Below are 56,548 nucleotides of genomic sequence, written 5' to 3' on the forward strand. Positions count from 1 at the left end.
GGCCCTGCGGACGCCCACCAGGACGAGGGCTCAGGCGTGCGGCACGACCGCGACGGGGCAGGCGGCGTGGTGCAGCGCGGCGTGGGCGACCGACCCGATGCGGGCGCCGACAGGTGCGCGCCGCACCCGGCGGCCGACCACGAGCAGCCCTGCTCGTGAAGCGGCCGACAGCAGCACCTGTCCCCCGCTCCCGATCTCGACGTGCTCGATCACCGGCACATCGGGGAACCGGCTCCGCCAAGGAGCGAGCACATGGGCGAGGGCCTGCTTCTCGAACGACTCAAGGCCACCCGCCTCGTCCACCAGGGCCAGTGAGCCGGGGCTGTAGGCGTACAGCGGCGGCAGGCTCCACGCCCGTACCGCGCGCAGCGTCGCGCCTCGTGCCGCCGCGGCCTCGAAGGCGAACCGGAGCACCGCGTCGCTCTCCTCCGCCGTGCCCTGCTGGCCCACCACCACCTCGCCGGACTCCGGCGGCGCCGCCCCCTCACGGGCGCGCACGGAGACCACCGGCCGCGTCGCGGCGGCGATCACCTGCTGGCCGTACGAACCGAGCAGGAAGCCGAGCAGGGCTCCGTGCCCACGGGAACCGAGCACCAGCATGGCGTGCCGCTCCGCCTCGCTCACCAGCGCGGTCACCGGCGTGTCCTCCACCACCTCGGTGGAGAGGGCGAGGTCCGGGTACTCCTCGGCCACCCGCGTCGCCGCGTCGCGCAGCACGGCTTCGGCTGACGCGGCCTGGGCGTCCTTGTCCTGCACGATCGGCACGTCCAGCGGCTGCCAGAGCCAGGCGTGGACGATACGCAGCGGCAGGCCGCGCAGGCTCGCCTCACGCGCCGCCCAGTCGACTGCCGCCAGCGCTTCGTCGGATCCGTCGACCCCTACTGCGATACCGCGGACCATGGGGGCTGCCTCCATACTGTTGTCGCGGGGACCGCCGCCTCGGCCGGCCCTCTTCCGACAGCATTGTCGCCGCGGCGGCCGGGCGTGAAGGGCCGCCCGGCCCCGGCCGTCGGCCGTTCGGGGCACGACGGCCGGGTCCCCGCGTCAGACGGAGTCGATGAAGAACACCTGGTCGGTCCGCTCGGCGCAGGGCTCCTGCCTGGCCGTGGCGCCCTCGTTCGTCGAGCCACCGGTGATGCCGACGCAGTACTTCTGGTCGGGTGTGTGCAGCGTATGAACCCGGTAGGTGTTGGCCACGGGGGTGTCGACCGCCGCGATGTAGAAGGAGTTGGCCGTCGCGCAGTCGGCCGTGGTCTCCAGCAGGTCGGGGACCGTGCTGACGGGGAACACCATGAGGCAGCGGACACCCGCCTGGGTGCTGTGCCACTGGATCTTGAACAGTCCATCGCCCTGCGGCAGCAGGTAGGTACGGGGTGACGTGGCCTGCGCACACGGACGCTGCACGGCGACCGGCACGTTCAGGAACCCCGCCCGCCCCTCGGTCAGGCACAGCCCCGGCGCACTGCCCGGACGGAGCTTGATCCAGCCCTCCTGGAGGCCCCGGAAAGTCCCCTGGGTGAACTGCGCGCCGGCCTGGCCGTCGCACGTCCACTGCCGGAGCGGGGCGCCGTCCGCGGTGGCGGACGAGGTGACCTCAAGGCACTTGCGCGGGTTCGCCGTCATCGGCTGGATCAACGCGGCATCGCCGCCGTCGCCGAACTGGAAGCTCGTACCGGGCCGGTTGTCGCACTCGGTCTGCACGACGGCGGCTCCGTCGTCGGCACTGGAGTCCCGCACCGCCATGCACTTGCCGCTGAGGACACTGACGATGTGCACCGCCCCGCCGCCGGCCGAGGACACCTTCAAGTACCACCGTGCCCCCTCGCGCCCGGCACAGCGGCGCTGTCTCACCGGCTCACCGACGTCGTGCGTAGCGACCTCCAGACACATGCCGGTGTGGGTGGCGGCGATGTTGATCTGCTGGCCCGAGGCGGCGGTCGCGGCACCGGCCGTCGGGCCGCCGACCGTCAGCAGCGCCGAGACCAGCACCAGGACAAGGGCGAGGACCGGGGTGACCGCGGGCGGACATGGTCTGGGCAACCTCGGCATCGCACTCTCCCTCACGGCGGGTCCGGGCCCGCCCGCCTCCGCACGCCCGCTGCGCCTTGCGGCTCGACCGAGCAGGTACGGAGACGGGCGGGCATGATGCCGCCCCATGCTGCCCGCGGGTGCTGATGCCGGGCTGACGCGAGGGGGCAGGTCCGGCGGGGCCGCTCCGCCCCCTGCTCGCGCGTCACACCGGCAGCAGCCGCCACTGCCTGCCCCGATGGTCGCCTTCCGCCCAGCGTTGCGTGATCACCGCGGGCGCGTTGGTCTCGACGCCCAGAAGCAGACCGCTGGCGCGGTTCGCGATCTCGTAGACCCGGGAGTCGTCGGCCGCGGTGCCCACCGGGATCAGTCGCCACTGCTGATGGTGTGCCCCGTCGCCTTCGCAGGCACGCTGCGCCACCACAGCCCCGGCCGTCCCCCGGGCTTCGTCGACCTCAAGGACCTTCCCGCTGCGCACGTTCTCCATCGTGTACACCACGTCGCCGCTTTCGCTCTCCCCGGCCACGACCAGCCGCCACCGCTGCGACCGGCGGGGAGCGGCGAGCGACTGCTGAATCCTGGCCCCGTCCTTGAGCGACTCGCGCGTGACCCCGATCCGCAGCCGGCTGCGGACGCTCGCCCAGGAGACCACCGTGCCTGATGCGGGCAGTCCCGCCATGGCGGCCGCCGCGACCTTCCGGACCCGGTCGTTGACGTAGTCGGCGATGTAGAGGGCGCCGACGCAGTCGACCGCGAGCCCGAACGGGTAGTTCAGCCGGGCGGAGGCGGCGGGCCCGCCGTCGCCGCTGAAGCCGTCGGCACCCGTGCCCGCGATCGTGCTGATCGTGCCGTCCTCGGCGACCCTGCGGACCCGGTGGTTGTTGTGGTCGGAGATGTAGAGGATGCCGCTGGTGCCGGCCACGACGCCCAGGGGGAAGTCGAGTCGGGCGGAGGCGGCGGGGCCACCGTCACCGCTGAAGCCGTCGGCACCCGTGCCCGCCACCGTGCTGATCGTGCCGTCCTCGGCGACCCTGCGGACCCGGTGGTTCTCGGCATCGGTGATGTACAGGTCGCCCACGCCGTCCACCGCGACGCCGTACGGGCTGTTCAGCCGAGCCGCGGCGGCGGGCCCGCCGTCGCCGGAGAATCCCGGGGTCCCGGTCCCGGCGAGGGTGACGATCCGCCCGTCCGGTGTGACCTGCCTGACCCGTTGGTTGTCGGTATCGGCGATGAAGAGGTTGCCGGTGCTGTCCACCGCGACCCCGTACGGACAGTTCAACTCGGCGGCGACGGCGGGGCCGTCGTCACCGCTGAACCCGGCGGTGCCCGTGCCCGCGACGGTGTCGATCCGTCCGTCGGCGGTGACCCTGCGGATGCGGTGGTTCTCGGAATCGGCGATGTAGAGGTTGCCCGCACGGTCGACCGCCACCTCACGCGGGCCGTTCAGCCGGGCCGAGAGCGCAGGTCCCCGATCGCCCTCGAACCCGGCGGTGCCGGTCCCCGCCACCCTGTGGATTCTGCCGTCCGTGGTGACCTTCCGCACTTGGTGCTTGTCGTAGTCGGAGATGTAGAGGGTGCCGGTGCCGTCCATCGCGAGGCCGTAGGGGCGGTGGAGCCGGGCCGCGGCAGCGGGCCCGCCGTCTCCCGCGGCCCCGGCGTCTCCGGTACCGGCGACCGTGGTGATCTCGGGGGCGAGGTCCTCACCCTCCGTTGCTGCTGTCCGGGCCTTGCTCATGGTCATCCCCTCATCGTGTGCCGGCCGGCCGGGGCGGAGGCCTTGCCGGTCGGGTCCGAAGACCGCAGGAGCGGCAGGCGGCGAGCGCGCCCGCGCGTGGACGTCGTGGCGCTCACTCGTCGACCGTGTACTGCAGGGTAATCTGGTTGCCGTTGCGCGTGATGGCGACGGGCACCACTGTTCCGGCCCGCTTGCTTGCGAGGGCGGCGCCGAGCGACGCAGCCGACGTGACCGGCTGACCGTCGACGGACGTGATGATGTCCTTGTCCCTGAACCCCGCGGCGGCGGCGTGCAGATCGGGGTCGACGAAGCGAACCCGGGCGCCTCCTCCCCCGGGGACGCTGCTGACGTACCCGCCGAAGGCGCCAGGAGTGCCCTGGGTGATGTTGACGGTCCAGTCCACCGCCACACCTTCGAAGGTGAGGCTGCCGGTGTACCGGCCGCCTGCCATGGGTGCGTCGTCCGCGGCGACGACGTCGACCTTCCAGGCCCGGCTCCACACCCACCTGCTGCCCTGCAACGAGAAGCTGGCGGACGAGCCGTCGGGGGCGATGGACACGGGGCAGCTCATGCCGCTGCACCAGGGGTCCACCCGGACGATGCGCGTGTACTGCGGAGCCTGGATCGTCACATGCCCCGGGCTTGAACGGACCCGGCCGTCCGGCGGGAACTCGACCGTCCTGGCCGGTCCCGGCGCGGCGAGATCAGGGACGGACGACGGAGGCGTCGGCGCACGGAGCGCCGTGACCGTGCCAGGGACGGCCGCGGCGGTGGCTCCGGGCACCGCCCCTCCGAGCAGCAGGCTCGCTCCCAGCGCGAGCACCGTGCATGCCGTCGTGGACCTACGCATGAACCCTCCTCAAGGTGAACTGTGACGGGTGGTCGATCGAGTGCGGATGCCGCTGCCGCTGTTTCACCCCGGGGCCTACCGGGTCCGGAAGCGGCGGTAGAGGTTGCGGGCCACGTACACGCCCGGTCCTCCGAAGCCGACGATGTCGACGCGTCCGTCGCCCGTGACGTCCGCGAGGAAGCGCGGGTGGTGGCCGACCCGCCAGGCGCCGGCGGCGTCGTCGTACCCGAAGCCGCGGCAGACCAGTTGGGCCCGCTCGAACGTGCCGTCGCCGCGGTTGTGGGAGACCCACACCCCTTTGTCGCCGAAGCCGACGATGTCGGGGGTGCCGTCACCGGTGACGTCGGCGAGGAGGCGCGGGTGCTTCCGGGCCGTCCATCCCTGGGCGGTCCCGAAGTCGTTCAGGACGAGTTTCGAGGGCCCGAAGGTGCCGTCGCCGAGGCCGCGTGCGACGACGACGCCGTGGGGGCCGAGGCCGACGAGGTCCGTCGCCCCGTCGCCGGTGGTCCTCAGCAGGAACCGGGGGTGCTCCTCCGTCGAGGTCCATCCCTGGCCGGTCCCGAAGTCGTCGAGGACGTACAGGGGTTCGGCGAACTCTCCGTCCTCGTCCTGGAGGGAGATCCAGACGCCGTCGTCATGGCAGCCGACGAGGTCGAGCCGGCCGTCACCGGTGGTGTCGGCGAGGAAGCGGGGATGCTTGTCCGCCAGCCACCCACCGGCCTGATCGCCACCGCCGAACGCCCGGAGAGCGGGCTCGTCGGGCAGCGGCGCGAACGTCCCCTCCTCGTCCTGGAGGGAGATCCACACGCCGTCGTCATGGCAGCCGACGAGGTCGAGCCGGCCGTCACCGGTGGTGTCGGCGAGGAAGCGAGGGTGCTTGTCCGCCAGCCACCCGCCGGCCTGATCACCGTGGCCGAACGCCTTGAGGGCCGGTTCGCCGCCCGCGGACGCGAAGGTCCCGTCCTCGCCCTGGAGGGACAGCCGGACACCATCGGCGGCCAGCACCACGAGGCCGGGCCTGCCTCCGCCCGTGACGTCGGCCACGGCGTACAGGTCCGCGGGGCTCGCGGAGGGGCCGGGCGGGTGCAGGACGCGCTCCTCGTCCGCGAACGTGCCGTCACCTCGTGCGGCCGCCGTCACGGCGCCCTTGCCCGGCTTGAGCGCGACGATGTCCGCCGGCGCCTCTCCGGCGGTTCCGGCGAGGAACCGCGCGCCGAGTCCGGCCCACCGGCCCGGCTGCGCGCCGGGGCGGGGCGCGGCCCCTTCGCTCTTCCACCCGCCGGCGTCCTGGTCGGTGCCGAACCGGTCGAGGACCAGCAGCAGGTCGCTGAACGCGGGGGTCGCGCCGGGTGCGGGCCGCAGCGCCGGAGAGGGAGCCAGCCGCCAGGACTGCCGGCCGTTCCAGTGGCCGAGCCGTGCCCAGCGCAGTACGGGGTCGCTGACGCGCTCGGGCCCGGCGGGGACGAGACGCCATCGCTGGCTCTCCGCGTCCTCGTCGTACGCGCGCACGACGACCGGGATGCCGCGCTCGGCGGACTCGTCGAGCGCGGCATCGAGGTCGCCTCCGAGGTCGCTTTCCAGGTCGCTTTCCAGGTCGAGGACGGTGTCGTCGGCCGCGCTCTCGATGAAGTAGAGGCCGGCTTCACCCTCGACGGGGACGAAACGCCACTGCTGGGTCTTCTTGCCGTCGGCCACGTCCCCCTGGCGGACGCCGCCGTCCGCGGCGGCGGGCTGCTCAAGGGCCTTCCCGCCGGTCACGTTCCGGATCACGTAGACCTGCTCGTCCCGCCCGGACTGCGCGGACTGCGCGGACTGCGCGGACTGCGCGGGGACGATCTGCCACTGCTCCGGGGCCGGACCGTCCTCGCGGAGTTCACGGACGACGAGCGCTCCGCCCTGCCCCGGCGCGGCCCTGCCGTCGAGTGCCTTCCCGGTGGCGGCGTTGACGATCTCCAGTTTCAGTTCTTCGGTGGGCACGGGCATCGTGGTGCCTCTTCCAAACGGTGCGGGCGGTGGCTCGGGACGGGTGGCGTGCGGCGGTGGCCGCGGATCACGTGAAGACGTGGTGGTACGGGACGTTCCACTCGCTGGGCAGGCGCGGGTAGAAGGTGTTGATGACCGTCCCGGTGAAGTCCCCGCCCCAGTTGTGGGTGAGCCGGACCTCGCTGTCGGCGGTCACCGCGTGGTCCTTGAAGCCGAGGATGGTGTCGGGGTGGGTGATCGGCACGAAGGTGATGCCGCCCCATGGAGTGACCGTGACGACCCAGAGCTGGGTGTCCTCCGGTGCGCCGTTCTTCCCCCGCCATTTGTCGCCCACCTTGCCGGGCAGGCCGACCTGGACGGTGTCGGCCGTGCTCTGGGGCGCGTCCTGATGGACGGTCATGCGCCTGCGCCGCGGCGCGGGTGTGCCGTCGTCGCCGCGTCCGGTGTCGGTTCCGCCCCCGCCCGCGGGCTGGTCCGGTGCCTGGCCGGCGGCGCTCTCGACGAAGTACAGCGGCCGCTGCCCGAAGAAACCGGCGGGGGTGATGTGCCAGAGGTGGCCCTTGGCCTCCTTGACGGTCTCGTCGAGGGCGGTGGCCAGTCGGACGCCCTTCTCGTGGCTCTCCTCACCCAGCTCCGCGGGGCGCAGATACCCGCCGTTGAAGGCGTGGACGAGCATCACCGGCCGGTTCTCGACCAGCGCCGCGACGATCGCGTTGTCGTAGCTGTTCACGGCCACCGGGCCGCCGACCACCAAATTGGACATCGCCGTGCGCTCTTGGGTGTACATCGCGGAATCCTCACCTGTCGTGAATGCGGAACACGAGAACTTCGGACGCTTGAGGCGGCAGAGGGGAGCCGCATCGCTGTGGGTTCCGGCTTCGAGAGGAAGCGGACGGGAACTGGCCGAACGGCCGAACAGCGCCTGGGGCCACGGTACCCACGAGCGAGGCGCGCAGATAGTTATCGATCGAGTGAATGCCGGTGCAGAATGGTCACTGCATCGGCGTTTCGGAAGTGGTTTCCGGAAATCGATCACTCGATTGAGTGTGGCCTGTGAATACCCCTTTCAGGGTGCAATCAGACGCGGTAATTTCGTCCGGCGGAACGTGCGCAGTTCGCTCCTTGAATATTGCCGAGCGGATATTTCCGAGCACAGTCCGGCCGAATCAGTCGAGGACGGGTGAATGCCTTCCACCGCATACAGCCTGGTAGAGGCCAGGCGTCAGCCACTGACGAAGAAGAACCTGCGGGAACTCAACATCGAGCAGATCTGGCAGGCCATTCTGAACCACCCCAACCTGGTGTATGTCGACCCCTCGGGTGTGAAGCACAGGCCCGTCGGCTTCTCCGTGAACAAGTCGAGCTTCGGCACCTTCTCGGGGTCCGCGTTCGAGCGGGGCTGGCTCTCCTACATGACTCTCGGGGAGCCGCTGATCGAGGTGCGGGGCGACATCGCGCAGCCCCCGCCCGACACGTTCTCCTCCCGCACCTACGTCAACCGCAGCGGTGCCGAGATGACCTTCACCGACTCGGTCGACTTCACCGTCTCCAACGGGATCACCTGGTCGCTGCACGGGGACGCCAAACTCACCTTCGGCGGCAGCGTCGGCGCCTCGCTCCAACTGCAGCTGCAGAACCAGCTCCGCCTGGACCTGCAGTCACAGCTCGCGGCGTCCTGCCAGAACGGGACGGCGAACAAGAACGCGAACACGGTGACCAACAAGAACAGCAAGGACAGCATCGGCGTCGACAACGCCAACACCACCGAGACGTCCGGGAGCAGCTCCGCGACGAACTCCTCGTCGAACACGATGACCAACTCGGTGGGGTTCACGACCTCGGGCAGCGCCACCGGCAACGCGTCGCTCAACGCCCAGCTGGCCCTGGGCATCGCCGCCACCGTCGGCGGCTCCCTGAACACCAGCTGGGCCTCCAAGTCGCAGATCAGCGGCAAGGTTCCGGCGAACTCCCGCGTGCGGACCCTCGTCACCCAGCGGCGCACCCGCAAGCAGTACACCTACGAGATCCCGGTGACCTTCTCCGGGCTGATCGCGGTGCAGTACGCCGTGCCGGTGAGGACCCTGTCTCCCCCGCAGCCCGGCACCTACCCCGGCCTCAGCCACATGGTCGCCCGCGACATCAACGACATCGACCTCACGCCCGGCGGCTTCCGCATGAAGGGTCTGGCCGAGGTGGTCTCCGCCCTGGACGTCCACCACACCCTGCTCGACGTCGAGAGCCTGGTCATCAACCAGCAGACGCTCCACAAGCAGCCCTGACCGCGCGGCACCGCCGCCACGACGACGACCAGAGGTGACGACCATGGTGTTCGACAACATCTTCAACGCCGCCGGCAAGGGCGCGGGGATCTTCTCCGTGACCACCGACGGCACGAAGCCCCGGCCGGGTGAGGACGTCGACTTCGAGGACTCCGACGACGGCACGTACGACGACACGAGCACCAGCCTGTTCAACGACGCGATCCACGGCGCCTCCTCCCGCGCGAAGACCGTGCGGGAGACCTCGCCCGAGGCGCGGGCCGTCCTGGGCTTCCTCGGCTCCTTCATCCGGACCACCCAGGCGTCCGCCGGCTCGCAGGCCCAGTACGCCCAGGACCCCGGCTCGGTCACCCGGGCGGCCTCCGACGGCATGCGGGACGCGAGCGCGACGGTGAAGGACCACGGCGACCTCCAGAAGGACGCGGATCTGGCGAACAGGCCGAACAAGGACGACTTCAGCGGTCCCCCCAGGACCCCGGACGCCCCGAAGGCTCCGGAGGCACCCAAGGCGCCCAAGGCGACCGCGGAGAAGCCGTCCCGCGCCGAGTAGGCCGGTCGGCCTCAGCACGGTCGTACCGACCCGCCGGCGGGCGGGGTCCACCGGCGGTTGGGGGGCACCGAGTGGGTGACGCCGTAGTCCTTCTTGAGGTGTTCGGGGATGGCGTAGTGCATGACGCGTCCGCGTGTGAGGGAGGAGAGTTCGAGGATGGTGGTGAGCCGGCCCAGGTGGTCCAGGGCCCAGGCGCCGAGGGGTGAGCGGTCCTCGATGGTCTCCAGGACGCCGAGGAGGTGCGGGACGGCCTTGACGACGGTGTCCCACGGGGTGCCGGGCACCTGGAGCCAGTCGGCGCAGGTGTCGCCGATCAGGTGGCGGATGAGGGCGGAGACGATCGGGTCGAAGAAGGTGCCGGGTACGACTTCCTCGTAGAGGTCGATGAGCTGCCGGGTCAGGTGCTTCCCCTCCTCGGAGGGCCCCATGTGCCGGAGCATGTACAGGTCGAGGAAGGCGCGTGCCTCGTCGAGCGTCTTGGGAACGGCGTCCTGGTCGACGCCGAGCATGGCACCGACCACGCGCCAGGCGTAGTAGTAGGCTTCCGCGCCTTCCGCCGTCATGTGGACGCCGAGGCGGTGCAGGCTGTCCAGGACGAGCAGGGAGAAGAACATCTGCCCGCCGATCATGTCCTCCTGGCAGATCGGCGTGCCGAGCTCGCCGGTGTCCCACCGGTTCTCGCGTTCGAGGTGGTGGCGGATGGAGGCGTGCAGGAGGCGGACCTTCTGCGCGGCGGGGACGAAGCGGCCGCCGGCCTCGAAGGCGTCGGGCCGCATGAGGTAGACGGTGAACTGGCCGGTCTCGGCCATCCGTTTCGAGGGGTACTTCAGCCCATGCGTGGCCGACAGGAGTGCGGCCACGTGCGGGACGACGTAGCAGGCGGGCATGGCGGCGAAGGAGAGGGCGGTGGAGATGTGCACGTTGTTGTCGATGAAGAAGAGGCGGGCCTTCTCCATCTCGCCCCAGTCGACCCAGGCCGGCGGGACGCTCGTGGCCCGGAGGTACTCCCTCGCGACGTCGGGCAGCCCGTCGGGCAGCGGAGCGCCGGCGGTGGAGACGTAGCGCATCAGGGTGTTGAACTTGCCGACCTCTCCGCGTTCGAAGAGTGTGGCGACGGTGGCGTCGGCGAGTTCGTCGCCGGTCTGCCGGAGGGCGTCCATCGACGCCTCGGTGTAGGTCATGGCGAAGCTCCTTGTCATCCACGCGAGGTGGCGTGAGAACGGCGGGAGGGACTGGCCGGTGGCGGCGCGAGTGTGCGTCGTCCGTGCGCGGGGCTCAGGACAGGCGGACCGCCGCCGAGTGCGCCAGAGCGGCCAGGGCAGCGGCGGCATGGGCGGGCACGTCCAGCCCGTGCAGGGTGTCGAGGGCTTCCTCGACCCGCGCGGTGATCATGTTCTCGACGCGGTGGGGTGTCTCCAGCCGGCGCATCACCTCGCGCACCGCGCGCAGACCGTTGTCGTCCAGGTCGCCTCGGCCCAGCAGGGCGCGCAGCCGCTCCCGGTCGTCGTCACCGGCCAGGCGCCATGTCTCCGCCAAGAGGGCCGTGGGCCGGTGGCCGCGTACGTCATCGGCGTTGTCCTTCCCGGTGAGTGCCGTATCGCCGAACAGGCCGAGCAGGTCGTCCCGGAGCTGGAACGCCTCACCGAGCGGCAGCCCGTAGGCGGAGTACCCCTCGCGCAACCGCCGGCCGGCCCCGGCCAGGGCGCCGCCGATCAGCAGGGGCTGCTCGACGGTGTACTTGGCGGTCTTGTACCGGATCACTTTGAGTGACGCGGTGGTGTCCGGCTCGGCCCCGGTGCGCAGGATCTCCAGGCATTCGCCGGCGATCAGCTCCCGGGCGAGCACCGCCCACAGCGGGCGGGCCCTGGCCAGATACGCGGCGGGGAGACCGCTGGTGGTGAACAGCTGCGCGGCCAGCCCCATCAGCAGATCCCCCACCAGTATCGCCAGGGACCTGGCGGCCGTGGCGGCGCGCGGTCGGTGGCGTACGGCGTCGCGCAGCGCGATGTGCGTGGTGGGCCGGCCGTGCCGCAACGCGCTGTCGTCGATGAGGTCGTCGTGCACGACCGCCGCGGCATGCACCAGCTCCATGGAGGCCGCCGCCCGCACCAGCGCGTCGCTGTCCGGCTGCCCCACCGCGCGCCAGCCCCAGTAGCAGAACGCCGCCCGCAGCCGTTTGCCGTCCGCGACCGCGGCCTCCAGTTGCCCGGCCACCGGTGCCAGGTCCGGGTCGATGTCCGCGAACCGCTCGGCCTCCTGGGCGATGAAGAGACGCAACACCTCGTCGACGCGGTTCTTGAACGCGTCCTGTTCCCACCGGTCAGACATCATCGGCGGCCCGCCGGGTCAGGACCTGCCGGGCGAGGAGCTCCAGATGGGCGGGCGGCGCAGCCGCGTACCTGTCAAGCACCAGACGCCCGCGCGACATCAGGTCGTCCTGGGCCTCCGCCGCCAGGTCCGCGGCGTCCGCGCGGCGCAGCAAGCCGCGCATCGTCCCCACGGCCGACCCCACCAGGCCGACCGCCAGATCGGCCAGCCCTGCCACCACCAGGACCGCCTGTTCGTCCAGGCCCCCGCGTTCTCCTGCCGTCCCTCGCATCACGCCACCCCCACGCCAGACATCCCGTACGGCGCCGGTCGCGCGCCGCTCTTCCCAGCATCACGACATCCGGGCATAGAAGCGGAGGAAATCACCATCGAGTGATCACATCGCTCGCACGTACGAGTCGTCTCCGTCGATGACGGTCCGCACGGGGCGCGTCCGTGCCGTTCGAGCGGTGGCGGCCCCGTCGTCAGCCGCGGCTCAAGCGGCGCGCGATGGCCTCCAGCAGCTCATCCGGCGCCGCCTGGCGTGTCCGGCCCTTCGGCCGGGCCAGCCCTACCCGGCTGGGCGAGACGCCGCGGACCGGGCGGTACGTCACGTCCGGGTGGGAGGAGAAGCGGGCCGCCGACGCCGGGGCCAGCGCCACGCAGCCGGCAGCCACCGCTCCGAGCCATTCGTCGGGCCGGCCGGCGACGGCGCCGACCCGGACCGGGTGGCCCTCCCGCTCCTTCACCGCCAGCCAGTACTCCCTCCAGGCCCCGGTCTCGGCCCCGGCCGCGACGAACGGCTCGTCCCACAGCTGCCGGAACTCCACCGTCCCGTTGTCCGCCAGCGGATGCCGGGACGGCAGCAGCACCCCGCGCTCCTCGACGAACAACTCCCGTACGTCCCACTCCTCCTCCCCGGGAAACGGCAGACGCACCACTGCCGCGTCCACCTCGCCCCGGGCCAGGCCGGCACTCGGGTCCGACCAGTCGGCCTGACGCAGCTCCACCCGCCATCCCGGCCGCGCTCGGCGGAACTCCGCGACGACCTCGTGGACGGCGCCCACCGCGCCCGCGTCCAGGAAGCCCAGGCGCAGCACCCGCGCCGCGCGGGCGGTCGCCCGGACCGCCTCGTCCCAGCCGTCCAGCAGCGCGGGCACCCGTGCGGCGAGTTCCTGACCGGCCTCGGTCAGCGCCATTCCGTACCGCGAACGCGCGAAGAGCGGCACCCCGAGATCGTCCTCCAGGCGCCTGATCCGCTTGGTCAGCGCGGGCTGCGAGACGAACAGCCGTCGTGCCGCCCCGGTCAGGCTGCCCTCCTCCGCCACCGCGGCGAAGTACCGGAGCAGGCGCGTGTCCACATCCATGCCATCAGGTTATAGAAGGAGGTATTGGACGGCGTCGGCGTGCCCAACGGACCCTGGGGGCATGACCGGTACCCACCTCGCGTTCGTCGTCGTCAGCTCGTTCACCGCCGTCGTCAACGTCGCGATCGCCGCAGCGGACCTGGCAGGGGCCCGCTTCGTGCTGGCCAACTCGGCGCAGGTGGGTGTGGGCCGGTCCTGGCTGCCGCGGCTGGCCGCGCTCAAGCTGGCCGGTGCGGCAGGACTCCTCCTCGGCCTCTCCGACGCGGCGTTGCGCCCCCTCGGTGCCGCCGCGGCCTGCGGTCTCGTCCTGTTCTACCTGGGCGCGATCGCCTTCCATCTGCGCGCCCGCGTGCTCCACAACCTCGCGTTCCCCGGCTTCTTCTGTGCCCTCGCCGTCGCCTCGTCGGCCTTGGCCCTGTCCTCCTGACGGCGGCGCCGCTCGACTGCCGACAGCACCGCTCGACGCGACCGGCTTCCGCGATGTCGACGGGGGACAATACGGATCATGGACTACGGCGTGCGGGAACCAGGACGGCTCGGACAGATACGGCTGCCGGACGGCCGGCGCCTGGGCTGGGCGGAATGGGGGCCGGTCGACGGCACCCCGGTGCTGCTGTGCCCGGGGGCGGCCACCAGCAGGCGGCTCGCGTTCGGCGGTGATGTCGTCGATGAGGCAGGTGTCCGGCTCGTGAGCGTGGACCGGCCCGGCCTCGGTGCCTCCGATGCCTCCCCCGGCCGCACCCTGGCCAGTTGGGCCGCGGACATCCGGCATCTCGTCCGAGAGCGGTCCCTGCGGGAGCCGTTGGCGGTGGGGTTCTCCCAAGGGGCACCGTTCGCCCTCGCTCTGGCGGCGCACCGCTCGGTGAGCGCGGTGGCCGTGGTGTCCGGCAGTGACGAACTCGCCCATCCCCGTTTCGCTCACGCGCTGGACCCGCAGGTGCGGGACATGGTGGACGCGGTCGCGGCCGACCCCGACGCCTCCGAGGCCGACTTCGCCGGCTTCGGCAGCACCGAGGCGCTGTGGAATCTGATCATCACGACGAGCCCGGAGCCGGACCGGGCGGTCTACACCGACCCGGTCTTCCGGCACGCCTTCCTGCGCGCGATGGACGAGGCGTTCAGCCGGGGCTCGGCAGGCTATGCCCGCGACACCGTCCTGGCGATGGGCCGCTGGCCGTTCGACCCCGCGGGCATCACCGTCCCGGTCGACCTCTGGTACGGGCAGCGGGACACCAGCCCGGTCCACTCCCCGGACCTCGGTGAGTCGCTTGCCCGGATCATCCCGACGGCGACCCGGCACCTGCTTCCCGCCGCCGGGGGAGCCCTGCTCTGGACACACGCCGAGACCGTCCTGCGCACCGTGCTGGCCCATGTCCGCTGACGGCCCCATGGCATCGTCGTGACGGCGTCGGCGTAGAGCGGGGCGCGGTCGGTACAGGCCGGAAGGGCGGATGAGGCGCTGCTCACCGGCCTATGATGCGACCCCGGCCCTCCCCCCGCCTGGAGAAGACGCATGACCGATGCGAGCACCGGCAAAGTGGTCGTCAACAGGGCGATGTCCCTCGACGGGTTCATCGCCGGCCCCGGCCACACGATGGACTGGATCTTCGAGCACCTCACGTCCGCGACGTTTCCGGAGGTCATGGCGGCCACGGGCGCCATGCTCGTCGGCCGGGGCACCTACGAGGTCGGTAAGCGCATGTCCGAGGAGAGGACCGACTACGACGGCGGGGCGCAGTTCGTCCTCACCCACCGCCCGCCCGCCGAACCGGACCCCGGCGTCACCTTCCTCACCTGCGACGTCGAGGAAGCGGTGGCCACGGCACGCCACGCCGCCGGCGGCAGGAACCTGGAGATCCTCGGCGCCGACGTGGCCGCGCAGTGCCTGCGGCGCGGCCTCGTCGACGAGATCCTGGTGTACGTGCTGCCGGTCCTGCTCGGCGACGGCGTCCGCTTCACGCCTTCGGGCCTCGGCCGGATCGACCTGGAACCGTTCAGCAGCATCCGGTCGGGCGGGGTCACCATGCTGCGCTTCCGCGTGCGCAAGTAGGCATGGCCGCCGGCCTGCTGGGGCGGGCCCGGCCGCACGCTCAGTTCCGCGGGGCCGGAAAGGTGACACCGGTCAGCCGTTCGCTCTCGCGCCACAGCCGGGCTCCCAGTTCGGGATCGTCAGCCCCGGCGGGCAGCCGGGCCGGCTTGGGCGTGCCGGCGGTCTGGTCGCGTCCGGCCGGGCCGAGGTAGGACCCGTTGACGACGTCGGGGTGGGTCGCGGCATACAGGGACGGCCAGGCCGCGCCGCCGGGAGAGCCCATCAGCGTGCGTGAGGCGAGGGCCACCAACAGGCGCCCTGTTCGGCGGGCGGAGGTGTGGCGCTGCAGGTTGGTGACGGCCGAGCCCGGGTGGACGACCACGGCGCGCATCGCACCAGGGGCGAGCCGGCGGGCGAGTTCCCGGGTGAAGACGACGTTGGCGCGCTTGGACTTGGCGTACGCGCTCATCGGGCGGTAGCCGTGCTCGCTCATCAGGTCCGCGAGGTCACCGGAGCGCCAGACGGCGGCGACGGCGCCGACCGTGACGACACGGGCAGCCGCGGAGCGCTCAAGGGCCGGCATGAGGTGCGCTGTCAGCGCGAAGTGGCCGAGGTGGTTGGTGCCGACCGTGAGTTCCAGTCCGTCGCGGGTGAGCCGGCGTTCCGGGACGCTCATCACGCCGGCGTTGTTGACGAGGAGGTCGAGGGTCTCTTCCGCGGCGAGGGGTGCGGCGGCCGCACGGATCGCGGCCAGGTCGCCGAGGTCGACCTCCACCGTCTCCGGACGGGCGCCGGGCACGTCCGCGCGCAGGCGCCGGGCGGCGTCCGCCAGGGCGTCACTGACGCCGTACGCCGCCTCGTCACCCCGGACCGGCCCGCCGGTCGCTGAGAGCGCCACCGCGGGCCCGCCGCGTCCGGCGGCAGCCCGGTGGGGCCGGGCGGCAGGTCGGCCTCTTGACCGCGGTGGCCGCAGCCATTAGTTTGCGGTGGCCGTCGACCTGTCACCGGAGAGTCGACCTGCCATCGGGGAAAGGGGCGATCAGCGGATGAACACCCACTCTGATCTCGGTCGCCTCGCCCAGCGCACGGCCTGGGTTCCGGGCCGGATCGCGCACGGCGCCTGAGCACGCCGCTCTGATGTGCCCGTTCGCGGCACGTACGCGCCCGCCGTTCGCGGCAGCTTCACGCCCCGTCGGCCGTGGCGCGTTCCGGGCCCCGCGTCATCCCCTGCGCGGTGCCCCCGTCGCGTCACTCCCTTCACTTCACCCTCTTCCGGCACGCCACTGCCGCGTGCCGTCTCGCGCCGCCTGCTCCACGTGGCGCGCCCGAGCACAGAAAGCTGTCCGACATTGGCGAACATCACGACGCGACCGGCCGTGCACCGAAACGAGGGCCTGTCATGACAGAGGCACGGATCACGGTCAACGGAGAAGACACACCGATCTCACCGGCCGCGCCCCACACCACCGCGCTGGATTTCCTGCGCGAGCGCGGCTTCACCGGCACCAAGGAGGGTTGCGCCGAGGGTGAATGCGGCGCCTGTTCCGTCCTGGTGGCCCGCCCCGGCGTGGACAAGCCCACCGACTGGGTGGCCGTCAACGCCTGCCTGCTCCCCGCCGCGGCGCTCGACGGCCAGGAGGTCATCACCTCCGAGGGCCTCGCCACCGTCGGCGAACCCGGCACACCGGCCACCCTGCACCCGGTGCAGGAGGAGATGGCGGCGCGCGGCGGTTCCCAATGCGGGTACTGCACACCGGGGTTCATCTGCAGCATGGCCTCCGAGTACTACCGGCCCGACCGCCGCGCGCACGCGGCCCCGCCCGGCAGTACGGAGCCGGCCGGCAGCGCGGAGCCGGCCGACGCCGAGCACGGCCCGAACGGCTTCGACCTGCACGCGCTGAGCGGGAACCTGTGCCGCTGCACCGGCTACCGCCCGATCCGCGATGCCGCGTTCGCCGTCGGTACGCCCACCGAGGAGGACCCCCTGGCCCGGCGCCGCGAGCAGTCACCGCCCGCGCCGGTCGCCACCGAGTACGCCCAGGGCGGCGCGGTGTTCCTGCGTCCGCCCGCCCTGGCGGAAGCGTTGCGGCTGCTGCGGGAGCGGCCCGACGCGGTGGTGGTCGCCGGCTCCACCGACTGGGGCGTCGAGGTGAACATCCGCTCCCGCCGGGCGGATTGCGTGGTGGCCGTCGACCGGCTGCCCGAACTGCGGGAACTGCGCGTCGCATCCGGCCACGTCGAGATCGGCGCCGCGCTGACGCTCACCGAGATCGAACGCGGCCTCGGCGGTCGCGTCCCGCTGCTGACGGAGCTGTTCCCGCAGTTCGCGTCCCGGCTCATCCGCAACAGCGCGACCCTCGGCGGGAATCTGGGCACCGGCTCGCCCATCGGTGACAGCCCGCCCGCGCTGCTCGCCCTCGACGCGTCGGTGGTGCTCGCCGACGCCGACGGCGAGCGCGAGGTTCCGCTCGCGGACTACTTCACCGGATACCGGCGGAGCGTGCGCCGTCCCGGCGAGTTGATCCGCGCGGTGCGCGTGCCACTGCCGCTGTCGCCGGTCGTGGCCTTCCACAAGATCGCCAAGCGTCGCTTCGACGACATCTCCAGCGTCGCGGTCGCCTTCGCGCTCGACATCGAGGACGGCACCGTACGCAAGGCGCGCATCGGTCTCGGCGGAGTGGCCGCCACCCCCGTCCGCGCCCTCGCCGTCGAGGCGGCCCTTGAGGGCGGGCCCTGGGAGGCGGCGGCCGTCGAGGCCGCGGCCCGGGTGCTCGAAACGCAGGGCACGCCGATGGACGACCACCGCGCCAGCGCCGGCTACCGCTCCGCGATGCTCGGCCAGAGCCTGCTGAAGCTGTACGCACGAACCACTGAGGGTGTGTCGTCATGAGCCAACTGTCCGAGCGCCCCGAGAAGCCCGTCGTCGGCGTCTCCATGCCGCACGAGAGCGCGACCCAGCACGTCACCGGCGCCGCGCTCTACACCGATGACCTGGTCCGGCGCACCAAGGACGTCCTGCACGCCCACCCCGTCCAGGTCATGAAGGCGCACGGCAGGATCACCGCGCTGCGCACCGGGCCCGCGCTCGCCGTGCCGGGTGTGGTCCGCGTGCTGACCGGCGCCGATGTGCCGGGCGTCAACGACGCCGGCATGAAGCACGACGAGCCGCTCTTCCCCGACGAGGTCATGTACTACGGCCACGCGGTCGCCTGGGTGCTCGGCGAGACCCTGGAGGCGGCCAGGCTCGGTGCGGCGGCCGTCGAGGTGGACCTCGACGAACTGCCCTCCGTGATCACGCTGGGGGACGCGATCGCGGCCGAGAGTTTCCACGGGGCCCGGCCCGTGATGCTGACCGGCGACGTCGACGCGGGCTTCGCCGACTCCGCGCACGTGTTCACCGGTGAGTTCCAGTTCTCCGACCAGGAACACTTCTATCTGGAGACACACGCGGCGCTCGCCCTGGTCGACGAGAACGAGCAGGTGTTCGTCCAGAGCAGCACCCAGCACCCCTCGGAGACCCAGGAGATCGTCGCGCACGTACTCGGCCTGCACAGCCACGAGGTGACCGTGCAGTGCCTGCGGATGGGCGGCGGCTTCGGCGGCAAGGAGATGCAGCCGCACGGCTTCGCGGCCATCGCCGCGCTCGGCGCCAGGCTGACCGGCAGGCCGGTCAGGCTGCGGCTCAACCGGACGCAGGACCTGACCATGTCCGGAAAGCGGCACGGGTTCCACGCCACCTGGCGGATCGGCTTCGACGCCGACGGCCGCGTCCGGGCCCTGGACGCCACCCTGACCGCGGACGGCGGCTGGAGCCTGGACCTCTCCGAGCCCGTCCTCGCCCGTGCGCTGTGCCACATCGACAACACGTACTGGATTCCCAACGCGCGCGTCGCCGGCCGCATCGCCAGGACCAACAAGGTCTCCAACACCGCGTTCCGCGGCTTCGGCGGACCGCAGGGCATGCTGGTGATCGAGGACATCATGGGCCGGTGCGCGCCGCTGCTCGGCCTGGACCCGATGGAGCTGCGCGAGCGCAACTTCTACCGGCACGGCCAGACCACGCCGTACGGCCAGCCGGTCACCCAGCACGAGCGGATCTCCGCCGTCTGGCACGAGGTCCGGGAGAACGGCGGCATCGCCGACCGCACGCGCGAGATCGCCGCCTTCAACGCCGCGCACCCGCACACGAAGCGGGCGCTCGCGGTGACCGGCGTCAAGTTCGGGATCTCGTTCAACCTCACCGCCTTCAACCAGGGCGGCGCGCTGGTGCTGATCTACAAGGACGGCTCGGTCCTGATCAACCACGGCGGCACCGAGATGGGCCAGGGGCTGCACACCAAGATGATCCAGGTGGCCGCGACCACGCTGGGCATCCCTCCGCACAAGGTGCGCCTCGCCCCCACGCGTACCGACAAGGTGCCCAACACCTCGGCCACGGCCGCGAGTTCGGGTGCGGACCTCAACGGCGGCGCGGTGAAGAACGCCTGCGAGCAGCTGCGGGAACGGCTGCTCCAGGTGGCCGCGACGCAGCTCGGCGCGAACGCCTCGGACGTACGCATCGTCGAGGGCGTCGCGCGCTCGCTGGGCAGCGAGAAGGAGGTGGCCTGGGACGACCTGGTGCGCACCGCGTACTTCCAGCGGGTCCAGTTGTCGGCGGCCGGCTACTACCGGACCGAGGGCCTGCACTGGGACGCGAAGGCGTTCAGGGGCTCGCCGTTCAAGTACTTCTCGCACGGCGCCGCCGCGGCCGAGGTGGAGGTCGACGGGTTCACCGGCGCCTACCGCGTCCGGCGGGTGGACATCGTGCACGACGTCGGCGACAGCCTCTCCCCGATGATCGACATCGGGCAGGTCGAGGGCGGCTTCGTGCAGGGCGCGGGCTGGCTGACACTGGAGGATCTGCGCTGGGACACCAGTGACGGACCGCACCGCGGCCGCCTCCTCACCCAGGCGGCAAGCACCTACAAGCTGCCGAGCTTCTCGGAGATGCCCGAGGAGTTCAACGTCACGCTGCTGGAGAACGCCACCGAGGAGGGCGCGGTGTACGGCTCCAAGGCGGTGGGTGAGCCCCCGCTGATGCTGGCGTTCTCGGTCCGCGAGGCCCTGCGGCAGGCCGCCGCGGCGTTCGGGCCGGGCGGGGTGAGCGTCGAGCTGGCCTCGCCCGCGACGCCGGAGGCGGTGTACTGGGCGATCCAGGCGGCTCGCCGGGGTGAGGGCTCAGGCAGCGGGCCGGCGCGCGACGGTTCCGCCGTCGGCGGCTCCGCCGGCAACGGCTCCGCCGCCCTGGGCCGCGCCACCGACGGCCGGGTCCGAGGCGACGCCAAGACGCTGAGCGGTGCCTGACATGACGTGGGTCGCCGCGGTCGCGCGGTTGCGGGCGCGCCGGGAGCCCGGCGTCCTGGTGACCGTCGCGGCCGTGCGCGGCCACGCCCCGCGCGACGCCGGCGCGAAGCTCGTCGTGGGAGGGACCGGGACGTGGGGCTCGATCGGCGGCGGCAACGTCGAGGCCGTCGCGATCGACCGGGCCCGGGAGATGATCGCCGCGTCCGGCGCCGCGCCGGAGCTGATGGAGTTCGCCCTGAACGACAAGGTGGCCAACCGGCACGGCGTGCAGTGCTGCGGCGGCACGGTCACGGTGCTGCTCGAACCACTGGCGGTGGTACGGGCGGTGGCCGTCTTCGGCGTCGGCCACGTGGGACTGGAGCTGGCGCGCGTCCTGGCGCGTCAGGACCTCGACCTCCATCTGGTCGACACCCGTTCCGACCTCCTCGCCGAGGAGCGGCTCGGTGTGCTGGCGGACGCGGTGGGGCAGGTGCACGTGCATCACACGCCGCTGCTGCCGGAGGAGGTGCTCGCGGAGCTGCCGCGCGGCACCCACGTCCTGATCATGACCCATGACCACGCCGAGGACGCAGCGCTGTGCGACGCCGCCCTGCGCACTCCCCACCTCGGCTCCATCGGTCTCATCGGGTCGGCGGCCAAGTGGACGCGGTTCCGCAAGCGCCTCGCCACCGAGGGGGGTCACGACGAGGCCGCCATCGACCGGATCAAGACCCCGATCGGGTTGTCCGACATCACCGGGAAGGAGCCCGCGACGATCGCGGTGAGCGTGGCCGCCGATCTGCTGCGGACCTTCGAGACCGAGGGGGACTGACCCCCCTCCCGAGAACGGATCGGCGGGGTGCCTCCGGCCCCCGCCGATGCCCCGGCATGCCCTCACGCATGCCATATTTCGCTGCGGTTACGCCACTTCGGCTGGGCCTGATATGCGGTCTGACCAGGGCTTCGACGGCGGTGGGCGCCAGTTGCGCCACCCGCCCTCCCACCTTGCGGATGCCGCATGCCGGAAGTCTTGTTCCACGCCTGGTGGGGTCCTAGGGTCGGGCCACCCCGCACGACCGACCCGGCGTGCGCGGCATGGCAACTGCGCAGGTACGCGAAGCACGAAAGCGAGCGAGTGAGTTGGCGAACGAGCAGCGGAACGAGCGGTCGGCGGAGCAGGGGCGTGGCGAAGGGCGAGGCCCGGCGGCGGGTCAGCGGGAGCAGCCCGGCAGAAGGAGGTTCCTGGTCGGCACGGGCCTGGCGGGTGCCGCGGGGCTCATCGGGGCTCCGGCCGCCGGAAGCGCCGCCGCGGCCACGGATAGGGAGGGCGCCGGGCGGGCTGGGGCCGAGAGGCCGGACGGGCACGGCGGGGCCGACGCACCCGGCGCGGTGCGGGCCGAGCAGTTCAAGGGGGCCAGGAAGCTGCTCGTACCGGAGCTGTTGATGCTGCCGGAGGGCCCGAAGCGCGGGCAGGCGGTGCTCGTCGACGGCAGGAAGTTCCGGGCGGTCGGCCCGGCGGAACAGCTCATGGCCGCGCACCCCGGGCTGCGGCCGGTGCGGCTCGACGGGCACTTGATCATGCCGGGCTTCGTCGACGCGCACCATCACCTGACGCAGAGCTTCGGCAAGGCGCAGTCGTTCGGACAGCCCTCGGAGATCTTCAAGACGATATGGGAGCCGCTGGAACACGCTCTCGACCGGGACAGCGCCTACGTGTCGGCGAAGCTGGCCGCCCTTGAGGCCCTGCGCGGCGGCTTCACGACGGTCGCCGACGCCGGGACGCGGGCGCCGGTCGACGTGGCCGCGATCGCGAGGGCGACAGAGGAAGCGGGCATCCGGTGCGTCCTCTCCAAGGTCGTCTCCGACGGGAGGGGCGGGCCGGAACACCTGGGCCGGTGGGACGCGCATCCGCTGGTCCATCCCTCGCTGGCCATCCCGGTGCCCGAGGACGCGTCGGCGAAGGTCATCAAGCGGACGGCGGACCTGTGCCGCGAGGCCGGCGCGGTCCTCCAGATCCATGTCAACGAGCATCTGGCCTCCGTGGAGCGGTCGTTGAAGAGCGTGGGCCGGCGCCCGGTCGAGTATCTGCGGCATCTCGGGGCGCTGGGTCCCCAGACGCTGGGGTCGCACGCCACCCTGCTCACACCGGGCGAGATGCGGATGCTCGCCGACTCCGGCGCGGCCATCAGCTACAACCCCGTGGCCAGCGCCTGGAAGGGCAACGCCGTCGCACACGCCACGATGCTGGCCGCGATGGGAGTGCGCTTCGGCACGGGTACGGACGGAACGCGCGGCGACGGGTTCCGCCTCGTCGACGCCGCGGAGACGGCCCAGCGGCTGGCGTACGGCATCGCGTCGGGGGACTCCTCGTGCGGCGCGGGACGGATGTGGCTGGAGCACGCGACGTCGCTCAGCGCCGACGCGCTCGGCCTCTCCGAGGTGACCGGGGAGATCTCGGTGGGCAAGGCGGCCGACTTCCTCGTCGTGGACATCGACGTCCCCGAACTCACCCCCTCGTCCGCCCTGGAGTGGGAACTGGTCCGCCTGGCCGGTCGTGACCAGATCACCGCCGTCGTGGTCGACGGCAGGCTGCGGCTGTGGGAGGGCTGGCCGCCGGACTGGGACGGCCGCGCGCTGGTGGCACGGGCGGCGAGGATGGGCCCGGAGGTGGTCCGCCGGGCGAAGTTGCAGCGCGTGGAGCCGCATTAGCCACGCCTCCTGACTCACCGCTCCTCCTGACATACCGCTCCCCCTGGCTGACGCTCCCCCCCTGGCTCACCGCTTCACCGCTCGGCCGGAAGCCACCTGGTGACGGCGAACGCGACCAGGGTGATCGCGGCGGCGAGGGCCAGTGTGGCGGTGTGCAGGCCGGCGGTGAACCCGTCGACGGCCGCCCTGTGCAGGTGGGGGTCGGATGTGCGGGACACGGCCTCCGCCACCGTCGTCGGCCGGTCGGGCCCGGACAGCCGTGCGGGGAGTCGGGCCGTGAAGACGGCGGTGGTGACGGTGCCGGTGACGGCGATGCCGACGGCACTGCCCAGCTCCCTGGCGAGGCTCTGCAACGCGGAGCCCGTGGTGGCCCTCTCCACGGGCAGCGCGCTCATCATGGCGTGCGAGAGCAGCGGACTGGCGGTGCCGCAGCCGAGGGCGGTGAGTCCGGCGCCCACGGCGTAGAGCACGTACGGGGTGCGGGCATCGGCGGCCGACACCACGCACAGCCCGGCGGCGAGCACCAGCATTCCGGTGAGGACGGTGCCGCGTCGGCCGCACACCCGCTCCCACCACAGGCCGAGGCGCGGCCCCGCGAGGAGCGCGGCGGCCATCGGCAGCAGCCGCAGCCCGGCTTCGAGCGGCCCGTACCCCTTGGCGTACTGGAGGTACTGGCCGTTGAGGTAGAAGAGGCCGAACATGCCGGCGAAGAGCGCGGCCATCCCCGCCGCGCCCGCCCGAACGGCGGGCAGGGTGAAGAGCCGAGGGTCCAGGAGCGGGTCGCGGGCACGCAGCTCACGCCGGACCCACGCGGCCAGCAGCGCCACCGCGGCCACGCAGGCGGCCAGGACGGGCGGGGCGCTCCAGCCGGACTGCGGGCCGGAGACGATCCCGTAGAGCAGCGCCAGGGAACCGGCCGTGAGGAGGGTGGCCGCGAGCGGCGCGGCGGGGCTCGGTCGGCGGGCGGTGACGGGGGCCACCGCGGCCACCAGGAGCAGGGCGCACAGCGCAAGCGGGATGAGGCAGAGGAAGAGTGTGCGCCAGGTGCCGTACTCGATGGCGGCGCCGCCGCCCACGTTGCCCAGCACGGCCGCGACCCCCGTCATGGACGCCCACACGGCGACGGCCTTGCGCCGGGCCCGGTCGGGCAGGCCGTCGACGAGCAGGGCGAGCGTGGTGGGCAGCACGGCCGCCGCGCCGGCTCCGCTGATCATGCGCCCGGCGATCAGTACGGCGATGTGCGGGGCCGCGGCGCAGATCACCGCGCCGAGGGTGAAGCCCCCCAGGCCGCACATGAGCGTCCCCTTGCGGCCCCGGCGGTCGGCGAGCGCCCCGGCGGGCACCAACAGGCAGGCGAAGACGACGACATAGCCGTCCACGACCCACACCACGCCCTGGGCGGACGGCCGCAGGGCGTCGGCCGACAGATCGGGGATGGCCAGGTTGACGGCGGAGACCATGCCGATCACCAAGGTGACACACAGGCACATGGCCGTCGTGGTCAGCGCGGGCGGACGGCGGCGGGGATGTGGGGACGAGGGCGGGTGGGCCGGGTGAGGGGTGCGGGCGGCGGGCATGGCACGGGACTCGGTGGGATCCAACGGGACCTCCGTGGAACAGGGAAGAGGAGTCGGGCACGCGCGGCGCGTCGCGTCACCGGGCATGCCGAGTACGGGGTTGTCGCGGCGTCAGGTGCGGTCGTACGCGGGCAGGTCGGCGCGTGGAGCCGTTACGGGGAAGTGCTGCCGGTACTGCCGGAGGGTTCGGTGTACCCGGTCGCCCGGTCGAGCGTGGCGTGCAGGGTCAGCCGGTCCCCGCGCAGGTGGAGGAATTCCAGGTCGGCCGGGCGGCCGTCGGCGAGGTGGGTGAGGCGTTCGACGGCGAGGATCGCGCCGCCCGCGGGCATCCCGAGGACCGCGCAGGTCGCCGGATCGGTGACCGTGGCCTGGACGGACACCTCGGCCGAGCCGAGCGGCATGCCCGTCGCGGTCTCGATCAGGTCGAAGACGTCGTGGTTCTCCAGTGTGCGCGGTGTCTTCCCGGCGTGAGCCAGCAGGGGCTTTCCCACCTCGGGGATGAGGTAGGTGCAGTCCAGGGACAGGGGGATGCCGTCCACCCGGCGCAGCCGCTCCAGGTAGACGGCCGTGCCCCCTTCGGGCAGGCCGAGCCGGCGCGCGACCGTGCGCGGTGGCCGCAGGACGCAGGCCTCGCGTACCTCGTTGACGACGGTGCCGTGCCGCTGGAGGACCTCGGCGAGTCCCGACAGTCCACCCAGCGGATGCTCGTAGGCGCGGCCGGTCACGACCGTGCCCACGCCCCGGCGGCGTTCGACGAGCCCCTCGTCGCGCAGGAGCCCCAGGGCCTCCCGGACGGTGTTCCGCGAGACGTCGAACTCGGCGATCAGGGCCCGCTCGTCGGGCAGTGCTCCACCGGGGAAGGCGCCGCGCATGACCTGCCTGCGCAGCACGCCGGCCACGGTCCTCGCCCGGTCGGCCCGCGTCAGCGGCACGCCGGACCCGCCCCTCGGCTTCGGATCGCGCATAACTCCCTCACGGTGGACGCGTGGATGTCCGGCGCGGGCGGCACCCCGCGCCGGACACCGACGCTAGGCGAGCGATGTTGCCGCGACGTTACGCCACCCCATGTGACCTGCGATGACGGCATGACCTGGGGTTTCGTGCGGCAGCCCGCCGGGTGCGCCACCCGTGCCGGAGGAGGCGGGGCTCGGTGCCTCCCGCGCGGTGGCCGGAACGCCCTGACCGTACGCCGCGCGACTGCGGACCGGCAGGCCCGCGCGCGGCGAACGGGTGAAGGTTCGTCCGAACCGGGAATAGGCGGTTCGGGTCGTGGTTGACCCCGTCATGACCTCTGAAACACACAGCGCGTTCGGCCGCATCGGCATCTGGAGCAGCGCCCTGCACGGCTCCCGGGTGGACGAGGCGGGCAGGAAAGAGATCGCGGAAGCCGTCGCCGAACTCGACGAACTCGGTTACGGCACTCTCTGGATCGGCGGCAGCCCCTCCCCCGACGACGCCGCGGCCGTCGTCTCCGCCACTCGTACGGTCACCGTGGCCACCGGCATCCTCAGCATCTGGGACCACCCCGCGGAGGCCGTGGCCGCGCGCGTCGCGGCCGTCGAGGCGGACGCACGCGGGCGCTTCGTCCTCGGCCTGGGCGTCAGCCACGGGCCGATGGTGCCGCAGTACACGAAGCCGTACAGCGCGATGGTGGCCTACCTCGACGCGCTCGACGCGGCCGAACCGCCCGTGGGCTCAGGACGCCGCGTCCTCGCGGCGCTCGGGCCGAAGATGCTGAGGCTCTCGGCCGACCGCGCGCTGGGCGCGCACCCCTATCTCGTCACCGCCGAGCACACCGCCGAGGCGCGCGAGGCGCTCGGCCCCGACGCCCTGCTCGCACCGGAACTGACCGTAGCGCTCGACACCGACCTCGAACGGGCCCGCAGCACCGCGCGGCAGATGCTGGCGATGTACCTCCAGCTGCCCAACTACACGGACAACCTGCTGCGTCTGGGGTTCGGGGAGAACGACTTCGACGGCGGCGGCAGCGACCGTCTCCTCGACGCCCTCTTCGCCCTCGGCGACATCGAGCGCGTCAAGGCGCGGACCCAGGAGTATCTCGACGCGGGAGCCGACCACGTCGCGCTCCAGGTGCTCACCGCCGAGGAGGGCGGTGCGGCGTTGCCGCGAACCGAATGGCGCCGGCTCGCCGAGGCGTTCGGCGGCGCGCTGTAGGGACCTTCCTCCCGGAGCCCGGTACGGCACCCTCGCGCCGTACCGGGCCCGGTCGCCGCGGGCGACGTCTCGCTGTCCGGCGCCGCCGGTGCTCAGTAGCCGCGCCAGATGTTGTCGAACGCGGCGTCCTCGATCACCTTCCGCTGCCGTACGGCCTCCAGTTCCTGTACGGCGTCGCCGACGGTGGCGAGCACGGTGACCGCGTCGTCGGTGAGGTCGCCGGCCGGTTCCTCGCGGATTCCGGCGGCGGCGGCCAGCGCGGCGAGGGTGGGTTCGCCCGCCGCCCAGCGCTCTCCCGCCTCGCGCCGGGCGGCCGAGTCCACCAGTTCCGCCTGCCCGGTGCGCAGGGGAATCCGGCGGCCCCGCGGCCGGACCGTGAGGCCGGTCCTTTCCAGTTCCTCGGCGTAGGCGGAGGACAGCCCGCGGCCACGGCGCCACAGCCAGTCCTCGACCGTCTCGTACGGCTCCCGCGCCACGAGCGCCGAGGCCGCCTCGTCCAGCAGGCGGTCCCCCGTGGGTGACTGGTCGCGCGGCACGATGCGGTCGCCGTCCAGGACGAGGCACCGGGCCTCGATGAGGTCGAGGACCTCGGCGCCCGCGAGCAGGAGCGACAGGGTGCCCGGCTGCACCGGTCCGTCGGTGCTCGGCTCCCGGGCGACGATGGCGAGGTCTCGTGCGGTGGTCATCAGCAGCTCCACGTCGGGTGGCTCTCTTGCACGACCGTGCCACCGCCGGAGCCGGGGGCTCCGATGACCTCAGCCGGACGCGGTCAGGGGACCAGCTTGATCGAGTTGTACGGCGTCAGCGATCCGTGGAACGCCTGTCCAGCGGGGATCGTGACGGTGCAGTTCGTGCCGTTGTAGCCGAGGCAGAGCAGTGCGCGTGCCCCGCCGGTCTGGTTGTTCCACACGGTGTGGTCGTTGGTCTCGTTCACGAAGTTGTACGAGCCATAGTAGTAGTACCGGTGTTCGGGCGTCATGCCGACAGGAATCAGGGCGTCGTAGACGCAGACGTTGCCGGGCGGGCAACTGTCCACCTTGGGGCCCGGGTTGTCGTCGATCCACATGGCCGCGGCGGGCGACGCGGTCAGCAGCGACGCGGCCAGGGCGGCTCCGACGGCCATCGAGGCGGTGGAAGCACGCAGCTTCGGACTGAACCGGTTCGTCGACTTCATTCTCTACCCCCGTGTCACGCGATGCGCGTTCTGTCGAACCCCACTGGATTCGCCGGGCATATTAACGCACGCTCGGCCGGTCGGACAGCGGTTCCCGGACGGGCGGAGGCGGTGGCCGCCGCTGAGGCCGCGGCCACCGCCTCTTCCCTCTTCCCCCGTGTTCCCCCGTGTTCCCCCGTCCCCCGTCCCCGGGGGCGCTCGGCAGACCCTCGTGGGAGGGTCAGGACTTGGCCGCGTCGGCCGCGGCGCAGTGGTAGAGCTTCCGTGTGCCGCGGTCGTCGGTGTCACCGGCGCCGTAGGTGCGGGGATCGACTTCGGTGCAGGCCGACCGCACCCAGGCGCTGATCCTCGACCTCTCCGCGCCCTCCTCGGTGATCAGCGCGTAGGTGAGGTCCCCCGCGGCGACGAGTTCCCGGTACCGGGTCAGGGTGAGGGCCTCGCCGTGCATGCTGGCCACCGGGAGGACGGGTACGGCTTCGGCATAGATGTACGGGGCCGCGGCCATCGTCGTCTCGGTGGACATGGTGTACTTCGCGGCGCCGTTGTGCCGCTGGACGTAGGCGAGGAGCTTGCTCTCGGCGGCGGTCAGCGTGGAGCGGGTGTCCTGGCTGACGTTCACCGTGCCCGGTCCCCCGCCCGTGTCGGCCGCCTCGCCCGAACCGGTCCCGGCTCCCGGGCCGTCCCCGGTGTCCCCGCCGCTCCCCCCGCCGACGACCCTCCCGGCCGTCACGCCCGTCCCCGCGCCCTCGGGGCGCGGGCCCGCCGACGCGTCGAACGCCGATCCCGCGTAACGCTCGTTCAGTACGGACAGGGACCACGCCGTCGGCGCGGCGAACATGGCCACGCAGCCGGCCAGCAGTCCGACGAGCCCGGCCCGGCGGGCCCTGCCCCGCAGAGGGCCGAGAGCCAGGACCGCGACGAGCGCGGCGACGACGACCACGGGGATGAGCCAGGGCGCGAAGTCCGTGTGCGCGGAGGCCAGGTGGACCGTCCAGCCCGCTTCGGCGGCGATCACCGCGGGCAGCGCCCAGACGCGCCGGCCACCGGGCGCCGCCCGGTGCGCGCGCCACAGGGCGATGGTTCCCGCGGCGGCCAGGGCGGCGAGCGGGGGCGCCAGGACGGACAGGTAGGCGGTGTGGAAGAGGTTGCCGAGGGCGCTGAGCACGAGGGCCGCCGTGGCCAGCCACGTGCCCCACATCAGGTGGCCGGCGCGGCCCGGGTGGGTGCGGGCGGTCCCGCGGTACGCCGCCACTCCCGTGCCCAGGGCGATCACGGCGAGCGGGTACAGCCAGCCGATCTGGGGTGCCATCGGCTCGCGCACCAGCTTGAGCCAGAGGGCGGCGTCGGAGGGAGGCTCAGGGGCGGGCAGCGTGCCGCCGGGCGGCCTGCTGTCGGGTTCGCCGGGGGGCGCGCCGGACGGTGGGGCCGTGGATGGCTGCCGTCCGGCGCCTCCCTTCTCCGCGCCCTCCTTCTCCTGGTCGCTTCCGGGCTGCCCCTGCCCGCCGCTCGCGGGCGGGGCCGTCGGCGCGCTCCGTGCACCGTCTTCGCTGTCGCCCTTGTCCCTGCTCCCGCTGTCGCCCTCGCCCCTCTTCCCGCTGTCGTCCTTGTCCCTGTCCCCGTTGTCGATCTGGGGCATCCCGCCGTCGATCAGTCCGTCGTGCAGGCGGTTGAAGCCGTTGTAGCCGAAGACCATCGCGGCGGCGCTGTCGTTGGTCGAACCGTCCACGTAGGGGCGGTGCTCCGCCGGGGTGAAGGTCAGCAGGGCCACCCACGACAGCGACACCGCCAAGAGCACCGCGCCCGCCGCCGCCAGTTGGCCAAGGCGGCGCCTCAGCCGTACCGGTGCCGCCACGAGGTAGCCGACGAGGAAGGCGGGGACGACGATCCAGGCCTCCATCATCTTCATCTGGAAGCCGATGCCGATCCACAGGGCGCTGAGGAGCAGCGGCCCCAGCCGGGCGGTGCCGACGGCCTTCTGGTACTGGTCGGCGGCGAGCACGAGGCACATGATGAGCGAGGCGTCCATCATCGCGTGGCCGAACATCGAGGCCGCGACAGGCGTAACCGTCAGCAGGCCCGCGGCGAGCAGCCCGGCTGCGGGCCCCTGCCAGCGGCGCACCAGCCGGTACAGCACCAGGACGGAGACCACGCCCATGACGCACTGCGGCAGCGTCAGGGCCCAGTCGTGGAAGCCGAAGACCCGCGCCGACAGCGCCTGCGGCCACAGGAAGCCGCCGATCTTGTCCATGGTGAGGGTCGCCGCCGGGTCGACGGTGGTGAACAGGAACGCCTTCCAGCTCTCGGACATGCTGCGGGCGGCCAGGGAGTAGTACGGGGCGAGCCCGCTGCTGGTGATGTTCCAGGCGTAGAGCAGGGCGGCGAGGGCGGCGATGCCCAGGAGGCCGGGCCTGGCCCAGTGGGGCTGGTCGGGCGGGGAGCGCCAGAACTCCCTGCGGCGGCGCCCCGGCGGTTGGCGTACTGGGGGCGCGGTCGTGCCGGACGTACTCGTCGAAGACGTCATGATCGCAGCAGGCTCCTCGTTCCCGGCGGTACCCGGCAGTGGTCGACCACTCGCTTCTACCGGTCCGTCGTTGTCCGGCGCCGAGGGCCCGGCGCCGGACAACAAGCGCCGGACAACGGCCCACGCGCCCCGCGGTCAACGCCCACAGGCCCGGCGGGGTGGGCGCTGGTGCGGATCGTGCAGGTAACGGGCGCGTTCTCGGGGGGTGAGGTCCCTGCTCAGCGACTTGCAGATCATGCTGATCGCCTCGTCGGTGCTCAGGAGTACGTTCCACAGGCGCAGCGCGCCGTCGCTGCTTCCGGTGACGACGGTGCGGCCGTCGCGGCTGAAGGCCAGGGACCGCACCGGGCCCGCACGCCCCGGGAGCACCGCCTTTTGCAGCCCCGTGTCGGCGTCCCACAGTCGTACCGTCCCGTCGCGGCCGCTGCTGACCACCGTGCCGCTGTCGGGACTGAACGCCACCGCCTGTGTGCTGCGGCGCGCTCCGGGCAGCTCGGCCCGCTTCCGTCCCGTGTGCGCGTTCCACAGCCGCACCGTGCCGTCATCGCTGCCGGTGGCGACGGTCCGCCCGTCCGGGGCGAACGACACCGAGCGCATGGGGGACGTGGTCCGCTCGCGCTCCCCCCGGGCCCTGCCGGTGGCCGTGTTCCACAGCCGCAGGGTCCCGTCGTGTCCGCCACTGGCGACGGTGCGCCCGTCGGGACTGAACGCGACGGACTCCGCGCCACCCCGATGCCCCGGCAGCGCCTTCCGCTGCTCGCCCGTGCGCGCGTTCCACAGCCGTACGGTCCCCTCACGCCCGCCGCCGGCCACCGTGCGCCCGTCGGGGCTGAACGCGACGGAGAGCACGTCCCCCTGATGCCCCGTCAGCACTTTCCGCCGCTTGCCGCTGCCGGTGTCCCACAGCCGTACGGTCCCCTCGCTCCCCCCACTGGCCACCGTACGGCCGTCCGGGCTGAACGCCACCGACCGCACGGCTCCCTCGTGCCCGTCGAGGGTGGTGCGCGTCCCGCCTGTCGCCGCGTCCCGCAGCCGTACCGTCCCGTCGTCCCCGCCGGCGGCGACCGTGCGGCCGTCCGGGCTGAACGCCACCGCGTCGGCGGTGCCCCGGGGCCCGGGCACCGTGATGCGCGCCTTGCCGGTGGCCACGGTCCACAGCCGTACGGCGCCGTCACCGCCGCCGGTGACCACCGTGCTCCCGTCGCGGCTGTACGCCACGGACCGCACCGCGCCCCACTCGCCGCTCAGCACGGCGCGCCGCGCGCCGCTCACCGTGTCCCACAGCCGTACCGTCCCGTCCCGGCCGCCGCTGACGAGCGTACGGCCGTCCGGGCTGAAGGCCAGGGACTCGGCGTCGCGGCGGTGTTCGGTCAGCGTGACGCGGTTCTTGCCGGTGGCCGGGTCCCACAGCCGTACCGTGCCGTCGGCTCCAGCGGTGGCGACGGTGTGCCCGTCCGGGCTGAACGCCACGGCGTTGACCGTGCCCCTGTGCCCGTCGAGCGGGGTGCGTGCCGCGCCGGTGCGCGGATCCCACAGCCGTACGGTGCCGTCGTCCCCGGCGCTCGCCACCGTGCGGCCGTCGGGGCCGAACGCCACGGATTCCACGCCGCCCCGCTGTCCGCGCAGCGTCCTGCGCCGCTCGCCGGTCCCCGTGTCCCACAGGCGTACGGTGCCGTCGCCGCCGCCGGTGGCGACGGTGTGCCCGTCCGGGCTGTACGCGAGGGCCCGTACGCCGCCCCGGTGTCCGGGCAGTGCGCGACGCTGCTTGCCGGTGTCCGTGTCCCACAGCCGTACGGTGCCGTCGCGGCCACCGCTCGCCGCCGTGGCGCCGTCGGGGCTCGACGCCACCGCGTCGACCGCTCCCCGGTGGCCGCGGAGTGTGGTGCCCGCCCTGCCGGTCGTCGCGTTCCACAGCCGTACCGTGCCGTCACGCCCGCCGCTCGCCACCGTACGGCTGTCCGGGCCCATGGCCACCGCGGTCACCTCGCCCTTGTGGCCGGTGAGCCGCTGCTGCAGGGGGCGCGAGGCCGCGGCTATGAGGCTGGTGGTGGCCTCGGCGGTGGGACGGACCCGGTAGGCGTGGACGGCCAGGAGCGAGGCCAGGTCGGACTCGTCGGTGAGGAGGATGGATGCCTGCGCGGCGAGCTGCCGGGACAGGGCGGCGCGCTGTTCCGCGACGGCCTCGCGCCGGTGGCCCTCGCTGATCCGGTACTGGTCCCAGGCGATGAGGCCCGACACCAGCGCGACGACGAGCAGCACGGACAGGGTGACGGTGAGGCCGCGCAGGCGCCGCGTGGTGAGGACCGCCGCCCAGCGCTCGCGGTCCCGGGCCGCGGTGCTCGCGGTCAGGAAGTCCCGCTCCAGCGCGGTCAGCGTGCTGTGGGGAGCGGCGAAGGACTCCTCGGCCGCCGCGAGCCGCGCCCCGCGGTACAGCGCCCCCGGGTCCCGGTGCTCACGGTCCCAGGCGGTGGCCGCCTCGTTCAGCCGCTGGTGCAGCAGCAGCCCCGCGCGGTCCTCGTCGATCCAGCGCCGCAGACGCGGCCAGGCGTGCAGCAGCGCCTCGTGGGTGAGTTCCACGGTGTCGGTGTCCAGGGTGATCAGCCGGTCACGCGCCAGCGCGTCGAGGACCGCCTCCACCTCGGCCCGGTCCGCGTGCAGGGAGTACAGGTCGGCGCGGGCCGGACGGCGCCCGGAGGCGTCCGTGCCCTCCTCGACCGCGACGAGGCGCAGCAGGAGGGCGCGGGCCAGGTCCCGTTCGGCCGGGGTGAACCCGACGTAGACCTTCTCGGCGGTCCGGGCCAGGGCGTGCTCGATGCCGCCCGCCGCCTCGTACCCGGACAGGGTGAGGGTGCTGCCGCGGCGGCGGCGCCAGGTCTCGCGCAGGGCGTGGGAGACCAGCGGCAGCACCGTGGCCCTGCCGGTGGCGTCGGCGATCACGCGGGCGAGGAGGGCTCCCTCCACGGCGCAGGCGGCGCGGGCGGCGGGCCGGCTGATCGCCCGGCGCAGTTCGTCGGTGGTCATCGGCCCGACGAGCAACTGGGCGTCCCGCAGCGCCTCGACGAGGTCGGGGTGGTGCGCGCACCGCGCGTAGAAGTCGGCCCGCACGCCGAGGACGACGCGGGTGCGGCTGTTGGCGGCCCGGGCCGCGGTGAGGAGGGCGGTGATGAACCCGGTGCGCTCCCCCGCGTCGGAACAGAGGGTGAAGACCTCCTCGAACTGGTCGATGACCAGCAGGATCTCGGCCTCGGGCGGACGGTCGGCCAGGGCCTTGAGCACGGTCAGGTGCAGGGCCCTCGGGTCGGCCGTCAGCTCGTGGCGCAGAGCGGTCGCCGAGCCGCCGGCGACGGCGGACAGCCGCGCGGCGCACTCCTCCAGGGGGTGGGCGCCGGGGGCGAAGAGGACGGTGGTCCACGGGGCCCCGTCATCGATGCGTGGCAGCAGGCCGGCCCGCAGCAGCGAGGACTTTCCCGCCCCCGAGGCGCCGAACACGGCGAGGAAGCGCCCGGAGCGCACCCGGCGGACCAGGTCGTCGGTCAGCTCCTCGCGCCCGAAGAACCAGGCGGCGTCCTCCCGCCGGAACGCGGCGAGCCCCGCGTAGGGCCCTCGCCACTCGCGGTCCCCGGCCCCGAGGGTCTCGGCGGCGGCCGCCGCGGTGGCGGCGAGCCGGGCGCTGAGCGCGTGCCACCGCTCCCTCCACGCCCTCGTGTCGCCGCCGCAGGCCCGTACGTAGGCGAGGGTGACCGGCAGACTCGGCAGCCTGCGGCCCGCCGCCGCGTCGGCCAGCGTGGACGACGAGTAGTGGGCGTCGCGTGCGAGCTGCCGGTAGGGCGGGCTGCCCGCCTTCTCCCGCAACCGCCGCAGGTCGGCCGCGAAAGCGGTCAGTTCGCCCCCGTCGTCCTCCAGTGGACGTTCTCCCCGTGGCACAGCCACCACCCCCGGCCCGCCGACGCTCGCAGAGTCATTGTCCAATCCGGTGGACGTAATCCGGGTACCGGATCCGGACAACCCGCTTCCGCCGGAGACCGGATATCCGGGCGGTGTTCCCGCCCGAGCACGACCGGGAAGCCCATTACCCGATAGCCCGCAATCCCAGAAGCACGGCACCCGAGAGGAAAGGCCCTACCGATGAAGAGGACGCTGCCCATGGAGTCGAGGACGCGGGCGCACGTCGTGGACGCCCGGTGGTCACGCCCGGTGGAGGAGTCCGACCACACCTGGTCGTGCCCGGAGGGCTACGTCGTCGTGGGCCGCGAGCACCAGGGAGGCCCCGGCGGCGGCACCCGGTACCGGTACGCGCGCCTTGTCCTCGCCGGGCGGGAACTGACCCTGCGCGACGTCCGGTGGAGCCGCCCGTTCACCGAGGCCGGCGGTGTCCCCCACACGGCGCCGGACGATCACGTTCTGGTGGGCCGGGAGCACATCGGTGACGAGAGCGGTACGACCCGCCACCAGTACGCGCGGCTCATGGCCGGGACGGCGGCCTGTTCGGTGACGCCCGGCGAGTGGTCCCCGGAGCTGACGGAGGAGTGGAGCGTGTACCGGGCGCCGACCGACGCCGTCCTGCTCGGCCGCCGGTGCACGGGGGGCGAGAAGGTCAGGAGCCGGTACCTGCCGGGAATGGTGGAGGCCTGACCGCGGCAGCCGGGGTCAGGCGCGTCCCGTGCTACTTGAGGTCTCGCTGCCTGGGGACCACGACTCCGAAGCGGTCCTGGACCGTGGCGAGGGCGCTCTCGTGGACCTGCCGGGCGGGGATGCCGCGCGGGTTGCCCTTGACCGGGAGGGGGCGGGTCGCCGAGGCGTCGCCGATCACGGTCGGGGCGTAGCCGTTGTAGACGGCGCCCTCAGCCGTGAAGAGGGTGCACATGTGGGTCATGAAGCCGGAGATGATGACGTTCTTGCGGCCGGTCTTCTTGAGCTGGGCGGCAAGGTCGGTGTCGTGGAAGCCGTTGGGGACGGCCTTCTCGACGACGGCCTCTCCCTCGGCCGGCTTGAGGGCCGGGATGATCTGGCCCGCCTTCGACTTGAGGTCGTAGCCCTTCTCCACGACGTGGATGACGGGCGTGTCCGCCTCGCGGGCGCGCTTCAGGAGGGTCCGGGTGTTCTTGACCGCGTCGCGCCAGCCCGTGAGCTCCATCGTGCCGTGGGTGTAGACGTTCTGGTAGTCGACGAGGACGAGCGTCGCGTCGGACAGTTTCGCGGGGGTCTCGTCCAGCTTCATCAGCTCACGCAGCGTCGTGGTGTCCTCGGCGTGGTTCTTCTCGTGGCGCCGGTCGCGGCTGTCGGTTCGCGTCGCGGCCTCGGAACTCCCGCCGCACGCCGTGAGCGTGGCGGCGAGCACGGCGGCGGCGCCCAGGGCGGCGGCCGGACGGAGCAGCGTGGTCCGCATCAGACGATCTCCTTCTGCGTGGCGACCACGACTCCGTACAGGTCGGCGATGGTGGCCAGGGCGCTGTCGTGCACCTGGCGGGCGTCGAGGTCGGTACCGGTGACCGGGAGCGAACGGGTCGCCGTGGCTTCGGCGACGACGGTGGGGCGGTTGCCGTTGAGGAAGGCGCCCTGCGCGGTGAACGCCACGCACATGTGGGTCATCCAGCCGGCGATGACGACGTCCTGGCCCTCGGTGAGGTGCGTGTCGAGGTCGGTGCCGACGAAGGCGTTCGGGACCTGCTTGACGACGACCGGCTCGCCGTCGAGGGGCGCGACCGCGGGGTGGATGCCGCCGATCTCGGCGCGGATGTCGTACGGGGTGCCCTCACCGCCGTCGTTGATGACGTGCACGATGCGGGTGCCGGCCGCGCGGGCCCGCGCCAGGAGCCGCGCGGCGGCGTCGAGGGACTCCTGCCAGCCGTCGAGTTCCATGACGCCCTGGGTGTAGGTGTTCTGGAAGTCGACGAGGATGAGTGTCGCGTCGGCCAGCTTCGCGGGCGTCTGGTCGAAGCCGTTGAGCTCGCGCAGCGTCGTTCGGGACATGGGGAAACCGCCTTCATGGATACGCGGAGACAAAGGGAATGCGCAGTTCGCGACGTTCTGTCGAGCTGCGTCGATCACGCTATGACGGGGCGGACAGGTCGGCAATGACGTGTAACCTGCAGATCCAGACATGCCGGTGGGAGACATGCTCCGGTCCCGACATGCCGGATGCGGGCGCGGCAGGTCCAGGCATGACAGCCCGACCGCCCGACCCGACCGGGGAGACCCATGCCGGACACCGCCGCCTCCGCCAGGCGGTTCATCGTCATCGTGCTCTTCGACGGCGTCGACCTGCTCGATGTCACCGGGCCCCCCGAGGTGTTCTCCCTCGCGGCGCGCGAGACCGACGAGGCGGCGGCCTACGAGGTCGCGCTCGCCGCCGCGACCATGGACCCGGTCACCACGGGGGCGGGCGTACGCGTCCTGCCCGACGTCACCTTCGACGAGGCCGCGCGCCGCAGCATCGACACCCTGCTGGTGCCCGGCGCCGTGGAAGTGGACGAGGAGCGCCGCGTACACCCGCTCGTGGACCCCCGGCTCGTCGAGTGGGTGAAGGTGCTCGCCGCCCGCTCGCACCGGATCACCTCCGTGTGCGTGGGGGCTCATCTGCTCGCCGCGGCGGGCTTGTTGGACGGCAAGCGAGCCACGACGCACTGGTCGACGGCGCAACGGCTGGCCGCCGACCACCCGGCCGTCCAGGTCGACGCCGACCCGATCTTCATCCGCGAGGGCAACGTATGGACCGGGGCCGGGATCAGCGCCTGCCTCGACCTCTCGCTGGCGCTCATCGCCGACGACCTGGGCGAGGCGGTCGCGCTGCGGGTGGCCCGCCAACTGGTGATGTACCTCAAACGCCCCAGCGGTCAGAGCCAGTTCAGCGTCCCGCTGACCCAGGTCTCCACGACCCGCCGCGTCGAGGAGCTGCGCCACCACGTCCTGCGCCACATCACCGAGCCGCTGACCGTGACCGCTCTCGCCGAGTACGCGCACGTCAGCGACCGGCATCTGACGCGCCTGTTCAAGACCGAACTGGGCATGACCCCGCACGCATACATCGAGTCGGTGCGCGTGGAGAAGGCCCGCCACGCCCTGGAGTCCTCGGACGCCACACTCGAACGGATCGCGGCCGACTGCGGTTTCGGCACGGTGGACACGCTGGTACGGGCGTTCCGGCGCCGCCTGAACACGACACCCGGCGAGTACCGGCGCGGGTTCCGGGTGCCTCACTCGCCCTGAGAGCCTGTGGGACATGTGGTTCGCGGCCCCTGGAACCGCTGGGCCGAATCCGTCGAGCCCGGCCGTGACGCCCGTCGGCCGATGCCTGCTCACAGCCAGTGATCAACGTACCGAACTGGCCGAATGATCGCGTGTTCGAAAGGCCGCCATCGGGCCACCCGCGCACGCCCGCGCCACGGGGAACCCGCGTACGGAACCTCGGGTCGGCCTCGGTGCCGTCCGGGCCGGTGGCCCGAGGGCTCGCCCTGACTCCTGCGACCCGTCGCGCATCGCCCCACCGGACCGCACGGCCACCCCGCCTCGCGCTCATCCGGGCAGCCGCACGGCGGAGTTCACGCCTCTCACCAGCCGGAACGGGAACCCCGCCCCGACACCCGTGCGCACGCGGCGACCAGCACCCGCCCGCGGCGGCGCGCCACCCGAGTGCTGCGAGTGGCCCCATGGTTACGTTCGGCGACGTCCCCCCGTCGCGTGTCCGAAAGCCACACCTGAGCAGCCGGACAATCCTGGATTCCCTGGCCATGCGCCTCTCCAGGCACTTAAGTACCTGTCTGGCACTCGATCCGTGCCGCTCACCCCCGCACTCACCCCCACTGCCCCAAGGATTCCTTTTCTCATGGCCCGTCCGTCCGGCCCGCAGGCGCGCTGATGGAGAGTTCGAGCCCCGCCGGCGGCGTGAACCCGGCCGGCCGCGACACGGACCTCTACACCGCCGTACAGGACATCCAGGCCGGATACTGGATGCGCATGCGGCACCTGCTGGCCCGTACCGGCAGCTGGTCGCAGTGGACATCCCGCACCCAGGTCCTCGGCGTCGTCGCGGCCCAGGCCAACGTCGTGGAATTGTGGCTGAAAGAGGAACCGGAAAGCCTCGCGGCGCGCGTGATGTACGCCCGAGTCGCCACCGAACGGGTGCTGCAGGCCCACCGGCGCGACTGGGCGCGTGACTACCGCAAGGCGCGGGACCTGGACGGACTGGTGGCCCGGGCGAGGGACGCCTGCCGTCGGGCGAGCGACGGCAACCCCGACGACGCGGTGCCCTGGATCTGCCGGCTGGCCCTGGCCGAAGCGGACAGCGCTGGACGCTACCCGGAGCATCACGTCGCTCCGCCGCCCCACGAGTACCTGCTGCCCGCCGGGCCGTGGGGCCTCCTGTCGGAAGCGCACCGCAGGGACCCCTTCAACCGCGAGGCGTGGCACCGCATGTCCCAGGCGCTCCAGACCCGCCCCGGCCCCGCGGGCCGGCAGGCCGTCGCGACGGATTTCGCCCGCTGGACGGCTTCCTTCGCGCCGCCCGACTCACCGCTGCTCCTGCTGCCCCTCTACGCCCGTGTGCAGGAACACCGCGAGCGACGGGACAACGGCGGCGCGGTCATGATGAACCTCCTGTGGACCAGGGAGGACACCACCCGGGCCATCACCCGGGCCTTCGAGGGCTGGTTCCGGAAGCGCGAGCCGGCCACCGGTTCCCAGCTGGACCTGAACTACCTCGCCTATGCCCTGGCGAGGGGCGGCTTCGCCGCGTGGGCCGTCGAAGTGTTCACGGCCATCGGCGACTTCGCCACTCCCGCCCCGTGGCTCTACGACCCCCGGTACCCGGAGGCCGAGTGGCGGAAGGCGTTCGAGGAGGACCGAGTCGCCTGCCTCAGGTCCCGCCCGCGGCGAACGGGAGGCCACCACCCGTGACCGCGGACCGACCGGCCCCCCTCGGCCCACCCCACCTGCCCCCCGACTCAGCTCTTCGTGCGGAGAACCCATGACTGCGATGAGAACACCGCGTAAGCAGCGGAACCCGGCCGACAGCGGCGTCGGCCTCGGCACCGACCGCTCCGGCGACCACGGCGTCGACCGCGACGACGAGGACGCGCGCCTCCTCCAGTCGCTGGGCTACACCCAGCAACTCCATCGCCGCATGGGGGCTTTCGGCAACTTCTCCGCCTCCCTCTCGGTCATCTCGATCATGTCGGGGACCCTGCTGCTGTTCGGCTACGGCCTGAACTCCGGCGGCCCCGCGGTGATCACGTGGGGCTGGCTCGCGGTCGGGCCACTGGTGCTGTGCCTCGCGGCGGCCCTGGCGGAGATCACCTCCCGCTACCCGACCAGCGGCGGCCTGTACTACATGGCCCGCCAGCTCGGAGGGGAGCGGTGGAGCTGGTACACCGGGTGGCTCAACCTCCTGGGCCTGCTCGGCGGAATCGCCGCCCAGGACTACGGCATCGCGACGTTCACCGCCGCGTGGCTGAACCTGCAGTTCGACTACGCGCCCAGCAAGGGCTCCCTGCTGGCGCTCTACGCCGTCATCCTCGCCCTGCACGCGGCCATGAACCTCTTCGGCACCCGCCTGATGAACGTCCTGACGTCCTTGAGCGCGTGGTGGCACCTGGGAGGCGCCGTCGTCATCATCGGCTCCCTGGCGCTCGTCCCCTCGCACCACCAGTCGGCCGGCTTCGTGTTCACCGAGTTCACCAACAACACCGGCTGGAGCGCCCCGGCGTACGTGATCCTCCTCGGCATGCTGCTGCCGGTCTTCGCACTGGCCGGCTACGACACCTCGGCCCACCTGAGCGAGGAGACCAACCATGCCTCCGTCGCGGCGGCCCGCGGGGTCTTCCGCTCGGTGGCGGTGTCCTGGATCGCCGGCGGCATCCTGCTGACCACGCTGCTCTTCGCCGTCCAGGACTACACCGCGACCCTGCAGAGCCCGACCGGCGTACCCGTGGCGCAGATCCTCCTGGACGCACTGGGCATGGCGACCGCCAAGGCGCTGCTCCTTGTGATCATCGTGGCCCAGTTCCTGTGCGGCTACACCGTGACCGCCAGCGCCAGCCGGATGATCTACGCCTTCGCCCGGGACGGCGCCCTGCCCGGCTCGGCGCGCTGGAAGAAGGTCAGCCGCCGCACCGCCATCCCCGCCAACGCGGTATGGCTCGCGGTCGCCGTGGCCTTCGTGCTGGCACTGCCGTCCCTGTACTCCGACACGGCGTTCGCGGCCGTGACCGCCATCTCGGTCGTGGGCTTCACCTCCGCCTACGCCATCCCCGTGCTGCTGCGGCTGATCCACCGCGACCGGTTCTCCCCGGGCCCCTGGAACCTGGGCCGCTGGAGCCGGCCGATCGGCTGGATCGCGGTGGTGTGGGCGGCGGCGGTCACAGTGCTGTTCCTGCTGCCGCAGAGCAGCCCGGTCACCGCCGCCACGTTCAACTACACGCCCGTCGCCGTAGTGGTCGCCTTCCTCATAGCCGCCCTGTGGCGGCGCTTCGGCCGCGACTCCTACCACGTGCCGCGCTCCGGCTCCCCCACCGAGGACAAGCAGTTCGAGGGCATCATCTGATGGCGGCGACGGCGCAACGACCGCGACGACAACGACGACTCCGGGGAGTACGGTGACCGACCTGACGGCATCCATCGAATCGGCACGACAGCTCACCGTTGTCTGGCGCGCCCTGGTGCTCGACCGCGATGCGGACGCGGATGTGAGCGACCTCCCCGGCATCGCCGTCCGCTGGGCCGACTGCCGGTTCTCGTTCTACAACTGCGTCACCCTGACCGAACCGGGAGCGGGAGCCGACCTCGCCGCACAACGCCTCATGCAGGCGGCGGACATCATGCGCGCGAAGAAGCACCCGGGCTTCCTGTGGCTCTTCGAGGACCTCCTCGACGCCGAGGCCCGCGCCACGCTGCCCGCGGCGGCCGAGCGGGCGGGCCTGCGGTACGCCTTCCCCGGCACGGGCATGGCCGGAGACCTGCTGCCCGTCCCCGACCCGGTCCATCCCGACCTGACGTTCGTGCGTGTGCGCACCGACGAGCACCTGCGGGCCTGCGCGGACCTCCAGTCACGCGCGTACGGATTCCCGCTTGAGGAAGGCCGCGACGGTCTGACCGGCTCCGCGCTCTGGACGAGCGGGATGTACGCGTACCTGGCGATGCGGGGCGACGTCCCGGTGGCGTGCGCCACGACGGTCGAGGCGGATGGCCGTCTCTTCGTCGCCTTCGTCGCCACCGACCCGCGGTGGCAGCGCAAGGGCTACGGTGAAGCGGTGACGCGCAAGGCCCTCCACGAGGGTGCCGCTGCCACCGGCCTGACCCGCGCCACGTTGCACGCGACCGTGGCCGGGGCGCCGGTGTACCCGCGCATCGGTTTCGAGCCGAACACCCCGATCCGCTTCTTCGACCTGGCGGAGTGATCCCGGAGATCGGACGGGGGCGCCCGGGTGCCCCCGTTCCGCCCGCCGAGCCGGCCGTCCACGTCGCTCGCCCCCCGGCTTCTCTTCTTGATCACCTCGCTCTCGGCACCTACGCTCCACTCCCATGGACATAGGGGGGCCGGCACGCCGTCGTCCGATCGCGTGGCGGCGGGTGGCCGCGGGCACGCTGGCCGCGACGGCGGCGGTCGCCGCGGTGGGCGCGCTGCTGGTCTTCGTACCCGGTGTGGTGGTCGACCACGATCTCGCCGGGGCGAGCTTGGCCGCGCAGGACCGGCTGACCGCGGTGAACGACGTCCGGACGACGCTTCTCCAGGCCGTAGGCGGCATGGTCGTCCTGTTCGGCGCGTACGCCACCTGGCGGCAGGTGCGCGTCAGCCAGGACAGCCTGCACGCCACCCGCGAAGGGTATGTCACCGACCGGTTCTCCACGGCCGTGGACCAGCTCGGCAGCGACAAGGTGGAGACGCGGATCGGTGGCCTCCACGCACTGTGGCGCATCGCCGAGCACTCCGCCCGCGACCGCGACGCCGTCCTCTCCATCCAGGCCGCCTACCTGCGGACACACCTGCCCTGGCCACCCACCGGAGAGCGGGCCCCGGCGGCGGACGCGCCCATCAACGACATCGTGCCGCTGGAGGTGCGGGCCGCCGATGCCCAGGTGGCGCTGACCGGCCTCGGCGTACTGCTGCTGCACCCCCGCGAGCAGACCTGGCTCAACCTCAGCGTCACCGACCTGCGCCGCGCCGACTGCGACGGACTGTGGCTGACCGACGTCAACCTCGACCGGTCCTGCATGGAGGCGGCCGGGCTGTACCACGCCAATCTGACGCAGGCGTCCCTCGTCTCCGCCAACCTGCGGCACGCCGACCTCACCACGGCGATCCTGCGCCGCACCCGCTGTGCCCTGACCGACCTGCGGGGCGCCAAGATGGTCTCGACGGACCTGCGCGACGCCGACTTCGCCGAGGCCGACCTGCGCGAGGCGAACCTGCGCAAGGCCGATGCGGGCGGCACCGTCTTCCGCGACGCCGACCTGCGCCTGGCCGACCTGCGGGGCGCCGACCTGAGCACCGCCGACCTCACCCGGGCCCGGCTGGCCGGCGCCCTGGCCAGTGACCGCACCCGCTGGCCCAACGGATTCGAGCCGTCGGCCGCCGAGGTCGTCCTCACCCACGACCCGGGTCCCGAACCCCCGCCCCTCCTCCAGCCGCCGGGCATCACGACACAGCATCCGCCCTTGCGGTCCATGCCCTGACCAGCCGTCACGAAAATGCGTTGACGTCTCTCGGGCGGTGGTCGAACATCGCTGTCCATGCTGCAGGAAGAGATGTGGGACGACGAGGTCGCCGAAGGCTACGACACCCCCGGTACCGGCGTGTTCGCGCCCGAGGTGTTGGGGCCGACGGTGGACCGCCTGGTGGAGCTGGCCGATGGCGGGCGGGCGCTGGAGTTCGCCATCGGGACCGGGCGGGTGGCGGTGCCGCTCGCGGAGCGGGGAGTCCCGGTCAGCGGCATCGAGCTGTCGAGGCCGATGCTCGACCAGTTGCGTACCAAGGCGGACGAGGCGGCCGTCCCGGTGGTCGTCGGCGACATGGCCACCGCGCGCGTCCCGGGCGAGTTCCAGCTCGTCTACCTCGTCTACAACACCATCTCGAACCTCCTCACGCAGGCCGAGCAGGTCGTCTGTTTCCGGAACGCCGCACGTCACCTCGCGCCGGGCGGGAGGTTCGTCGTCGAGCTGTGGGTGCCCGAGCTCCGCAAGTTGCCACCGGGTCAGCGGGCCATGGTCTGGGAGTCGGCCACGGGGTACATCGGGCTCGACACCTACGACGTCCTGCACCAGCAGGTCGTCTCGCACCACTTCCGGTTCGATGCCGGGGCCGGCCGCGAGGCCCGGTTGCTGCGAAGCCCGCACCGTTACATCTGGCCGAGCGAACTCGACCTGATGGCCGAACTGGCCGGAATGACGCTGGAGTCCCGGCACGCCGACTGGACCGGGAAGGAATTCACCGCGGAGTCGCGTTCCCACGTCTCCGTCTACCGGACGGCCGGCCCGCGCTGACAGGGCGAGGCCGCGATGTCGGCGGGGCGGCAGCTCTCACTGCTGCCCCAGCCCCGCCAGGAACGGCACGACCGCCTCGATGAAGTGATCGTTTCGGTCACCCGCCACCATGTGCCCCGCGTCGGCCACGTCGACGCGCCGCGCGGTGGGGACCCTGGCGCAGAACTCCTCCGCGATGTCTTCGCCCACCACATCGCTGATCCCGCCGCGGACCAGCAGGATCGCCGCGTCGGCGCGGCGCGCGGCGTCGAGGAGGCGTTCCGCCATGCCAGGAGGGTCCATCCGGCCGTCGAAGCTGTCCAGCAGCCGGGGGTCCCAGTGCCAGACCCACCGCTCGCCGCGGCGGCGCAGGTTGTTCCGTATCCCCTCCCGGTCGCTCGGGCGCGGGCGATGCGGCAGATGGGCGGAGACCGCCGCGGCCGCTTCCTCGACAGCGGCGAAGCCGTCCGGGTCGCGCCGCATGAACTCGACGATCCGGCGGACCCCGCGCGGATCGGGCCGGTGGGCGACGTCGACGAGGACCAGCGCGCGGACCGCCGCCCGGGGTGCTTCCCCGGCGGCGAGCAGCGAACTCAGGCCGCCGAGTGAGGCGCCGACGAGTACGGGGCGGTCACCGAGCCCGGCGACGAGTGCCCGGACGTCCGCGGCGAACAGACCGAGGTCGTAGTCCCCGTCGGCCGACCACGCGCTGGTGCCGTGCCCGCGCAGGTCGGGGGCGATGACCCGCCATCCCAGCGCGGCCAGCCCGGGGCCGGTCCGGCCCCAGGCGTGCCGTGTCTGGCCGCCGCCGTGCAGCAGGACGAGCGGAGGCGAGGACTCCTCGCCCCACGTGTCGGCCGTGAGTACGATCCCGCCGTGGCCGGGGAAAGTGCGGGGGTGCGGTCGCCCGTCGGCCGTCATCGCGTGCCCCGGTCTCGGAGCGGTGCCAGCAGTTGGTCACGGCGCGGGTCCGTGGCGGCAGCGGCGAGGGCGACGTCCAGCGCGAACAGCGCACGCGCCAGGAACCGGCCGTCGTCGATCGACGCGGCCACCCACTGGTGGAGCGCGCCCAGGCACGCGTTGCTGACCACGGCGGCCAACGCGTCGGTGTCGATGTCGGCGCGCAAAAGGCCCTCGGCGCGTGCGTCCCCCATCGCCCGGCGGAGGTGGGTGTGCGGACTGCGGTCGAGCATGAGGCCGCTCCCCTGCCAGGCGCGCACCATGCGGCGCGACACGACCGGGTCGTCCACGAACAACTGGACGGTCGCCCTGACGACCTCCCGCGGGCCACCGGCTCCCGCGGCGGCCAGGCGGCGTTCGAGTTCGTCCGTGAAACCGGCGGCGAGCGCCTCCCAGACCTTGTCGCGCGGTCCGATCAGGTTGTACACGGTGGCCGGGGAGACTCCCGCTCGCTCGGCGATCCGCTCGGTACTGGGCACCGATCCGGGGCTCTCCCGCAGGAGTTCGCGCGTCGCCTCAAGAATCCGAGAGCGCCGCAGGGCCTTGTGCTGCTCGCGCAGGCCCCGACCGTCGACTGTCCGCATACGCGCCGCCCCTTCGCCTGAACCGTACCGAGACCGGCCGAGACCGGCCGAGCCCGAACCGAATGACGTGTCCCTTTTTATAGAGTACTCAAACTTTAGAGACCTCTCTAGACCTGTCCGCACCCGGTTGGGCCCGGTTGGCCCCGGTCGGCGTCGGTTGGGCCAGGTGGATTCCCCGCACGGCGGCGGGAACTGCGAACAACGTGTGTGCCCGGCCGCCGGAAGAGGCCACGGACGAAGCGAAGGTGAAACCCGTATGCCCGTGCAGCAGCCCCACCCCGATCGCGGCGAGAGCCGGGACCTGGAGATCAACCCGGTCTTCAGCCGCGAGCCCCTGCGGGTGCCGCGGTACGCGCTGCCGGAGCGCGAGATGGAGCCGGATACCGCCTACCAGGTGATTCACGACGAGCTGATGCTCGACGGCAATGCCCGGCAGAACCTGGCGACCTTCGTCTCGACATGGGCGGAGCCGCAGGCGCGACGTCTGATGAGCGAGTGCGTCCAGAAGAACATGATCGACAAGGACGAGTATCCGCAGACGGCCGAGCTGGAGCGCCGGTGCGTGCACATGCTCGCCCGGCTGTGGCACGCGGAGGCCCCCCAGCAGGCGACGGGCTGCTCGACGACCGGGTCGAGTGAGGCGGCGATGCTGGGCGGCCTGGCCCTCAAACGGCGCTGGCAGCACAAGCGCCGCGCCGAGGGCAGACCGGCCGACCGGCCCAACCTCGTCATGGGCATCAACGTGCAGATCTGCTGGGAGAAGTTCGCCGACTACTTCGAGGTGGAACCGCGCTACGTGCCCATGGAGGGCGACCGCTACCACCTCACCCCCGACAAGGCGGTCGAGCTGTGCGACGAGAACACCATCGGTGTCGTCGCCGTGCTCGGCTCCACCTTCGACGGCTCCTACGAACCCGTCGCCGACATCGCCTCGGCCCTGGACGAACTGCACTCCCGTACCGGCCTGGACATCCCCATCCACGTCGACGGTGCCTCCGGGGCGATGATCGCCCCGTTCCTCGACCAGGATCTCGAATGGGACTTCCGGCTGCCGCGGGTCGCCTCCATCAACGCCTCCGGCCACAAGTACGGCCTGGTCATGCCCGGCGTCGGCTGGGCCCTGTGGCGCGACAGAGACGCCCTCCCCGACGATCTGGTCTTCCACGTCAACTACCTCGGCGGCGACATGCCGACCTTCGCGCTGAACTTCTCCCGGCCCGGCGCGCAGATCGTCGCGCAGTACTACAACTTCCTGCGTCTCGGCTTCGACGGATACCGCAGGGTGCAGCAGACCTGCCGCGACGTCGCCACCCGCCTCGCCGGTGAGATCGCCGGGCTCGGCCCGTTCGAGCTGATCACCGACGGCAGCCGGCTCCCGGTCTTCGCCTTCCGGATGCGCGACGGCGTCGACCACTTCAGCGTCTTCGACGTCTCCGCCGCGCTGCGCGAGCGCGGCTGGCTGGTGCCCGCGTACACCTTCCCCAAGGACCGTACCGACCTTGCCGTCCTGCGCATCGTGGTCCGCAACGGCTTCAGCCACGACCTGGCCGACCTGCTCCTGGAGGACCTGCGCCGTGTTCTCCCCCGGCTGGACCAGCAGGGCGAGCCCCACCGCGGCGAGGACGACGCGGGCGGCTTCGCCCACGGCGCGGAGACCAAGAACCCCGGCCGCCCCGGCCGCCACTGACCCCACCGCGAACGCCGCACCGCCGGGGCCCGCACACGCGGCTGCGAACGCGGCGGCCGTCCGGCGAGCAAGGAGGACCCATGTGCCGTCTGTTCGGCCTCAGCAGCGCCCCGCGGCGCACCGTCGCCACGTTCTGGCTGCTGGACGCCCCCGACAGTCTCAGCAAGCAGAGCCACCACGACCCCGACGGCACTGGCCTGGGCTATTTCACCCGGGACGGCACTCCGCACGTCGACAAGGCGCCGATCGCCGCCTACCGGGACCGCGCCTTCGCCGAAGACGCCCGCCAGGTGGAGTCCACGACCTTCCTCGCCCACATCCGCTTCGCCTCCACCGGCGGCCTGGAAGCCCGCAACACCCACCCCTTCGAGCAGGACGGGCGGCTCTTCGCCCACAACGGAGTCATCGAGGGCCTCGACCGGCTCGACGACCACCTCGGCCGGGACCGCGCACCGGCCATGGGCGACACCGACTCCGAGCGGTTCTTCGCCCTCATCACCCGGGAGACCCGCGACCACGGCGGCGACGTCGGCGCCGGCATCGAGCACGCCGCGCGGTGGATCGCGCGGAACCTGCCCGTCTACGCCCTCAACCTCATCCTCACCACACCTGACCAGATGTGGGCGCTGCGCTACCCCGACACCCACGAGCTGTACGTCCTCGAACGTCCGCCGGGCGGGCACCACGGCACCCGGCACCTCGACCACAGCGGCAGCGACGGGCACCTGCGCGTCCACTCCACCGAACTGGCCGGACACTCCTCAGTCGTCGTCGCCAGCGAACGCATCGACGACAACCCCCACTGGCGCCTCATGGACCCGGGCGAACTCCTCCACGTCGGCCCGGGTCCGCACACCACCCGACGCGCCATCCTGCCCGATCCGCCCTCGCACCAGCTCACCCTCGACGACCTGCGCCCCGAGGCCGCCGCATCGCAGAAGACGGCCTGAAGAAGGCGCGGCAGGGTCCCCGGGGGGGCGGCGAGGCGTCAGGGCTTCACGGCCACCGCACCGAACTGCGGGAGCACGTCGGGGGACTCCGACCCGGCACGCCATCGCGAGCACGACACGAGACCGGGGGCCAGGAGGTCGAGTCCCTCGAAGAACGCGCTGATCTCCGCCCGGGTCCGGGCGGTGATCGGTGGCGTGGCGTTCGCGTTCCAGAACTCCATGGCCTCGACGTTGCCCTCGCCGCCGAGGTCGGTGTCGGTGGTGGGATGCGTCATGACGAGGTAGCTGCCGGAGGGCACCGCGGCCATGATCCGGCGTACGGTGTCCAGCGCCTGGTCCGTGTCGAGGATGAAGTTGAGGATGCCCAGCATCATGACCGCGACGGGCCGGTCGAGGTCGAGCGTCGCCGAGGCGCCCTCGATGATGGTGTCCGGGCGGTGGACGTCGGCGTCGATGTAGTCGGTGGCGCCCTGCGGGGCGCCGACCAGCAGGCTGCGGGCGTGCACCAGGACGATGGGATCGTTGTCGACATAGACGATCCGGGACTCGGGCGCGACTCTCTGGGCGATCTCGTGGGTGTTCTCCAGGGTCGGCAGTCCGGTGCCGATGTCCAGGTACTGCCGCACTCCGCGCTCGGAGGCCAGGAATCGGACCGCGCGGCCGAGGAATTCGCGGTCGGCGCGGGCCACGTCCCGGATCACGGGAAACACCGTGGCGACCTGGTCACCGACCTGCTGGTCGACCTCGTAGTGGTCCTTTCCGCCGACCCAGTAGTTCCACACCCGTGCGTTGTGCGCGACCCCGGTGTTCAGCGTGTCCGGCACAGCAGACGGGTACTGGTTGACACTCACGTCTTTTCCCTCTCCGCGCGCACGCCTGGGACGTCTGTCCTGGGTGCGCGGCCTTCATGGCGACATTGCAGCGTGTGGCCATTGTGGTGGCCATGGGCCGCGGTGTCCGGGGATTCGGCTGTTCCGGAGGAGAGAGGGGGACAGCCATCACGCGCGACCGACGAGCTCGCGACCGACGAGTTCGCGGCCGACGAGTTCGCGGCCGACGAGTTCGCGGCCGACGAGTTCGGGGCCGATGAGTTCGCGGCCCGCCACCGGTCCAAGTTCATGACACCTCAGGAAAGGACACCACCATGTCGGAACTTCTCGTCGACTTCATCACCTCCCTCGACGGTTACGCGTCGGGAGAGGGCTGGCCCGGCTTCTGGGGCCTTGAGGGCCCGGAGTACCTCGCATGGCTCGGCGAGCAGCCCGAGGCCACCTACCTGATGGGAGCGAACACCTACCGCCTGATGTCGGGCTTCGCCGCAGGCGAGGTCCCCAGCGACCAGGACGAGTTCCGGCCCGAGGAGGAGGCGTCCGTGGACGAGCTCACGCAAGCGTCCAAGGTGGTGTTCTCCTCCTCCCTCAAGGAGCCGCTGACCTGGGCCAACTCCACGCTCGTCCGTGACGACGCCGTCGAGGCGGTCCGCGCCATGAAGTCCAGTGGCTCGGGGCTCCTCAGCACGATCGGCAGCCTCAGCCTGTGCCGGTCCCTCCTGCGGGCCGGGCTCGTCGACCGCTTCCGGGTCGTGATGTTCCCGGTGATCACCGGGGCCACGGGCGAAGAGCGCATCTACGACGGCTATCCGGACGTCGCCCTGGAGATGACCGGGCACCGCACCTTCGACGGCCGCATCCAGCTGGTCGAGTACAGGCCCAGCGTGCTTGAGCACCCGCCGCTCGGCGCCCCCGCGTGACGCCGTCCGGCGGCGCCGGCCCGGGCGGCACCGCCAGGCCGCCGGCCGGCGTCAGGAGGCCGGACCCTGGGCGTCCTGCGGGTACCAGCGCAGCTCGATCGTGTTGCCGTCCGGGTCCCGCACGTAGAGGGAGAGCGCGGTGCCCCGCGCGCCGAAGCGCTCGCCCGGGCCGTCCACCACTGTGAAGACTCCGGAGTCGATGACCTCCTGCCAGTCGAGCGGCTCGACCACGAGGCAGATGTGGTCGACGTTGGTGCCCGCGGGCCGGCCGCCGGGACCCGTGACGAGGTCGATGATCGTGGTGGGGCTGACCCGTACGGAGGGGAAGGGGGCCTTGCCCGCCCGCCACTCCTCCACCCGTACGGGTTCGAGCCCCAGCGGGCCGGTGTAGAAGGCGAGCGAGCGCTCGATGTCGGCGACGTTCAGGACGAGGTGGTCGAAGGCGATCACGCGCATGGGGGACTCCGTGGGTGCGGGGCGCCTGCGGCGCCCGGGGTGGCTTCGGGCCGGTGAGTCCAGCATCGCCGAGCCGCCATCGATCGGTCCAACGCATGCTTGTCATGTGATCCATCGCGTTTCACGATGGGTTGATGGACCTTCAGCAGATGAGGTACGTCGTCGCGGTGGCGGAGACCGCGAGCTTCACCCGTGCCGCCGAGCGGTGCCACATCGTCCAGTCCGCGCTCAGCCACCAGGTGGCCAGGCTGGAGAAGGAGCTGGGCGCGAGGCTCTTCGAGCGGACGAGCCGCCGGGTGCGGCTGACCGTCGCCGGGGAGGCGTTCCTGCCCGCCGCCCGCCAGGCCCTGGAGGCGGCCGAGCGGGCGCGGGCGGAGGTGGCGGCGGCCACGGGCGAGATCCGGGGCCGGCTGACCCTCGGGACGATTCCCACGGTGGCGGCCGTCGACCTTCCGGCGGTGCTGCGGGACTACCGCGGGCGCTATCCGCAGGTGCGGATCAGTCTGCGGACCGCCGCCAGCGAACGCCTCGTCGAGCAGGTGCGCGACGGCACGCTGGACGCCGCGTTCCTCGGGGTGCCGCCCGGCTTCCGGGCGCAGGGGGTCAATGACCGGCAGCTCGCGCACGGCGAGCACGTCGCCGTGGTAGCGCCGGACCACCCCCTCGCCGGGGAGCGGGAAGTCGACCTGCCCCGTCTGGCCGAGGAGGTGTTCGTGGACTTCGCGGCAGGCAGCGCCGCCCGCGCCCAGTCCGACGACGCGTTCACCGCGGCCGGACTGCGGCGCGAGGTCGCCTTCGAGGCCGGCGTCGAACTCATGGCCCGGCTGATCCGCCTGAGCCTCGGCATCGCGCTGCTGCCCGCGGCGTTCGCCGCCGGACTGCACGGCCTGCGGTGCGTGCCGGTCCGCGAAGGCCCGGTGCGGGTCGAGCGCCTCATCTGGAGCCGGTTCACCCCCTCCCCCGCGGCCGCGGCGTTCCTCGCCCTGCTGGACGCTCCCGGCTCGGACGGCTAGGCACTGTCCGGCGGCTCACGGGCGGAGCCATGGCCTGATGGCCGCGACCGTGCCGGTGCCGGTGCCGGTGCCGGTGCCGTGGAGGATGTGGGCCCTGGTGCCGCAGCGGGTGGCGCCGGCCCGGGAGTCCTTCACTGGCCCGCCAGTCGCGCCAGCCATGGATGCCCGGGATGTACGCGCGTCAGCCACCGGCTGAGCGCATCGCGCCGCGCCCGGCTCAGCAACGGCAGGACCCCGTCGAAGTCCGCCTGGTCCTTGGGCCGTGACGCCTTCGCCTTGAACAGGAGCACCAGCTCCGGTACCAGATACGGGATGCCGTCCGCGGTCCGCTCGATGATGGCGTCATACGGCAGCCGCAGGCTCTCGTCCCGTCGGCAGATCCACGTCCCGCCCTCATGCGGCTCACGGAAGACGTCGACCAGGAACTGGCCGCTCACCGGATCCCGCAGCCACGTCTGGTGCGTGGCCGCGAGCACATCGGCCCCTGCCCTCGCCCAGACCCGTCCCGAGCCCACCGCGTCGAACACGTATCGGGGAAAGCGGTCCCGTACCTCCGCGAACCCCGCCGCGGGCACCGCGATCTCCAGATCACCGTGGGGCCGCGACTCGCCTCCGCGGAACAGATCCAGCGCCCACCCCGCGACGACGCACCAGGGCACACCGACGCCGGCCAGCCGCTCCGCAACCTGCTCCGGCCGCCAGGCATGGGCCCACCGAGCCTCCAGTTCACCCGCATCAAGGACAGCGCCGCCGGGCGGCATGGCATCGGTCATCGGACCAACATATCCGTCCTCACTCATAGGCCACGATCACGGCCTGCGCCCGGTAGTTCTCCCGGAACCTGACACGATGGGCTCCGGACACCGGCGCGCCCCCAGGACGACCCGACGGCTGGGTCAGGACCACAACACCGTGAAGAACAGCACCTTCCAGGGCATCTCGGGTGACCCGGTACGCCTGCGGCGCAGCAGCAGCGACAACCTCATCGACCGCAACCAGTTCCGCCGGTCGGGAACGAACGCCATGGTCTCGTACTGGGTGCACGCCTCGGACGGCAGCTTCGCCTGCGGCGCCCGGAACGCGGTCACGAACAACACCTACAGCACCATGTCCGACGAGACGAGACCCGGCATCATCGTGACGAGTGGCGCAGACGACGGCATGGCCTCCTGCCGCACCGCGATCCCCACGGAGAGCGGGAACTCACCGGCCTGACCAGCCCTGCGGTGATCGCTGCGGCCCGAGCCCTCGCGGTGCGAGCTCCGTGTAGACCAGGTTGTGGTCGGAGACGAGCGACATCGACCGAGGTGGCCCGGCCTGTGAGGTCCACCACGCCGGGGACGGCGGGCGCCCGCTCACTCGGTTCGTCCTCCCGCCGCCCGGTGTTGCTGAGGCCCGTAGCCGGGTCTCCCTGGTCTGTAGAGTGCGGAGATGACGAGAAGCGAGCGGCTCGCGGAGCAGTTGGACCGGCACTGGCGCACGAACCTGCGGCCGCGGCTGGACGGTCTGACGGATGACGAGTACTTCTGGGAGCCGGTGCACGGCTGCTGGAGCATCCGCCCACGTGGCGGGACGGCCGCACCGATGTCGATGGGTTCCGGGGAATGGACCATGGACTCCGCACCCACCGCCCCGGAGCCGGCGCCGGTGACCACCATTGCCTGGCGGATGGCGCACGTCATCGTCTCGTGCCTGGGCTACCGGGTCGGATGGCATTTCGGCGGCCCGGACATCGACATCAAGACATTCGCCTACGCGGGAACTGCTGACGAGGCGCTGAAACAGCTCGACGAGATGTACGGAAGATGGAACACAGGGGTCCGCGGACTCGCGGACGCCGACCTGGACAATCCGCCCGCGGTCGGTCCCGAGCGGCCTCCCATGGAAGTCATCATCATGCACGTCAACAAGGAGCTGATCCATCACGGCGCCGAGATGTCCCTGCTGCGCGACCTCTACCGCTGGCAGGACGGAACCGTATCGCGCCGCATATGACGTTCCGGTGACGCGGCAGTCGGGCTGGTCCAGGCCCGCTCGCGGTGGTGCGGGCGTGGGTACTTCACACCCCGAGCCGTCCGCCAACAGGCTCAGCCCTGCGCCTGCGCGTCGTCCTTGCCCAAGGGCGGCAGTGTGCCGTGAGCGGGCAGGCGGGCCGAGGCGCCGGGAGGCTCAAGGTGTGTGGTCCGTCTCCGTTCGCATCTCGTCCAGTGTCTCCGCGACCCGTGAGACGCCGTCGATCAAGGTCTTCTCCGGGGCGCTGAGGCTCATGCGGAAGCAGCGGGTGGCGTGGCCGCGCGGAAGGTCCGTCGTGGTCGCGTCGACGAAGAAGTGGCGGCCGGGGACGACGAAGACGCGCTTCTCCTTCAGACGCCGGTAGAGCTCCGCGTCGTCGAACCACGGGTGGTCGATCCATACCCAGGCGAACATGCCCCCCGCCCCGGAGTGGCTGCGCCAGGCGATGTCCGGCGGCAGTTGTTCCGTGAGCAGGGCGTCCATCAGCTCGCGCTTGCCGCGGTAGTACGGGGTGATGGCGTCGCGGGTCACCTGGTCCAGGGTGCCTTCGCGCAGCGTCGCGGCGAGTGCCGCCTGGGGCAACTGCGCGGCGTGCAGCACGGAGTTGGAGAGGAAGGCCGCGATCGCGTCGACGTACCGGGGGTCGCCGATCGCGAAGCCGACGCGCTCGCCCGGCATGCCTGCCTTGGAGGCCGAGAAGCAGTTGACGACGTGCGGGTGCCGCACCGGCTCGACGGGCACTTCACCGATCCGCGGGAAGGGGGCACCGTAGGCGTGGTCGATGACGAGCGGGATGTCCCGTGCCTCGGCGAAGGCGATGAGGCCGTCGAGCTCGGCCCGGTCCATGGCACGGCCCGTCGGGTTGCCGGGGGTGGAGATCAGCAGCATGCCGATGTCGTCCAGGCGGGCCAGCGCGTCGAGGTCGAGGGCGTAGCGGAAGCCGTGCTCGCCCTCCTCGACGATCCGCGGGGCGACTCCGGCGATGCCGTTCTCGTGCATGCACAGGCCCTGGTACCCGGTGTAGTCCGGCACCATGGGGAGGACGAGTCGCCGGTGGGTGCCGTCCGGCTCCGGGCCGCAGAACAGCGCTGCCGCCGCGAAGCACACCATCTGGCTGCCGGGGCCGACCACAACGTTCTCCGGGCCCAGGTCCCAGCCGTAGGCGCGGTGGAAGTAGGCGCTCACGGCCTCGATCAGGCCGGCGCTGCCGCGCGAGGGGCCGTAGCGGCCACAGACCGCCTCGAAGTCCTCCTCCAGCGCCCGTGTGAGCGCTTCCCGCCACATCGCTCCGGCCGCCGGGATGGCCGCCGGGTTGCCGATGCTGAGGTTGAGCCACTCCTCGGCAGAGGTGTCCGCGGTGCTGGCCGCCACGTCCTCCATGATGCTGCGCAGGCCGGACAGACCTGCCATCCGCGTTCCGATCGGTGACAGTCGCATCTGTTCTCCTTCGAGCCGGTCAAGCGGTCAAGCGGTCCAGTAGGTCGGGGGCCGGTGTACCGGCGCGCCTCAGCGCACCGCCGGTTCCAGCAGCCGCAGGCTGTCCCCGGCGAGCTGCACCGGCACGCCCACCGGGAGCGTGAGGACGGGGTCGGTGTGCCCGAACTCGAATTCCGTGACGATGGGGAAGGTCAGTCCGTGGCTGACGTCGAGCAGGATGCGGTCGAGTTCCGCGCGGGCGGCGGCCGGCCACTGGCGGGGCCGGCCCATGACCAGGCCCTCGATCCCGTCGAGCAGACCGGCGTGGCGCAGTTGCCACAGGTCGCGCGCGGCGTGGGCGGGACCGTAGCCGTCGTCGTTGGCGAACTCCAGGGCGAGTACGTGCCCTTGGTGGTCGGGCAGCCACGGTGTGCCGAGGAGCTGCAGCGCGCTGGGTACGCAGGCCGGCAGCAGGGGGCCCTGCGCGGTGCCGGGGCGCAGTACGGTGCGCGCGGGGGCGGGTTCGGGGACGCGGGGGCGGTCGTCGCCCGCCCAGTCGACGAACTCGTCGTACACCTCCTCGGAGCGGGGGAAGTCTCCGGTCCAGCCGTGCATCGTCAGGTCGAGGAAGGAGGACCGGGTGAACGGCGGGGTGCCGCCGGCCTCGGCGAACTCCGACAGGACGGCCGGGCCGTAGAAGGTGGTGGCGCCGGTCCGGGCGTAGAGCGCGTGGTGGAGGACGGTGGCGTCGGAGTAGCCGCAGACGACCTTGGGGTTCGCGGCGAACGCCTCGTAGTCGATGAGGTCGAGGAGTTCGGTGGCGGCGAGGCCGCCGATCATCCAGAGGATGCCCTTGGTGTCGCGGTCGCGCAGGGCGGCGTTGAACTGCGCTGCGCGGGCCTGGCGCGATCCGGCCGGATGGCCGCCCGGTGTGGTCGCCGGACCGACGCGCAGGCCGGACCAGGACGCCACGTCGGCGATGCCGCGCTCGGCCCGCGCCGGGAAGACGTCGGCACCCTGCCAGGACGGTGAGACCACGGCGACGGTGTCACCGCGCCGCAGTCGTCGGGGCCGCCGCCGCAGGCTTCGCAGTGCGGTCAGTTGCTCGTCCGCGAGGCCGTAGGTGGCGCACAGGTCGCCGTCGGACGTGTCGGGCCGCTTGTCGAGGGCCGCGGCGGCCCGCTTGAGGTTCTGCTCCAGCGTACGGGCGCGCCGGTCGGCCTCTTCGGTCAGCAGCGCGCGCAGCGCGGGTGTGGCGCCGAATCCGCCGAGGAGGGCGTCGCGGTCGCCGGTGCGGTTCAGCAGGTCGGTCAGGCGCAGGGCGAACTTGCGCAGGATCGAGCCGGGGCCCTTGCCGGCGGGGCGGGCCCCGGCTTCGGTCAGCAGGGCCAGGGCGCGGTAGAGGTTGACGGCGTCGGCCGCGTCGCCGGGGGTGAGTCCGGCGAGTTCCGCCGTGCGGACGCGGTCGGCGAGTTCGGGGAGGGCGTAGGCGTGGGGGCCGAGCGGAATGGCGGCGGTGATCTCGACGCCGAAGCCGACCTCGGCGTAGCGGCGGTCCCCGGACTCGACGAGGATCAGGTTGGACAGCGGCTGCCAGCGGGCGCAGCGGCAGTCGGGGCGGCAGTCGGTGTCGCAGCCGACGCCGGGGCGGCGGTAGTAGT

Annotated in this window: 49 protein-coding genes (1 of these 49 running past the window's edge); 23 read left to right on the forward strand and 26 right to left on the reverse strand. The window is 72.4% G+C overall.

Annotated elements, in window-relative coordinates; all coding sequences use genetic code 11:
• Positions 1-30 precede the first annotated feature (30 nt).
• From AB0I16_RS19665 to AB0I16_RS19690, 6 genes are all read right to left on the reverse strand, one after another.
• Positions 31-900 carry a universal stress protein gene (locus tag AB0I16_RS19665; protein ID WP_363250701.1) on the reverse strand — a complete coding sequence of 290 codons (870 nt, stop codon included), beginning with the start codon at positions 898-900 and terminating at the stop codon, positions 31-33.
• 144 nt (positions 901-1,044) lie between these two features.
• Complete coding sequence (locus AB0I16_RS19670; RefSeq protein ID WP_363250702.1) at positions 1,045-2,049, reverse strand: RICIN domain-containing protein; 1,005 nt, start codon at positions 2,047-2,049, stop codon at positions 1,045-1,047.
• 184 nt (positions 2,050-2,233) lie between these two features.
• Positions 2,234-3,769: an RICIN domain-containing protein gene (locus AB0I16_RS19675; protein ID WP_363250703.1), complete on the reverse strand. Its 1,536-nt coding sequence runs from the start codon at positions 3,767-3,769 to the stop codon at positions 2,234-2,236.
• A 106-nt stretch (positions 3,770-3,875) separates the two neighbouring features.
• A complete protein-coding gene (locus tag AB0I16_RS19680) occupies positions 3,876-4,613 on the reverse strand; it encodes a PDZ domain-containing protein (protein ID WP_363250704.1) in 738 nt (245 codons plus the stop codon).
• 75 nt (positions 4,614-4,688) lie between these two features.
• A complete protein-coding gene (locus AB0I16_RS19685) occupies positions 4,689-6,596 on the reverse strand; it encodes an FG-GAP-like repeat-containing protein (protein ID WP_363250705.1) in 1,908 nt (635 codons plus the stop codon).
• Between the two features lie 67 nt (positions 6,597-6,663).
• Positions 6,664-7,383, reverse strand: a complete 720-nt coding sequence (locus AB0I16_RS19690) for a hypothetical protein (protein WP_363250706.1) — start codon at positions 7,381-7,383, stop codon at positions 6,664-6,666.
• Positions 7,384-7,780: 397 nt separating this feature from the next.
• Between AB0I16_RS19690 and AB0I16_RS19695 the strand changes: the two genes are divergently transcribed.
• Together AB0I16_RS19695 and AB0I16_RS19700 are read left to right on the forward strand one after the other, a co-directional pair.
• The gene (locus AB0I16_RS19695; RefSeq protein WP_363250707.1) at positions 7,781-8,875 is read left to right on the forward strand and encodes a hypothetical protein; all 1,095 of its coding nucleotides are present in this window, start codon (positions 7,781-7,783) and stop codon (positions 8,873-8,875) included.
• A 43-nt stretch (positions 8,876-8,918) separates the two neighbouring features.
• Positions 8,919-9,425 (forward strand): hypothetical protein, encoded by a 507-nt coding sequence (locus AB0I16_RS19700; RefSeq protein ID WP_363250708.1) that lies wholly within the window; start codon positions 8,919-8,921, stop codon positions 9,423-9,425.
• 11 nt (positions 9,426-9,436) lie between these two features.
• Here AB0I16_RS19700 and AB0I16_RS19705 read toward each other — a convergent pair whose 3' ends face one another.
• From AB0I16_RS19705 to AB0I16_RS19720, 4 genes are all read right to left on the reverse strand, one after another.
• Positions 9,437-10,606, reverse strand: a complete 1,170-nt coding sequence (locus AB0I16_RS19705; RefSeq protein WP_363250709.1) for an oxygenase MpaB family protein — start codon at positions 10,604-10,606, stop codon at positions 9,437-9,439.
• Between the two features lie 94 nt (positions 10,607-10,700).
• Positions 10,701-11,756, reverse strand: coding sequence for a polyprenyl synthetase family protein (locus AB0I16_RS19710; protein WP_363250710.1), 1,056 nt, complete (start codon positions 11,754-11,756; stop codon positions 10,701-10,703).
• Complete coding sequence (locus AB0I16_RS19715; RefSeq protein WP_363250711.1) at positions 11,746-12,024, reverse strand: polyprenyl synthetase; 279 nt, start codon at positions 12,022-12,024, stop codon at positions 11,746-11,748. Before AB0I16_RS19715 ends, AB0I16_RS19710 begins: the two co-directional genes overlap by 11 nt.
• Positions 12,025-12,217: 193 nt before the next feature.
• Positions 12,218-13,099, reverse strand: coding sequence for a LysR family transcriptional regulator (locus AB0I16_RS19720; protein WP_363250712.1), 882 nt, complete (start codon positions 13,097-13,099; stop codon positions 12,218-12,220).
• Between the two features lie 61 nt (positions 13,100-13,160).
• Between AB0I16_RS19720 and AB0I16_RS19725 the strand changes: the two genes are divergently transcribed.
• From AB0I16_RS19725 to AB0I16_RS19735, 3 genes are all read left to right on the forward strand, one after another.
• Positions 13,161-13,526, forward strand: coding sequence for a DoxX family protein (locus tag AB0I16_RS19725; RefSeq protein WP_363250713.1), 366 nt, complete (start codon positions 13,161-13,163; stop codon positions 13,524-13,526).
• Between the two features lie 78 nt (positions 13,527-13,604).
• Complete coding sequence (locus AB0I16_RS19730; protein WP_363250714.1) at positions 13,605-14,480, forward strand: alpha/beta hydrolase; 876 nt, start codon at positions 13,605-13,607, stop codon at positions 14,478-14,480.
• 132 nt (positions 14,481-14,612) lie between these two features.
• Positions 14,613-15,149, forward strand: coding sequence for a dihydrofolate reductase family protein (locus AB0I16_RS19735; protein ID WP_363250715.1), 537 nt, complete (start codon positions 14,613-14,615; stop codon positions 15,147-15,149).
• A gap of 40 nt (positions 15,150-15,189) precedes the next feature.
• Here AB0I16_RS19735 and AB0I16_RS19740 read toward each other — a convergent pair whose 3' ends face one another.
• Positions 15,190-16,026: an SDR family NAD(P)-dependent oxidoreductase gene (locus tag AB0I16_RS19740; protein ID WP_363250716.1), complete on the reverse strand. Its 837-nt coding sequence runs from the start codon at positions 16,024-16,026 to the stop codon at positions 15,190-15,192.
• A gap of 501 nt (positions 16,027-16,527) precedes the next feature.
• On the opposite strand from AB0I16_RS19740, the gene AB0I16_RS19745 reads away from it, so the two are divergent.
• From AB0I16_RS19745 to AB0I16_RS19760, 4 genes are all read left to right on the forward strand, one after another.
• Positions 16,528-18,018, forward strand: coding sequence for an FAD binding domain-containing protein (locus AB0I16_RS19745; RefSeq protein ID WP_363250717.1), 1,491 nt, complete (start codon positions 16,528-16,530; stop codon positions 18,016-18,018).
• On the forward strand, positions 18,015-20,471 hold the full coding sequence (gene xdhB, locus AB0I16_RS19750; RefSeq protein ID WP_363250718.1) for a xanthine dehydrogenase molybdopterin binding subunit: 2,457 nt from the start codon (positions 18,015-18,017) through the stop codon (positions 20,469-20,471). The genes AB0I16_RS19745 and xdhB overlap by 4 nt, the downstream gene beginning before the upstream one ends.
• A gap of 1 nt (position 20,472) precedes the next feature.
• A complete protein-coding gene (gene xdhC / locus AB0I16_RS19755; protein WP_363250719.1) occupies positions 20,473-21,282 on the forward strand; it encodes a xanthine dehydrogenase accessory protein XdhC in 810 nt (269 codons plus the stop codon).
• Between the two features lie 557 nt (positions 21,283-21,839).
• Positions 21,840-23,159 (forward strand): amidohydrolase family protein, encoded by a 1,320-nt coding sequence (locus AB0I16_RS19760; RefSeq protein ID WP_363250779.1) that lies wholly within the window; start codon positions 21,840-21,842, stop codon positions 23,157-23,159.
• A gap of 74 nt (positions 23,160-23,233) precedes the next feature.
• Here the strand turns inward: AB0I16_RS19760 and AB0I16_RS19765 are convergent, their stop codons facing one another.
• Positions 23,234-24,649, reverse strand: coding sequence for an MFS transporter (locus AB0I16_RS19765; RefSeq protein WP_363250720.1), 1,416 nt, complete (start codon positions 24,647-24,649; stop codon positions 23,234-23,236).
• A 239-nt stretch (positions 24,650-24,888) separates the two neighbouring features.
• Entirely contained in the window at positions 24,889-25,701 is an 813-nt protein-coding gene (locus tag AB0I16_RS19770; RefSeq protein ID WP_363250721.1) for a GntR family transcriptional regulator, read from the reverse strand.
• Positions 25,702-26,020: 319 nt separating this feature from the next.
• Here AB0I16_RS19770 and AB0I16_RS19775 point away from each other — a divergent pair, with 319 nt between their 5' ends.
• Positions 26,021-26,911, forward strand: a complete 891-nt coding sequence (locus tag AB0I16_RS19775) for an LLM class F420-dependent oxidoreductase (RefSeq protein ID WP_363250722.1) — start codon at positions 26,021-26,023, stop codon at positions 26,909-26,911.
• Between the two features lie 92 nt (positions 26,912-27,003).
• Here the strand turns inward: AB0I16_RS19775 and AB0I16_RS19780 are convergent, their stop codons facing one another.
• The 4 genes from AB0I16_RS19780 to AB0I16_RS19795 all read right to left on the reverse strand — a co-directional run bounded on the left by AB0I16_RS19780 (position 27,004) and on the right by AB0I16_RS19795 (position 34,530).
• On the reverse strand, positions 27,004-27,597 hold the full coding sequence (locus AB0I16_RS19780; RefSeq protein WP_363250723.1) for a GPP34 family phosphoprotein: 594 nt from the start codon (positions 27,595-27,597) through the stop codon (positions 27,004-27,006).
• An 83-nt stretch (positions 27,598-27,680) separates the two neighbouring features.
• Positions 27,681-28,085 carry a hypothetical protein gene (locus AB0I16_RS19785; protein ID WP_363250724.1) on the reverse strand — a complete coding sequence of 135 codons (405 nt, stop codon included), beginning with the start codon at positions 28,083-28,085 and terminating at the stop codon, positions 27,681-27,683.
• 220 nt (positions 28,086-28,305) lie between these two features.
• Complete coding sequence (locus AB0I16_RS19790; protein ID WP_363250725.1) at positions 28,306-30,606, reverse strand: glycosyltransferase family 39 protein; 2,301 nt, start codon at positions 30,604-30,606, stop codon at positions 28,306-28,308.
• 135 nt (positions 30,607-30,741) lie between these two features.
• A complete protein-coding gene (locus tag AB0I16_RS19795; protein WP_363250726.1) occupies positions 30,742-34,530 on the reverse strand; it encodes a hypothetical protein in 3,789 nt (1,262 codons plus the stop codon).
• Positions 34,531-34,731: 201 nt separating this feature from the next.
• Between AB0I16_RS19795 and AB0I16_RS19800 the strand changes: the two genes are divergently transcribed.
• A complete protein-coding gene (locus tag AB0I16_RS19800) occupies positions 34,732-35,238 on the forward strand; it encodes a hypothetical protein (RefSeq protein WP_363250727.1) in 507 nt (168 codons plus the stop codon).
• A gap of 31 nt (positions 35,239-35,269) precedes the next feature.
• Here the strand turns inward: AB0I16_RS19800 and AB0I16_RS19805 are convergent, their stop codons facing one another.
• Positions 35,270-35,992, reverse strand: a complete 723-nt coding sequence (locus AB0I16_RS19805) for an isochorismatase family protein (RefSeq protein ID WP_363250728.1) — start codon at positions 35,990-35,992, stop codon at positions 35,270-35,272.
• Positions 35,992-36,576, reverse strand: a complete 585-nt coding sequence (locus tag AB0I16_RS19810) for an isochorismatase family protein (protein WP_363250729.1) — start codon at positions 36,574-36,576, stop codon at positions 35,992-35,994. The genes AB0I16_RS19805 and AB0I16_RS19810 overlap by 1 nt, the downstream gene beginning before the upstream one ends.
• A gap of 228 nt (positions 36,577-36,804) precedes the next feature.
• Here AB0I16_RS19810 and AB0I16_RS19815 point away from each other — a divergent pair, with 228 nt between their 5' ends.
• The 6 genes from AB0I16_RS19815 to AB0I16_RS19840 all read left to right on the forward strand — a co-directional run bounded on the left by AB0I16_RS19815 (position 36,805) and on the right by AB0I16_RS19840 (position 44,079).
• Positions 36,805-37,812 carry a helix-turn-helix domain-containing protein gene (locus AB0I16_RS19815; RefSeq protein WP_363250730.1) on the forward strand — a complete coding sequence of 336 codons (1,008 nt, stop codon included), beginning with the start codon at positions 36,805-36,807 and terminating at the stop codon, positions 37,810-37,812.
• Positions 37,813-38,460: 648 nt separating this feature from the next.
• A complete protein-coding gene (locus tag AB0I16_RS19820) occupies positions 38,461-39,498 on the forward strand; it encodes a hypothetical protein (protein ID WP_363250731.1) in 1,038 nt (345 codons plus the stop codon).
• A gap of 70 nt (positions 39,499-39,568) precedes the next feature.
• Entirely contained in the window at positions 39,569-41,143 is a 1,575-nt protein-coding gene (locus AB0I16_RS19825; RefSeq protein ID WP_363250732.1) for an amino acid permease, read from the forward strand.
• Positions 41,144-41,195: 52 nt separating this feature from the next.
• Positions 41,196-41,996 (forward strand): GNAT family N-acetyltransferase, encoded by an 801-nt coding sequence (locus AB0I16_RS19830; protein ID WP_363250733.1) that lies wholly within the window; start codon positions 41,196-41,198, stop codon positions 41,994-41,996.
• Between the two features lie 124 nt (positions 41,997-42,120).
• The gene (locus AB0I16_RS19835; RefSeq protein ID WP_363250734.1) at positions 42,121-43,272 is read left to right on the forward strand and encodes a pentapeptide repeat-containing protein; all 1,152 of its coding nucleotides are present in this window, start codon (positions 42,121-42,123) and stop codon (positions 43,270-43,272) included.
• A gap of 57 nt (positions 43,273-43,329) precedes the next feature.
• Entirely contained in the window at positions 43,330-44,079 is a 750-nt protein-coding gene (locus tag AB0I16_RS19840; RefSeq protein WP_363250735.1) for a class I SAM-dependent methyltransferase, read from the forward strand.
• 36 nt (positions 44,080-44,115) lie between these two features.
• Here AB0I16_RS19840 and AB0I16_RS19845 read toward each other — a convergent pair whose 3' ends face one another.
• The gene (locus AB0I16_RS19845; protein ID WP_363250736.1) at positions 44,116-44,979 is read right to left on the reverse strand and encodes an alpha/beta hydrolase; all 864 of its coding nucleotides are present in this window, start codon (positions 44,977-44,979) and stop codon (positions 44,116-44,118) included.
• A complete protein-coding gene (locus tag AB0I16_RS19850) occupies positions 44,976-45,602 on the reverse strand; it encodes a TetR/AcrR family transcriptional regulator (RefSeq protein ID WP_363250737.1) in 627 nt (208 codons plus the stop codon). The genes AB0I16_RS19845 and AB0I16_RS19850 overlap by 4 nt, the downstream gene beginning before the upstream one ends.
• A gap of 256 nt (positions 45,603-45,858) precedes the next feature.
• Between AB0I16_RS19850 and AB0I16_RS19855 the strand changes: the two genes are divergently transcribed.
• A complete protein-coding gene (locus tag AB0I16_RS19855) occupies positions 45,859-47,289 on the forward strand; it encodes a glutamate decarboxylase (protein ID WP_363250738.1) in 1,431 nt (476 codons plus the stop codon).
• Positions 47,290-47,369: 80 nt separating this feature from the next.
• On the forward strand, positions 47,370-48,239 hold the full coding sequence (locus AB0I16_RS19860; RefSeq protein WP_363250739.1) for a class II glutamine amidotransferase: 870 nt from the start codon (positions 47,370-47,372) through the stop codon (positions 48,237-48,239).
• Between the two features lie 38 nt (positions 48,240-48,277).
• On the opposite strand, the gene AB0I16_RS19865 is transcribed toward AB0I16_RS19860, so the two are convergent.
• Complete coding sequence (locus AB0I16_RS19865) at positions 48,278-49,090, reverse strand: SAM-dependent methyltransferase (protein ID WP_363250740.1); 813 nt, start codon at positions 49,088-49,090, stop codon at positions 48,278-48,280.
• A gap of 293 nt (positions 49,091-49,383) precedes the next feature.
• Here AB0I16_RS19865 and AB0I16_RS19870 point away from each other — a divergent pair, with 293 nt between their 5' ends.
• Positions 49,384-49,989: a dihydrofolate reductase family protein gene (locus AB0I16_RS19870; RefSeq protein WP_363250741.1), complete on the forward strand. Its 606-nt coding sequence runs from the start codon at positions 49,384-49,386 to the stop codon at positions 49,987-49,989.
• A gap of 51 nt (positions 49,990-50,040) precedes the next feature.
• Here the strand turns inward: AB0I16_RS19870 and AB0I16_RS19875 are convergent, their stop codons facing one another.
• Positions 50,041-50,445, reverse strand: coding sequence for a VOC family protein (locus tag AB0I16_RS19875; RefSeq protein ID WP_363250742.1), 405 nt, complete (start codon positions 50,443-50,445; stop codon positions 50,041-50,043).
• Positions 50,446-50,579: 134 nt separating this feature from the next.
• On the opposite strand from AB0I16_RS19875, the gene AB0I16_RS19880 reads away from it, so the two are divergent.
• Positions 50,580-51,458, forward strand: coding sequence for a LysR family transcriptional regulator (locus AB0I16_RS19880; RefSeq protein WP_363250743.1), 879 nt, complete (start codon positions 50,580-50,582; stop codon positions 51,456-51,458).
• A gap of 131 nt (positions 51,459-51,589) precedes the next feature.
• Here the strand turns inward: AB0I16_RS19880 and AB0I16_RS19885 are convergent, their stop codons facing one another.
• Positions 51,590-52,231 carry a hypothetical protein gene (locus AB0I16_RS19885; protein WP_363250744.1) on the reverse strand — a complete coding sequence of 214 codons (642 nt, stop codon included), beginning with the start codon at positions 52,229-52,231 and terminating at the stop codon, positions 51,590-51,592.
• Positions 52,232-52,370: 139 nt separating this feature from the next.
• Here AB0I16_RS19885 and AB0I16_RS19890 point away from each other — a divergent pair, with 139 nt between their 5' ends.
• Both AB0I16_RS19890 and AB0I16_RS19895 read left to right on the forward strand, forming a co-directional pair.
• Positions 52,371-52,673: a hypothetical protein gene (locus tag AB0I16_RS19890; RefSeq protein WP_363250745.1), complete on the forward strand. Its 303-nt coding sequence runs from the start codon at positions 52,371-52,373 to the stop codon at positions 52,671-52,673.
• Between the two features lie 216 nt (positions 52,674-52,889).
• Positions 52,890-53,453 (forward strand): DinB family protein, encoded by a 564-nt coding sequence (locus tag AB0I16_RS19895; RefSeq protein WP_363250746.1) that lies wholly within the window; start codon positions 52,890-52,892, stop codon positions 53,451-53,453.
• Between the two features lie 174 nt (positions 53,454-53,627).
• Here the strand turns inward: AB0I16_RS19895 and AB0I16_RS19900 are convergent, their stop codons facing one another.
• Both AB0I16_RS19900 and AB0I16_RS19905 read right to left on the reverse strand, forming a co-directional pair.
• A complete protein-coding gene (locus AB0I16_RS19900; protein WP_363250747.1) occupies positions 53,628-54,908 on the reverse strand; it encodes a valine--pyruvate transaminase in 1,281 nt (426 codons plus the stop codon).
• A gap of 69 nt (positions 54,909-54,977) precedes the next feature.
• Positions 54,978-56,548, reverse strand: partial view of a S66 peptidase family protein gene (locus tag AB0I16_RS19905; protein ID WP_363250748.1) — the 3' portion only. Its footprint extends 592 nt past the window's final position; the window shows 1,571 of its 2,163 coding nt (coding positions 593-2,163); its start codon lies off the right edge, out of view; the stop codon is at positions 54,978-54,980.

Source organism: Streptomyces sp. NPDC050703 (assembly GCF_040654435.1).
GTDB lineage: Bacteria > Actinomycetota > Actinomycetes > Streptomycetales > Streptomycetaceae > Streptomyces.

Excerpts from the sequence above, each read along its gene's own strand:
- AB0I16_RS19665 (WP_363250701.1), bottom strand. The coding sequence starts at position 900 with ATGGTCCGCGGTATCGCAGTAGGGGTCGACGGATCCGACGAAGCGCTG.
- AB0I16_RS19670 (WP_363250702.1), bottom strand. The coding sequence starts at position 2,049 with ATGCCGAGGTTGCCCAGACCATGTCCGCCCGCGGTCACCCCGGTCCTC.
- AB0I16_RS19675 (WP_363250703.1), bottom strand. The coding sequence starts at position 3,769 with ATGACCATGAGCAAGGCCCGGACAGCAGCAACGGAGGGTGAGGACCTC.
- AB0I16_RS19680 (WP_363250704.1), bottom strand. The coding sequence starts at position 4,613 with ATGCGTAGGTCCACGACGGCATGCACGGTGCTCGCGCTGGGAGCGAGC.
- AB0I16_RS19685 (WP_363250705.1), bottom strand. The coding sequence starts at position 6,596 with ATGCCCGTGCCCACCGAAGAACTGAAACTGGAGATCGTCAACGCCGCC.
- AB0I16_RS19690 (WP_363250706.1), bottom strand. The coding sequence starts at position 7,383 with ATGTACACCCAAGAGCGCACGGCGATGTCCAATTTGGTGGTCGGCGGC.
- AB0I16_RS19695 (WP_363250707.1), top strand. The coding sequence starts at position 7,781 with ATGCCTTCCACCGCATACAGCCTGGTAGAGGCCAGGCGTCAGCCACTG.
- AB0I16_RS19700 (WP_363250708.1), top strand. The coding sequence starts at position 8,919 with ATGGTGTTCGACAACATCTTCAACGCCGCCGGCAAGGGCGCGGGGATC.
- AB0I16_RS19705 (WP_363250709.1), bottom strand. The coding sequence starts at position 10,606 with ATGACCTACACCGAGGCGTCGATGGACGCCCTCCGGCAGACCGGCGAC.
- AB0I16_RS19710 (WP_363250710.1), bottom strand. The coding sequence starts at position 11,756 with ATGATGTCTGACCGGTGGGAACAGGACGCGTTCAAGAACCGCGTCGAC.
- AB0I16_RS19715 (WP_363250711.1), bottom strand. The coding sequence starts at position 12,024 with ATGCGAGGGACGGCAGGAGAACGCGGGGGCCTGGACGAACAGGCGGTC.
- AB0I16_RS19720 (WP_363250712.1), bottom strand. The coding sequence starts at position 13,099 with ATGGATGTGGACACGCGCCTGCTCCGGTACTTCGCCGCGGTGGCGGAG.
- AB0I16_RS19725 (WP_363250713.1), top strand. The coding sequence starts at position 13,161 with ATGACCGGTACCCACCTCGCGTTCGTCGTCGTCAGCTCGTTCACCGCC.
- AB0I16_RS19730 (WP_363250714.1), top strand. The coding sequence starts at position 13,605 with ATGGACTACGGCGTGCGGGAACCAGGACGGCTCGGACAGATACGGCTG.
- AB0I16_RS19735 (WP_363250715.1), top strand. The coding sequence starts at position 14,613 with ATGACCGATGCGAGCACCGGCAAAGTGGTCGTCAACAGGGCGATGTCC.
- AB0I16_RS19745 (WP_363250717.1), top strand. The coding sequence starts at position 16,528 with ATGACAGAGGCACGGATCACGGTCAACGGAGAAGACACACCGATCTCA.
- xdhB (WP_363250718.1), top strand. The coding sequence starts at position 18,015 with ATGAGCCAACTGTCCGAGCGCCCCGAGAAGCCCGTCGTCGGCGTCTCC.
- xdhC (WP_363250719.1), top strand. The coding sequence starts at position 20,473 with ATGACGTGGGTCGCCGCGGTCGCGCGGTTGCGGGCGCGCCGGGAGCCC.
- AB0I16_RS19765 (WP_363250720.1), bottom strand. The coding sequence starts at position 24,649 with ATGTGCCTGTGTGTCACCTTGGTGATCGGCATGGTCTCCGCCGTCAAC.
- AB0I16_RS19770 (WP_363250721.1), bottom strand. The coding sequence starts at position 25,701 with ATGCGCGATCCGAAGCCGAGGGGCGGGTCCGGCGTGCCGCTGACGCGG.
- AB0I16_RS19775 (WP_363250722.1), top strand. The coding sequence starts at position 26,021 with ATGACCTCTGAAACACACAGCGCGTTCGGCCGCATCGGCATCTGGAGC.
- AB0I16_RS19780 (WP_363250723.1), bottom strand. The coding sequence starts at position 27,597 with ATGACCACCGCACGAGACCTCGCCATCGTCGCCCGGGAGCCGAGCACC.
- AB0I16_RS19785 (WP_363250724.1), bottom strand. The coding sequence starts at position 28,085 with ATGAAGTCGACGAACCGGTTCAGTCCGAAGCTGCGTGCTTCCACCGCC.
- AB0I16_RS19790 (WP_363250725.1), bottom strand. The coding sequence starts at position 30,606 with ATGACGTCTTCGACGAGTACGTCCGGCACGACCGCGCCCCCAGTACGC.
- AB0I16_RS19800 (WP_363250727.1), top strand. The coding sequence starts at position 34,732 with ATGAAGAGGACGCTGCCCATGGAGTCGAGGACGCGGGCGCACGTCGTG.
- AB0I16_RS19805 (WP_363250728.1), bottom strand. The coding sequence starts at position 35,992 with ATGCGGACCACGCTGCTCCGTCCGGCCGCCGCCCTGGGCGCCGCCGCC.
- AB0I16_RS19810 (WP_363250729.1), bottom strand. The coding sequence starts at position 36,576 with ATGTCCCGAACGACGCTGCGCGAGCTCAACGGCTTCGACCAGACGCCC.
- AB0I16_RS19815 (WP_363250730.1), top strand. The coding sequence starts at position 36,805 with ATGCCGGACACCGCCGCCTCCGCCAGGCGGTTCATCGTCATCGTGCTC.
- AB0I16_RS19820 (WP_363250731.1), top strand. The coding sequence starts at position 38,461 with ATGGAGAGTTCGAGCCCCGCCGGCGGCGTGAACCCGGCCGGCCGCGAC.
- AB0I16_RS19825 (WP_363250732.1), top strand. The coding sequence starts at position 39,569 with ATGACTGCGATGAGAACACCGCGTAAGCAGCGGAACCCGGCCGACAGC.
- AB0I16_RS19835 (WP_363250734.1), top strand. The coding sequence starts at position 42,121 with ATGGACATAGGGGGGCCGGCACGCCGTCGTCCGATCGCGTGGCGGCGG.
- AB0I16_RS19840 (WP_363250735.1), top strand. The coding sequence starts at position 43,330 with ATGCTGCAGGAAGAGATGTGGGACGACGAGGTCGCCGAAGGCTACGAC.
- AB0I16_RS19845 (WP_363250736.1), bottom strand. The coding sequence starts at position 44,979 with ATGACGGCCGACGGGCGACCGCACCCCCGCACTTTCCCCGGCCACGGC.
- AB0I16_RS19850 (WP_363250737.1), bottom strand. The coding sequence starts at position 45,602 with ATGCGGACAGTCGACGGTCGGGGCCTGCGCGAGCAGCACAAGGCCCTG.
- AB0I16_RS19855 (WP_363250738.1), top strand. The coding sequence starts at position 45,859 with ATGCCCGTGCAGCAGCCCCACCCCGATCGCGGCGAGAGCCGGGACCTG.
- AB0I16_RS19860 (WP_363250739.1), top strand. The coding sequence starts at position 47,370 with ATGTGCCGTCTGTTCGGCCTCAGCAGCGCCCCGCGGCGCACCGTCGCC.
- AB0I16_RS19870 (WP_363250741.1), top strand. The coding sequence starts at position 49,384 with ATGTCGGAACTTCTCGTCGACTTCATCACCTCCCTCGACGGTTACGCG.
- AB0I16_RS19875 (WP_363250742.1), bottom strand. The coding sequence starts at position 50,445 with ATGCGCGTGATCGCCTTCGACCACCTCGTCCTGAACGTCGCCGACATC.
- AB0I16_RS19880 (WP_363250743.1), top strand. The coding sequence starts at position 50,580 with ATGGACCTTCAGCAGATGAGGTACGTCGTCGCGGTGGCGGAGACCGCG.
- AB0I16_RS19885 (WP_363250744.1), bottom strand. The coding sequence starts at position 52,231 with ATGACCGATGCCATGCCGCCCGGCGGCGCTGTCCTTGATGCGGGTGAA.
- AB0I16_RS19895 (WP_363250746.1), top strand. The coding sequence starts at position 52,890 with ATGACGAGAAGCGAGCGGCTCGCGGAGCAGTTGGACCGGCACTGGCGC.
- AB0I16_RS19900 (WP_363250747.1), bottom strand. The coding sequence starts at position 54,908 with ATGCGACTGTCACCGATCGGAACGCGGATGGCAGGTCTGTCCGGCCTG.